This window comes from Mycobacterium sp. E3339 (assembly GCF_001666915.1).
GTDB lineage: Bacteria > Actinomycetota > Actinomycetes > Mycobacteriales > Mycobacteriaceae > Mycobacterium.
This window is the reverse complement of record NZ_LZIZ01000222.1, coordinates 1-56,922: the sequence shown is the minus strand read 5'-3', so window position 1 is coordinate 56,922 and position 56,922 is coordinate 1. Positions and strand designations below refer to the sequence as shown.

Below are 56,922 nucleotides of genomic sequence, written 5' to 3'. Positions count from 1 at the left end.
ATGCCGGCAACGGTCACCACCCCGCCCGTTCCGCCGAACGCGCGAATGATTCCCGTCTTCAGGCCCGCCGCGGCTTCCTGTTTGATGCGCAGCGCCAGCAGCAGGTTGTAGTCCGCGCCGACGGCGATCAGCGCGATGAATGCGATCGGGGCGACGGCCCAGTGCAGATCCTGGTGGAGGAGGTGTTGCCAGATCAGCACGCTGGCGCCGACGGCCGATGCGTACGAGGTGACAACGGTTCCGACGACGACCAGCCCCGCGACCGGGCTGCGCAACATCGTCGTGACGATCAAGAAGATGAGCACCAACGCGGCGCCGACGAGCAGCTTGGTGTCCGCGGCGACGAAGCGCTGCAGATCGGCGGTCACCGGGCCGACCCCGGCGACGTCCACCTCCGTCGGGGTCAGGGTGCCCTCCTTGGTGGCCTCCTTGATGGCGGCGCGGACTTGGTCGGCCCGCCTGGCCCCGTCGCCACCCCACTCCGAGCCCTCGCCGTAGACCAGCAGGTAGGCGGCCCGGCCGTTCTCTGACATCAGGTGGCGCAACGTCGCGGTATACCGCGGATCGGTCAGGGCCCGCTGCGGCATGTAGAAGTCGGCGGCCGCGCTGCCCTGAAATTGCGTCGCGATCTCGTTCAGGTAGTCAGTCATCTGGTGCATCTGGGGGCCTAGCGTTTCGGTCAGGCTCAGCAGCTCGTGCGTGGCCGAACGGGCTTGCCCCAAGGCATCTTTCATCGTCGTCACGCTTTGCGGCAGGCCGGCCATCGCCGCGGCGGCGGTGCTCGATCCGGCGGTCAGCTTCGCGGCGCCGTCGTTGAGGCGCGCCGACGTCTGCACAAGGCTATCGACGGGCTGGAGCACCCGGTCCACCGTCGAGCAGATCGGATTGGCGGCGCAATCGGGGGTGCGCCCGACGAAGTCCCGCAACGGGTCGAGGTAGCCCGACACCGTGGTGACGTTGCGCTGCAGCCCGTCCATCCCGGCGCGCATGTCGTCCGCGGCGCCGGACATGTCCGCCAATCCCGCGCTGCCGCCGCGCAAACCGTTCCCGAGGCCGTCGACCGCGAGTTGGGTCTGCGCCAGCGCGGCGTCGAGCTCGGAGACTCGCTGCAGGCGTCGGGTCAGCGAGTCCACGGTGTCACCGAACTGGCGGCCGAGCACGCCGGCCTGATAGCTCAGCGTCGCCTGTTCGGGCACCTTGCCGTCGGGCCGGCTGGCGGACTGGACCGCCCGCACACCCGGTACGGCCATGATGTGGCGCGTGATTCGCTCGATGGCGATCAGGCCGGCCGGGTTGCGCAGGTCGTGGTCGGCCTGGATCACGACGACGTCGGGCAACAGCGCGTTGGCCGCGAAATGCCGGTCGGCGCTGGCGTAGCCGCGGTTGGAATCGGTGGCCGATGGCGTGGCGGCGGGCTCGTTGAAACCGACCCGCATGCCGGCCAGCGGCAGCGCGACCAGCAGGGTCAGCCCTGCCGCGGTGACCAGGATGGGGCCGGGCCAGCGGGCCACGGCCGTGCCGACGCGCCGCCAGCGCCGCGCCGTTGTCGACGGCCGCGGTTCGAGATACCCGCGGCGGGTCGCCAGGCTCATCAGGGCGGGCGTCAGCGTCAGCGCCGCGACCATGGTCGCCAGAATGCCGATGGCGCAGGGCAAGCCGGCGCTGCGGAACGAGCCCACCTTGGCGAACACCAGGCACGCCAGTGCCACCGAGACGGTCAGCGCCGAACCGATCACGACCGGGGCGATGGAACGGTAGGCCTGCCGCAGCGCCTCCGCCGGCGCTACGCCGCGCCGCCGCCCCTCGTGGTAGCGGCCCACCAGGAAGATCGCGTAGTCGGTGCCGGCGCCCAGGGTCATGGCCGCCATCAGCGCCACCGAAAACAGCGACACCTCAACAACATTGGATTGCCCGAGCGCGGCGACGACGGCGCGCGCCAGGGCCAGGGCTAGGCCGACCGAGATCAGCGGGATGGCCGCCGCGACGGGCGACCGGTACACGACCAGCAGCAACAGCAGGATGAGACCGATGGTGGCGGCGGTGATCCCGAGCATCTGCCGATCGATCGCGGAGAATTCGTCGACGATGGTGGCGCCGGGCCCGGTGACATGGACGTGCAGGCCGGCCGGCGGGCCGAGTTTCGCGACGGTGGCGCGGACGGCGTTCACCGAGTCGCGCGCCTGGGCGGTGCCGAGCATGCCGGCGAGCCGCACCATGACGCTGACGGCCCGCCCGTCCGAGCTTTGGGCCCCGGCCGCGGTGGCGGGCTGCGACCACAGATCGGTCACCGCGTACACGTGCCGCCGGTCGGACCCCAGCGCCGCCGTCATCGCGTCGTAGAACTGGCGATCACTCGGCGTGAGCGCCCGATCACGTTCCAGCACAACGTAAACGAAGTTGTTGCTGGGTGTCTGGTTGAACACCTGGGCGGCCCGGGTGGCGGCGACGGCGCTCGGCGCGTCGGTGGGCATGAAGGATCGCGCGTGCGAATCGACCACCCGCTCCAGTTGCGGCGCCGCCAGGTTGGCCGCCGCGGCCGCCAACACCCAAAGGCCAACGATCAGGATCGCGTAGCGACCGGTCAGCCGCGCGAGTATTCCGCTTTCCTCATGCAACGGTCTGCCGATCGCCGGTCGGACCGCCGAAGAGTCCCACGGCGACGTGCTCGCCCCGGGACAGCGAGCGGACCCGCAGCGAGCGCCGCGAGCCGATCCGCACCAGGGCATGCAGGCCCGGCTCGGCGGCCTCGAGCGCAGCCCGCACCTGTTCGGCCGGGACGCCCTCGTGCGCCGCCTGATCGAGTTTGGCCACCAGCATGGTGATCCAGCGCTGTCCCAGGGACAGCAGCAGCCCCTCCTGGTCGCCGAACAGGCGAGACACCTCGGATGAGTTGGCGGCCAACGTAAGCGCCGCCTCGGGATCGGTCTCGGCGGCTTTGATCATCTGGGCCATGAAGGCCATCCGGTCGTGCAGCAGTGTCCATGTCATGACTGAAACGCTAGGAAGGCGGCCGCCGGCCGCGCGTCGTGCCGAAGTGCAGTCTTTGCCTCCTACCACGGGCGGAGGCGCTAGCCGCCCACAGCATGATGTGGGCAGGTGGCGCGCTCTTTTAGGATTGGACGATGTTGCGTGCCGCAGCGGAATCCGTTCGCGAACAGTTCCGCCGCCGGGGCGAGCTGATTCCCGTCGGTCTCACCTGGGCGTCGTATCTGGCCGTCGATGTCAGCCATGTCGGCGGTGCGGTGATCGCGATCCTGCAGCGCCCCTCCGCCGATCTGCCAGTCGGGCTGGCCGCGTTCGGGTTGTCCATCGCGCCGACCTTGGTGTTCTTCTTCCTCAACACCAAGCTCAGCCCGGCGCTGATGTGGGCGACGTGGTCGACGGCCACCGCCGTGATGCTGTTCGGGACGTCGACACCCATTCACGCCGACTTCGCCCCGGCGCTGCTGGTGCTGATGGTGTTGTCCATTGCGACACTGAGCTCCATCGCGGGCGGGCTCTTGGCCGGCGCATCGGCGGTCGCGCTGCTGCTGGCCGCCGCCGGGTTGCATCGCCTCGACGCGGTGGGGCTGTACCTGGCGTTCCTCGGGGCGGGGTGGCTGCTCGGTTACGTCATGCGGACCCAACGGTTGTTGCTGGCCGAACAGATCGAGGCGCAGAAGATGCTGGCCGAACACGCGGCCGCCGACGAGCGGCGGCGCATCGCGCGCGAGGTGCACGACGTCATCGCCCACTCGCTGAGCATCACCTTGCTGCACGTGACGGGCGCGCGTCGCGGACTGCAGGAGGACCGCGACGTCGACGACGCGATCGAGGCGCTCGAACAGGCCGAACGCCTGGGCCGGCAGGCGATGGCCGACATCCGGCGCACGGTGGGGCTGCTGGACAACTCACCGACCAGGGCCGCCCAGACCGCACCGGAGCCCGGTGTCGACGACGTCGGCGTCCTGGTCGCGGATTTTCAGCGCGCCGGCCTGGACGTCACGCTGCACATCGACGGCGCCATCGAACGCGTCTCGGCGGCGGTCGGGCTCGCGCTCTACCGCATCACCCAGGAATCGCTGGCCAACATCGCCAAGCACGCGCCCGACTCGAAATCGACTGTGGCGCTGAGCATCTCGGTGGCCTCCGCGAGCCTCACGGTGGACAACCGCCAGCCGGTGGCCATAGCCGCGCCACGATCCGCCGAGGGACGCGGGTTGCGCGGCATGCGCCAGCGCGTCGAGCTGCTGGGCGGGGCCATCGAGGCCGGCCCGACCGACACCGGATGGTCGGTGCGCGCCGACATACCCCTGCACGAGGGTGACGCGGGCTGGCGACCGTGGTGGTGCAAGGCGTGATCCCGGACGCGGCCGCGAACCACGAGATCACCGTCCTGCTCGTCGACGATCAGGATCTGGTGCGCTCGGGGCTGCGCCGAATCCTGCGGCGCAAGGACGGTTTCGTAATCGTCGCGGAATGCTCCGACGGCGACGAGGTGCCCGCGGCGGTGGCCGCGCACCGACCCGACGTCATCGTGATGGATCTGCGCATGCGCCGCGTCGACGGCATCGAGGCGACGCGCGGGCTCGGCGGCACCCCGCCGGTGTTGGCGCTGACCACATTCAACGAGGACGAGCTGTTGTCCGAGGCGCTGCGGGCCGGGGCGGCCGGGTTCGTGCTCAAGGACTCGTCCGCCGAGGAACTGATCCGCGCGGTGCGGGCCGTCGCCAGGGGCGACAGCTACCTGGATCCCGCGGTCACCGAGCGGGTGTTGACCACCTACCGCAAAGCCGCCCCCGGGCCCCGCGGCGCCGCGATCGCCGAGCTGACCACCCGCGAACTGGACGTGCTGACATTGATCGGCCGGGGCCTCTCCAACGCCGAGATCGCGGACGAGCTTTGCATTTCGGGAGTCACCGTCAAGAGCCACATCGGCCGGATCTTCGGAAAACTGGACCTGCGCGACCGCGCGGCGGCGATCGTGTACGCCTACGACAACGGCATCGTCGTCCCGCGCTGAGGCGGCCCCAGGGCTACAGCGGAGCCGCCTGCTCGGCCAGGTTGAGCATGACGTACGCCATGCACATGAGGAAGTTCAACACCACCAGGACCAGCCCGGCGAACAGCATCGACCGGGCGCCCTGTCGCTTCAGCCGCTTGTATCGGGCGGCGCGCGTTTCGCGGTCGAACTGCAGCGCGATCAGCGCGAAATGGACGTCCACCACTTCATGAGCGGCCAGGGGCGCCCCCGCCAGCATCTCCCGCACGCGGTCGGGTGCGGTGCGCACGCCGACGCGCGCGAAGTTGTGGCACATTCGGCGCGCGCGTCTTCGCGCGAGTGGTTGATATCGCATCTGTAGCTGATGCGCGAGTTGCCCTCGGTCGTCCCCCCACGGGTTTGACGGGGTCATCACGAAAGGGATTCTAAATCGCATCGGGCCGATTACGGCGTGTCTACACCAATCAAGTGGGGTCCGACTGATTCGTCACGCCGCCGGTCATCCGCTCGGACTGGGGTAGGTCCAGATAACGCTCCAAGTTGCGGTGCGTGTTGATCACGCGCCGCTCCTCGTTGGACAGCACCAAGTGGGTGAAACCCGGTTGATGCATGCCGCGCTGCAGACCCGCGAGCACCCGGATGTCCTGGGTGAGCACCACGCCGGGCTCGGCCTCACCGGCGGTCACCCGGACATCGGTCGGCTTGGCGCGCGCCGCGCCCGGCGGCATCCGCGTCATCAGGAACATCACCAGCTCGCCATGGTCGGGATCGTGGCCGGGCCGCGAGCACATGATCGTGAGGTGGTCGGCGTTGGTCAGCAGCGTCATGTTGGGGAAGACGTTGTACTGGTGCAGCCGGGTGATCCGGTCGGTGTCCGCCCAATCGAGGTCCACCCCGCGACTGGCGGCGAACGCGCGGGTGTGTGCGGCGATCAGGTCCTGGACCGTATGCCCGGGCTCGCGTCCGTCGGCGGGGAAGGGGGTGCCTTCGGCGGCGCCCATCAGCGCGCCCTGCGTGTAAACGTAAGCGTCCCAGACCTCTTCGTCGCTCAGCGCGCCCTGGAAGCGGGGGCTCGGCACGCCGTACGGTTGGTCCGATTTGCCGGTGTGGCCCCAGATCCGTTGCGGCGCATGGATGTCGTCGACGCAGCGCAGCAATTCCGGGTGCAGCGTCTGGATGTGGTAGGTCTCGCTGTAGCCGTCGGCGATCGTCTTCCAGTTGGCCTCGACCTCGACGGTCAGCGTGGCGTAGCAGCGGAAGTCGCCGAGCCGGCACCAGGCGATGTCCTCGGGTACCGCCTCCAGGTAGTCGAGCAGCGGTATCGCGTCGAGGTCCAGATTGACGAAGACGAGTCCCTCCCAGGTGTCCACCCGCACCGGCACCAGCGGGAAGTCAGACATCTTGAGCGAGCCGAAGCCCTTACGGTTGGGCACCCGCTTGAGCGTTCCTCCCAGGTCCCAGGTCCACCCGTGATAGCCACACTTGAGCTCGCGCAGCCCCGAACCCGAGCCCACGCACACCGAGTTGCCGCGGTGGCGGCAGGCGTTCTGGAAGGCGCGCAGCACTCCGTCGTCGCCGCGAACGATCAGCACCCCGTACGGTCCGCACCGGTACTCGAAGTAATCGCCCGGCTCGGCGACATGGTCGACCATGCAGGCGAGTTGCCAAACCTTCGGCCACATTCGCTCGACCTCGAGCGCGGCGAAGGCGGGCGAGTAGTACCGCTGCGCCGGCACCAGCGTCGGGCTTTCCGGCGGAGTGCCGATCGCGTCCTCTTGGACGTTCGAGCGGGTGCGGGCCGGGTTGCCGGGTGGCGCGGTCATGCGCGGAGGCCTAGCGCGCTCCGCGCACCAACCGGCCGGGGCGGGCCCCGGTGTCGACGTCGTCGCGCCGGGTCACGGTTCCGCTGACGATGGTGGCCGCATAACCGCTGGCGCCCTGCAGGATTCGGTTGCCGCCGGCGGGCAGGTCGAAGGCCATCGCCGCGGGATGCAGCGTCAGGGCGTCCATGTCGATCACATTGATGTCGGCCTTCTTGCCCGGCTCGATGGTGCCGCGGTCGGTGAGGCCGAACAGGTGCGCGGTGTCGCGGGACTGCTTGCGGATCACGTACTCCAGCGACAGCTTGTCGCCCCGGCGCCGGCCGCGCGCCCAGTGCGTCAGCAGGAACGTGGGATACGAAGCGTCGCAAATCATTCCGCAGTGGGCGCCGCCGTCGGACAGCCCGAGCACGCCGGCGGGGTGCAGCAGCATCTCCCGAATCGCGTCGCAGTTGCCGTCGGCATAGTTGAACAGCGGCAGCATCAGCATCGCCGTCGCGTCCCGTTCGAGCATCAGGTCGTACAGCGTCGACAGCGGGTCCTCGCCGCGGGCCTTGGCGATCGCCGCGACGGTGCGGTCGGCGGTGGGCTCGTAGTCGGGTGGGTCGCCCAGCGCGTAGAGCCGCCCGAGCGAGTGCTGCACCAGGGCGAACATGCCGTCGAACAACAGCGTCGGGTCGGCGGGCAGGTCCTCGTCGGCCAGGATGGCGGCCTTCACCGCGGGATCGGCCAGCCGCTGCGCGAGTTCCTCCCGGCTGCACTCGGCCGCCAGCCGGCGATAGGTGGGGCGGTGGCTGAAGCCGTGGTGGCCCTGGAATCCGATCATCATGCCGAACGGGCGCGCCGCGACCTGTGGGTACAACCGGGCGCCGTCGGCGTGCGCGTCCGCCGAGAGGTCCAGCATCTCGCGCCACAGGTTCGGGTCGGCGTCCACCTGAATCAGCGCGAACGACACCGGCCGGTCGATCTCGGCGCTCAACCGCCGCATCCAGTCCAGTTCCTTCTTGGGCGCGACGATGTCCTCGCCCGCGGATCCCTGCGGGGCCAGCTCGAACACCGCCTGGCCGCCCGCGGCCATGGCCCGCCCCAGGCCGAACAGCTCGTCCTCGGCCGCGTAGGTGCCCGGCACCGGTTCGCCGTCCATGGCGCGGTGCCCCATCGTGCGCGACGTCGAGAAGCCGAGCGCGCCGGCCTCGATCGCCTCCCGGACCAGCCGGCCCATCGCCTCGATGTCCGCAGGGGTGGCCGGCTCGTTGCGGGCGCCGCGCTCGCCCATCGCGTAGGCCCGGATGGCGCCGTGGGCGACCTGGCTGCCCACGTCGATCGCGAACTTGTGCTTGCCGATCGCATCGAGGTACTCGGGGTAGGTCTCCCAGCCCCAGGTGATGCCCTCGGTGAGCGCGGTGCCGGGGATGTCCTCGACGCCCTCCATCAACTCGATCAGCCACTGCTCGGTGCCGGGCCGCACCGGGGCGAAGCCCACGCCGCAGTTGCCGGTCACGATCGTGGTGACGCCATGACCGCTCGACGGCTCGAGCAGGCTGTCCCAGCTGACCTGGCCGTCGTAATGGGTGTGGATGTCAACGAAGCCGGGGGCGACCACACGCCCTGTCGCATCGATGGTTTCGGCCGCCTCGCCCGCCATCGCGGGGTCGCCGGGGCCGCGCCGGATGACGTCGACGATCTTGCCATCCTTGATGCCGACGTCGGCGCGATAGCGCTCCGCGCCCGTGCCGTCGACGACGGTGCCGCCGGTGATCTTCAGATCGAACATCAGACTCTCCTTGCCGCGATGGGCGGAAGACGCACAAGACCCGCAGCATTACGCTACGGGAAGTAGCGTAACTCGTGCGGGCGTCATCGCAATAGGTTCGGCCCAAACTCGTTACGTCAGAGGGAGCTTTTCAGCCCCGCGACCGTTTCCAGATCGTCGAGCGCCGCGACGCCGCGCCGCAGCCCCTCCATCGCGATGCCCTCGAGCTGCATGCCGCCCATCCCGGCGGTGATCAGGGCCGCCACGTAGGCGTACAGCGCGCCCTGCCGGAACCGCCGCCACAAGTCGTCGCGGTCCAGTTCGGGTCCGCCCGCCGCCGCGAGCCCGCGCCGGTAGTCGTCGAGCAGCTCGCGCTGGGTCGTTCGGCGATCTTCGGGGGTGAGGCTGGTGATCAGCGTGTAGGCCAGCTCCCGGGACGGGTGCCCGCGCCGCACGGCCTGCCAGTCCAGCAGTCCGGCCTTACCCCCGTGGAAGTACATGTTCCCGGGGTGGGCGTCGCCGTGCATGACGGTGTGCGGGGGAGAGTCGATGAGCGCCGCGACGGCGCGGTAGTTGTCGGCGATGAAACGGCCATTGTCCACGGGGATGTCGGTGCGCCCGGCGAGGCGCTTGATCGAGGCGTGCATCAGCGAACCGGTCAGCAACGAGGTGACGTCACCGGAGGGCGTGTAGAGCCAGCCCAGCGGGCCGCGGCCGTCCCGGGGGAGTCGATTCCAAAATGTCGCGTGCAAGTCGGCCAGCAACTCGACGATCAAGCTGGCCTGGTCGGGCGACAGCGGGTGCAGGGTGTCGGGGAATTCGCACGACTCGACCGGCAGGTCTTCCAGCACCACCAGGTAGCGGCCGGTCCAGGGATCGAACGCCGCGCCATAGGCATGCGGGGCGCCGACCACCTGGGGCGCGAGCTGGTTGTAGAACCGCACTTCCGTCTGGCCGAGCCGGCCCAGTTCGCCCATCAGCCGGGTGGCCGCGGTCGTGGCCGCGAGCTTGATGAACACCGAGTCGGGGACGTTCTTCCCGGTCAGCACCAACCGCGCCCGCGACGATGTCCCGGCGCCGCTGCCGAGCACCCGGACGGATTTGACGGTGGTGCGCATGACTCTGGAGAGCACCGCCGCGTCGACGTCCTGCACCCGGCGCGGCAACCCCACGAGGCCGCCGACCGCCGCGTCGGTGGCCAGCCGACCCACCCCGCGGCCCAGGTGCGCGGCCAGCCCGACGGCCGAAAGGGCTTGGGACACAGGGTTGTTCATGCGTTCGTTTCTCGGTGGGGGACATGGCACCCGCACCGCGAGCCGGGGGGACGTCGCGGCACGGGGTCAGGCAAAAATACCTGAACGTCCGGACATCAGACAATCCGGCGTTATTGTCTGACTTCCGGTACGAGCGCCCGCACCACGAACTGCTCGACGAACGCGCGTTTGTCGGTGGCGGGGCGGAACCGCCACGATGGCGCCAGCAGAAACAGCGTGGTGGCGTGCAGCCACTGCACCACCGACCGCGGATCGAGGTCGGCGTGCAGGCGACCCGCCGACTGCCACCGCTGCAGCAACGGTTGGTAGTGCCGCAACAGCGTCTCCACGATGGGCTCGGAACCCTTCTCCAGGGCCGTCGCCACGGCGGTGCTCTCGGCGGCGAACAGCGCCTCGTTCAGTGGGTCGCCGTTGACCGACTCGACGCGGGCCAGCACCATCTCGGGAACCGCGCGCACCGGATCGTCCGGATCGGCCAGCGAGCGCACCAGCTCGCCCAGGGCGTGGTCGACCCGCGCCAGGATCAGCCCCAGCAGGACGTCGTCGCGGCCCGGGAAGTACCGGTACACCGTGGACCGGGACACGCCCGCCGCGTCGGCCACCTCGCCCATCCGGAATTGCGTGTTGCCGCGATGCACGATGCACCGGCCCGCCGCGTCCAGGATGCGCCGGCGGGCCTCGTCGTCATCGAGGATCGCGCGGTCGTCGCCCCACCAGCGGCTAGGCTGCATGGCGCAGATGTTACGGGACCCGTTGTGGAAAACCACGAATTGCATTGCGAATCAAGCGGATCCCCAAAGCGGATCAACCGGGCTTACGCGCCGGGCTGGCGGGTGAGATCGGTCCACGTCAACGCGACGCGGGTCCCGTGCGGCGTGCGGTCGATGGTCACATCGTCGGCGAGCGCCTCCATCAGCGGGATGCCGCGTCCGCGGAGTTGCTGCTGGTAGTGCGGCGGGAGCTGCTGGCGCCAGCGGCCGCGATCGTCGACCGTGACGGCCAGGGTGTCGGACCGGCGGTCGTAGGCCGCGGTGACGTCCAGGGTTCCGGGCTGGGACGCGTCGCAGTAGGCGAACTCCGCCGCGTTGGCGATGGCTTCGTTTACCGCCAGCAGAACGTCGCTGAAGCGGTCGGTATCGAGGGTGAAGTGCGTTTCGAGCCAGACGCCGAACTCGGCTCGAGCGCGAGCGGCGCTGCGGGGGTCGGCGGCGACCCTGCTCCGTACGAAACGGGATCGGTCGTCGCTGATTGACACATCGTGCGGCTGGTGATCAGAGCGCCCCATCGTTCCCAGCTGTGCCCCCATCTCGAGGTTCACCCACCAGCGATGCCGCTCAGCGCGTCGTCGAGCGAGCTGTAGAGCGCAAGCACGCTGTCGATTCCCATCAGTTTGATCGGCCTGCTCGTCGCCGAGCCGTTGGCGACCACCGCGAATTGGGTCGGCGGCTCGGTCTCGGCCTGCGCCGTGACCAGGACCGTCATCCCGGCCGACGCCAAGAAGTCCACTTTGGTGAGGTCAACGATGAGCGCGGCGGGCTTCGCCCCCAGCGCGGTCTGGATCGCTTCGGCCAGGTGCGGGGAGCTGAGCATGTCCACCTCACCCGAGACGGTGAGCACGACCGCCTGATCTACCTGTTGTTTTCCCACCGAGAAAGCGGTCGGATCTATCGGATCGCCAGTTAGTTCGCCCATGGTCTATCACTCACAATCGGTCCCCCGTTGGGAGACTGCTAGCTCTCAAAACAGCCGCTGCCAAGCCGGGGGCTGCTTGTTCAACCCCGCGGAAATCGCTTGCCCGTCGGAGGAGACACACCCCGACGATCTGCGCGCCAGCTACAGATGCAGCCGCAAGTTGTTTATTCGATGGTATGACACGCGGGGAACCACACCCAAAACGAGTGAACGAATCGGCGCCCGGTGACGTCCTGTGAGTGTGTGCGACCCTCACCGCAGAAGTTGCGCAGGGCGTCGGCCCGTGCGTGAATTACCTCCTCCGGATTCCGGTCCAGCCCGGGCCCCCTGGCCTGCACAAACCCCGAAGGGTGGTGGTCGTGGAGCCCGGTGACGGCGGTGGCGAACAGGGCGATCCGCCCGGCGAGCCCGCCCGGCCCCTCGCAGACGCGTTGACGCGGCGGCGCGCCTTGCTCGGCATGGGTGCCGTGGCCGGCGTCGCCGCGGTGGATGTAGGTGGGTTCGCCTATGCCGGTGGCTGGCTGCGGCCGGGCGCGCTGACACCACCCCGGTTCGCCGACCGCTTCGAACACGTCTACGGACGTCACGACGGTTTTCGCCGGAATCACGCGAAGGGGCTCAGCGCGGTCGGGACGTTCGCCAGCAGCGGGGCGGGGGCGGCGGTCTGCCGGGCGGCGGTCTTCGGAGCGGGAACCGTGCCGGTGATCGGCCGGTTCTCCCTTTCGGGCGGTCTGCCGGATCAGGCGGACGCGGCCGCCACGGTGCGCGGCCTCGGCCTGCTCTTCCAGGGCCCCGGCGGCCAGCAATGGCGCACGGCGATGATCAACATCCCCGTCTTCCCGGACAGCACGCCCGAGGGGTTCTACGACCGGCTGCTCGCGTCCCGGCCCGTGCCCGAGACCGGCAAGCCCGACCCGGAGAAGATGGCCGCATTCCTCGGCCGCCATCCCGAGACCGTCGCGGCCATGAAGCTGATCAAGCAGGCCCCGCCCAGCGCGGGGTTCGCCGACAGCCCCTTTCACGGGCTGAACGCCTTCCGGTTCACCAACGACGCCGGAGCGACCGTCCCGGTGCGCTGGGCCGCCGTCCCGCGGCAAGCGGCGGGCGTGCCGGCGCCGTCCCCGGGCAAGGACTACCTGTTCGACGACCTCATCCGCGCGCTCGCGCAGCGGCCGCTGAGCTGGCGGCTGCTGCTCACCATCGGCGAGCCGGGCGATCCGACCCACGACGCCACGAAAGCCTGGCCGGCGTCGCGCCGCACCATCGACGCCGGCACCATCACCATCACGGCCGTGCAGACGGAGGCGCCCGGCAACGCCCGCGATATCAACTTCGACCCGTTGGTCCTGCCCGACGGTATCGCCGCCTCCGACGACCCGTTGCTCGCCGCGAGGTCGGCGGTCTACGCCCGTTCGTTCACCCGCCGCGCCGAGGAGCCGAAAACGCCCAGCGAAGTCGACGTCTCGCGGGTGCTGTGGTGAAGGAAAGCCCGGCCGCGGCCCGGTTCGCGCTGCCGTCCCGGCTGCTGCACTGGCTGATGGCGCCGATGGTGATCGCGCAACTGCTCATCGGCGTCACCATGGTCGCGGCGCTCAGCTACTACCCGCTGCTGCTGGCCATTCACCGGCCGCTCGGCGTGCTGATCCTGGTATTCGCCGTGGTGCGGCTGGCGAACCGGCTCACCCACCGGCCGCCGCCGTTTCTGGCCACGATGGGCCGCGCCGAGCGGCGTGTCGCGACGTGGTCCGAATACCTGCTCTACGCCCTGCTGCTGGTGCAACCCCTCACCGGCTGGGCCATGCTGTCGGCCGCGCGGTTCCCGGTCACGCTGGCGGGTCCGCTGCGGCTGCCCGGCATCGCGCCGCACCGCATCGACGTCTTCGCGGTGCTGCGCGAGTGCCACGGCGCCTTCGCATTCCTGCTGTTCCTCACGTTCACCGCGCACATGTGCGCCGTGCTCTTTCACTCGCTGGTTCTGCGCGACGGGCTCCTTGATCGCATGGCGCTGTGGCGCGCCAGGCCCGACTCCCCGCGGCCGCACCAAGCCGAGGTGTGACGACCGGCCTCCCCGGGGCTCTGACCGGCCGAATATGATCGGCACGATCATTTCAGGGGTGCGCAGCACCGTAGGCGCCGTGACCGCACGGGACCACGAGGGAGTGGAGGACGTCCATGCCGAACGAGAAGCAGGCGGACCGGATGACGTCGGGGAAGGGATTCATCGCGGCGCTCGACCAAAGCGGCGGCTCGACGCCGAAGGCGCTACGCCTCTACGGCATCGAGGACGACGCGTACTCCTCCGAAGAGGAGATGTTCGACCTCATTCACCAGATGCGATCGCGGATCATCACGTCGCCGGCGTTCACCGGGGACCGGGTGCTGGCCGCCATCCTCTTCGAGCAGACCATGGACCGTGAGATCGAGGGCAAGCCGTCGACCACCTACCTGTGGGAGACCAAGGGCGTGGTGCCCATCCTCAAGATCGACAAGGGCCTGGCCGACGCGTCCGACGACGTGCAACTGATGAAGCCGATCCCGGGACTGGACGAGTTGCTGGAGCGCGCCGTGAGCAAGGGCGTCTTCGGCACCAAGGAACGGTCGGTGATCGGCGGCGCCAACGCCGAGGGCATCGCCGCCGTGGTCGCCCAGCAATTCGAGCTGGCCCATCAGGTGCTCTCGCACGGCCTGGTGCCCATCATCGAGCCCGAGGTCACCATCTCGATCTCGGACAAGGCCGACGCCGAGGCCATCCTGCGCGACGAGATCACCAAGCAGCTCGAGAACGTGCCCGAGGGTCAGCGCGTGATGCTCAAGCTGAGCCTGCCCAGTGAGGTCAACTTCTACCGCCCGCTGATCGAGCACCCGAAGGTGATGCGCGTGGTGGCCCTGTCCGGCGGCTACTCCCGCGAGGAAGCCAACGAGCTGCTGGCGAAGAACACGGGCCTGATCGCCAGCTTCAGCCGCGCGCTCACCGAGGGACTGACGGTCGACCAGTCCGACGAGCAGTTCAACGCCACGCTGGACAAGGCGATCCAGTCGATCTACGACGCCTCGGTCGCCGGCTGACCCGACCCGTGGCGGCGAGCCGCGTTCGCGATCGCCGCTAGTAGCGGTGGTCGGCCATCCGCGGCGGTCCCTCGTCGGCGTCATCGTCCGACACCACCGCCGGCACCATCTCGCTGGTCACCAGCCCGTCGTCGCGGGTCAATTCGTCTATCACGGCGAAGGATTCGGCGACGTTGGCCGGGGTGTCGACGACGATCGTGACCACGGGGACGCGGCGGCGTAGCGAGAACCACTTGTCACCGTGCGGTTGATGGTCCCCGTGGTATCCCCAAATGCCCCGCACCACCGTCGCCCCGTCGGGCGCGTCGCGCTGACGGAGCCGCTGCACGATCGCGCGGTGAATCGGCACCCCGCCGTGAAGTGCCGACTCCGACGTGTAGACGGTCAGCTTCTGAAAGAGCGGCAAACCGCGTTCGTCGACCCCGGGCAGGGCGTGTGGCCGCTCGAGGAGTTCGCCGTCGCGTTTGCACACGCGCACCCGCTCGAGCGTGAACATGGGGCGCCGGAGCAGCCCCGCCAGTTCCGGCAGCACGCCGCCGATGCGCTCGCCCGAGCCGACGGCGACGATCATCATCGGCACGTTGGCGTTGCGGCCGAAGAAGCGGGCCCGGTGCCGCCGCCCGTCCGTGACGCCGTCCACCGCCAGCAGGACCGACGCACCGGCTATCCGGCGGCGATGCAACAGGTCGCAGATGGCGACATACGCCGGGGTGCCGTTGACGCGTTCCTTGCGGCCGACGTAGACGGTCAACTTGACGGCTTCGCGCAATTCGTCGGGGAGCTCCGGCGGCCCCGGGACGGCCCCGTCCCCGCGGAATAGCCGGGCCCGCTCCAACGTGACCAGGCCGCGCTGCTTGATGGCGAGCACCGGGTCCAGCAAGGCCTCGATCTTCGCCCGGGTGTCCACGGCCACGATCGCGACGGGTGGATCCTCGGACAAGGTCAGTGATTCGTCGGTTCGCAGGTGCCGCCCGGAGCCGAAGCCGCCGATGCCGCGCAGCACCACGCCGCAGGCGATGCGATGGCGCGCGTAGAGGTCGAGCAGCACGTCGGAGACGAAGCCGTCGTCGGTCCGACGCCGCTCGGCCAGATAAGTGGTGAGCTTCAGGCAGTCTTCGTCCATGGCCGCTCCTGTCGCGTTGCGGCGATCCTACTCGGTCGCAGACCCCAAGCGTCGCAACGGTGTTCGACGGCGACGCGGTCAGCGCAGCGTCTCGGTGGGGACCGCGTAGCGGTCCTGGTAGGCGCGCACCCGCTCCCGCACCTCGCCCTCCCGCAGCCCGGTGTCGGACCAGGTGTAGCGGCCGCGGCCGCCGTCGCCGGGATGGGCCGCGAGGAACGCGCGCATCTTCTGCTCGGCATCGGGGCGCAGGTCGCGGTCCAGCCGTTGGTAGATGTCTTTGATCGTGGTCCACGGATCGTTGATGAAGTCGCTGTATTGCACGTCGATCACGCGGTCCGCCGGCACCGCCCCGCTGTCGCGCAGGGCCATCTCGCGCTCCAGGCCGACGACGATCTCCTCGTAGGACTGGGCCGCGCACTCGGCGATGCTGGACTCGTCGCTGCACATCCGGCGCAGGTGGTGGGTCAGGGCGGCGATCGACGAGATGACGTTGAGCGGGTCGCGATGGGTCTGCACGATCAACGCGTCCGGGTACTCGGCCAGCAGCGTGTCGAGCTGCCACAGGTGCGCCGGAGATTTCAGCAGCCACTGGCCCGGCACGCCGGATTGCAAATGCTGCAGGAAGATTCGATGGTAACGGTAAGCACCCGCGTGGTCCGCCTCGTAGAGCAGCCAGCGGTAGTAGCTGGGCAGGCGGTACTGCACGGTGAAGATCATGCTGACGAATTCGCCGGCGGTGATGCGGACGCACTCCTGCCCGACGAGGGCGCCCATCGGATGAAATGCGAGGAACCCCGGCATGATCTGTTCGGACAGGTCGATGCTGGCCTGGGCCTGCGCGATGCGCGGGTCGTCGTGGTAGGTATCCGGTTGCGGCACCGGGCAGGGCTCGTCGACCTCCCACGTGAGCGGGGCGCGCAGCTCGGGGTCCTGGGCGAGCAGGTCATAGAGGATGGTGGTTCCGGTGCGGGGCTGGCCGACGATGAATATCGGCGCCGCAATCGGTTTGGTGGCGATCTCGGGATGTTGCTTGCGCCAGGCGATCACGCCCAAACGATTCTTCAGCGCGCGCATGATGTCGAGGTGGGCGACCTCCACGCCGATGTCCGACAGCCGCGCGTCGTTGATCAGCCCGTCGGTGAGGCGGTGCAGTCCCGGCCGCCAGCCCTCGGCGCCGAAGTCGTCGCTGCCCACCTCCTCGCAGGCGGCGGCGATCAGCCGTTCGGGGGCGAATCGGTCCTGCAGCGTCATGCCGGCTCCTCACATCGGCGCACCGAGACCACCACGTCCGGCGGGCTGGGGTTGTCGAGCCAGCGCAGGGTGACGAAGCCACGGTGCCGTCCGCCGGTGTCCAGCCAGTGGCCGACGCCGAAATCCTTGGCGGAGACCGCGATTCGAACGCGGCCGTCGGCATCGGGGGTCACGCCACGGTTGGTCACCGAGCTGTGCCGGGCGCGGGGTTCCAGGCATTCGTGCCAGATGTTCTCCAGCGTGACGTTCCAGTAGCGGGTGTCGGGGGGCGCGATGTCGAGCAGCAGGGCCTCGTCACCTTCGAGCCGGTAGGTCCCGATCATGTACAGGTTGTCGGGGGTGGTGTCGGCGGCGCCGAGGTTGGCGGCCTCCGCCGTGAGCAGTGTGTTCGGCGTGTCGAGCAGTTCGGGCTTGATGGTGCGGTGCAGCGTCGCCAGCTTCATCAGTGACCAGGCCATCGCGGTGAACTGGTCGGCCAGCTCGCCGTCGGTCAGCGGCCTCAGGGGCCCGGCGTCGAGCGCCTCGATGCGCAGCGTGGCGAGCTGTTCGCGCGCGCGATCACCGATGTACTCGCGGACCACCACCGACGAGGCGTCGTCGGGAATCTTCACCCACTGCGCGCCGGCGAGGTCGGCGGGTTCGTCCGCCGACAGCACGAGCGCGAATTCGCCCGCGCGCAGCGCCAAATCGACGTCGCTGACGTAGCCGGCCATGCGGCGCGGCGTGAGTCCGGTTCCGGCCAGGATCTGCAGCCCGAGGTAGGCGCTGCTGCCCCGCGAGCCGGTGATCCGGTAGCCGCGGTCGCCCCGGATCATCGCCAGGTAGTAGTTGCCGTCCGGATTCGGACCGCCGATCATGCGGTTCTCCGAACACATATCGAAGAATGAGGGCCGCTCCGGGTCGGCCTCCACCGACATCTGCGCGCAGAGGGAGGAGACGCGCGCGATCAGGCGCAGCCCCTCGAGCAGTTCCCGCTCGGACTCGGCGTCCTCGGCCACGATCTTGGTGACGTCCGCGACCATCTGCTGGAAGAACTGCCACGCGGCCCGCGCGTCGGGGGCCACCTGAGCGGACGAATCGGGGGCTTGAGACATCGTCTCATGCTAAGACTATGTCTTACGCTTTAGGGGTCGATTCGCGGAAAAGGGTGGGGAATGGCTGTCACGACGTCGTTGGCTGAGCGGAAGCGCACGGCGATGCGCCAGCGCATCGCCGCCGCCGCCGCTGCGCTGGTCGCCGAACGCGGCCTGGCCGGCACGACGGTGGACCGCATCGCCGATGCGGCCGACATCGGGCGGGCGACCTTCTTCCGCTATTTCAATTCCAAGGAAGACGCCGTCGCCGAGGGCATGACCGTCCACTGGCTCAACCGCATCACCGCCGCCCTGGCCGCCCAGCCCAAAGACCTGAGCGCCACCGACGCGGTCGTCGGCGCGTTCGGGCAGCTGGCCGGCGGGTTCGTCGACATCGAGGACCAGATTCGCGAATTAGCCACCCTGACAAGGTCTTCCGAGACATTGGACGCGTGGACACTGCACATCTATGTGCGCTACGAGCTGGCGATCGCCGAGCTCATCGCGCCGCGGTTGCCGCGACTGGCGCCGCAGGACCCCAGGCCGCGCCTGATCGGTGCGCTGGCCATGGCGACCGTGCGCATCGCCCTCGACGATTGGCTGAGCCACGGGGGATCCCTGCCGGATCGCGTGAGCAAGGGCCTGGCCGCCGTGACGATCGGACAGCCGCGGCAGTAGCAGTATTGGGGACCAATGTCCCTGTCGTGATGCCCGTCGCGCCGGTAACTTCCTGTGTGCCTTGGTGATTCGAGCATTTTGCGTTACGCCGACGTTAACACTGTGTGGCCGTCAAGCCACAGAATGGGGAGCTTCAGTGTCTGGTCAGCGTGTGGTCGGCCAATCGATCCCCAGCACCCGGGAATCTGCCGACACCGATGTCAAGCGGCGACTGGCGGGGTTGCTCGAGCAGATCGACGGCCTGCTGACCAGCCTGCGGGACGCGGAGCGTTCCTGGGCGGCGTGGCTTCCGGCCATTGCACCGGAACACCGGGCGAGCGCACGAAACCTCGTGCATTACTGGGCGATTCGCCAGTTCGACCTACGCGAATTGCAGGCGAGCCTGGCGGACTTCGGCCTGTCGTCGTTGGGTCGCAGCGAAGCGCACGTCCAGGCCACACTCGCCGCGGTCCGTGCCGCCGTCGCCGCCATCGCGGACGGGAACTGGCAGCCGCCGCCACCGTCGGCGGTGCCGATCGAGCAGGGGCAGACGATGTTGCGGCAACGCACGGTGGAGTTGCTTGGGCCGCGGCCGGCGCATCGCATGACGCGCATCATGGTCACGCTGCCGTCGCAGGCCGCGACCGACGCGGAGTTGGTGCGCGAGTTGGTGCGACGGGGGATGAACATCGCGCGCATCAACTGCGCCCACGACGACGTGCGGGCCTGGCGGGCCATGGCCCGCCATGTCCGGGACGCGGCCTCCAGCGCCGGCACGACCTGCTTGGTGGCGATGGATTTGGCGGGGCCCAAGCTGCGGACCGGGCCACTGGAGCCGGGTCCTCGCGTGCTGAAGCTGCGTCCGCGCCGGGATGATCTCGGCCGGGTCGTCGCGCCGGCACGGGCGTGGCTGACGTCGACCGAGGCGCCGGCGCACCCACCCGAACCCGGGATGGCGGTGGTTACGGTGCCGGCGCCGTGGCTGGCCAACCGCGGGGCGGGCGACGTGCTGGCGCTGCGGGACGCCCGTGGATCCCGGCGGCGACTCGTTCTGGAGGCTGCCCCGGGTGGATTCGTGGTCGCCACCAGGCGGACGACCTACCTGGTGAGCGGGACGGTGCTGCGCGCCGAAAACACCGACGACGCAACGGAAGTGGGCCCGCTTCCGGAGAAGGAGCGCAGCCTGTCGGTGCGCGCCGGAGACCTGCTGGAATTGACCCGCGACTGTTCACCGGCGCCGACCGGTGGCCAACCCCGGATCGGATGCACGTTGGCGGAGGCGTTCGTCCATGCCCGGCCGGGTGACGCCGTCCACTTCGACGACGGCAAGATCGGCGGCCGGGTGGTGTCGGTCGCCCGCGAGGCGCTCACCGTGCGCATCGACCGTCCGGAGCAGGGGGAGGCCCGCCTCAAGGCGGGGAAGGGCATCAACATGCCCGACACCGATCTGCCGATATCGGCGCTCACGGACCGCGATGTCGCCGACCTCGCCGCCGTGGTGGAACTGGCGGATCTGGTGGACATGTCGTTCGTTCGCAATCCGGCCGATGTCGAGCGGTTGCTCGACGAACTCGATCGGCTCGACGGGCACCGGTTGGGCGTCGTCCTCAAGATCGAAACCCGGCGCGCATTCGAAGACCTGCCGCAGCTGTTGCTCACCGCGATGCGCCGGCCCCGGGCCGGGGTGATGATCGCTCGGGGGGATCTGGCGGTGGAGTGCGGTTACGAGCGGATGGCCGAGTTGCAGGAGGAGATCCTGTGGCTGTGCGAGGCCGCACACCTGCCGGTGATCTGGGCGACGCAGGTTCTCGAACAACTTGCCAAGACCGGCCTGCCCTCGCGCGCCGAGATCAGCGACGCGGCGATGAGCGAACGGGCCGAGTGCGTGATGCTGAACAAGGGCCCCTTCCTCGACGAGGCCGTCACCGTGCTGGACAACATCATGCGGCGCATGGCGGACCACTATTACAAGAAGAACGCGTTGCTGCGCCCATTGCGGTCCTGGTCAGCCTCGGCGGCCCAGGGCGTCGACGATGAACCGGGTCGTGAGCTCGGCTCGGCGTCGTGAATACCCTTGCGGGTCAGACAGGATCGGATAGACGACACCCCCGACGATCGCGTCCGCGGCCGACTCGGCCGTGTTGCCGTCGATGCCGTCGGCGAGGATCCGGGCCCGGACGCTCTCGTACAGGGGCTCGCTGAACCCGGCGCGCAGTTTGACGGCGGTGTCCTCGTGTTCCATGCCCGCGACGGTCAGGATGCGCAGCATCGCCGCGCCGCGGGCCGTCGTCAGAGTTCTGGCGAGCTTTCGCACCCAGCCGACCAAGTCGGCGGCCAGGTCGTCGGTGTGATTGACCGATGCGAGCAGCCTGTCGGCATCCTCGAGCATCACGTCGGCCACCAGCGCCGGGCGGCTGGGCCACCAGCGGTAGATGGTCTGCTTGCCCACACCGGCCCGGGCGGCGACGGCCTCGATGCTCAGGCCGTCGAATCCGCGTTCGAGAAGGAGCTCGCGGGTGGCGGTGACGATCGCCGTGCGCGACTTCTCGCTGCGACGCCTCGGCGGGGTCGTCTGGGTGAGATCGCTTGGCATTGGGTGATCCTCGCTGCTGCGGTGGCCCGCTTTACATATCCTGACTGGCCCCGGTAGTCTGCCACAAGACGAGACGGTCCGTCTTGTAAGGGCATTCTAGCCGGAAGGGTAGCAGTCGGTGCGGCCAACTTCAGTCACCACTCGGCCGTCGTCGTGACCCTGGGATTGAGCCCGGAGCAACAGGAGCTCAGCGATGCGGTCGGACAGTTCGCCGGCCGGCATGCCCCCATCGCCGCCACGCGAGACAGTTTCGATGATCTTGCGGCGGGCCGGCGCCTGGAATGGTGGGATGCCCTCGTCGGCAACGGTTTTCACGCCGTGCACGTGCCCGAGAACCTGGGCGGGCAGGGCGGCCGGCTGATCGACGCCGCCTGCGTCCTGGAGGCGGCGGGCAAGGCGCTACTGCCCGGGCCGCTCCTGCCGACGGTCGCCGCGGGGGCCGTCGCCTTGCTGGCCGATACGACACCGGCCGCCGAGGCACTGGTGCGGGGCCTGGCCGCGGGCGCGATCGCGGCCGTCGTGCTGCCCGACGACGGCGACTTCCGCGCGCGCGCCGAGGGCGGAGGATGGTCGGTCACCGGCGCGTCGGAGGTCACCGCCGGCGTGTGCGCCGCGCAGACGGTCCTGGTCGCCGCCCGTGGGGACGACGAAGGCGTGGTCTGGGTGGTCGTCGACGCTGAAAAGCCGGCGGTGACAGCGGAACCCGTGAACGGGACGGACCTCGTCGCCGACGCCGGGGTGTTGCGGCTCGACGACTACCGCGCGGCGGGCTCCGAGGTGCTCACCGGCATCGATCCCGACCGCGCTCGGTGCGTGACGTTGGGGCTCCTGGCCAGCGCGTTGAGCGGCATCGTGCAGTGGTGCGTGGAAGCGGCCACCGCGCACCTGCGGAGCCGAGAACAGTTCGGCAAGGTGATCGGCACCTTCCAGGCGTTGCAGCACAACGCCGCGATGTTGCTGGTCAGCAGCGAACTGGCCACGGCGGCAGCCTGGGACGCAATCCGCGCCGTCGACGAACCGATCGACCAGCACCGCATGGCCGCCGCCGGGGCGGCGGTGATGGCGATCGCACCCGTGCCAGATCTGGTGCTCGACGCGCTGACCATGTTCGGGGCCATCGGCTTCACCTGGGAGCACGATCTGCATCTCTACTGGCGTCGGGCGATCAGCCTCGCGGCGTCGATCGGGCCGGCGAATCGCTGGGCCCGGCGCCTCGGTCAGCTGACCTGCACGCAGCAGCGCGACATGTCGGTCGACCTCGGGGACGCGGAAGCGCACTTCCGTTCCTGGGTTACCGAGACCCTTGACGCCGCAATGCAGTTGGCCAACGACATACCGGCACCGCACGGCGACTACCCGGACCAGGCCTCCGGGCCCCAGCGCACGTTGCTGGCCGATGCCGGGCTGATCGCGCCGCACTGGCCGGCGCCGTGGGGTGTCGATGCGGGTCCCCTCAAGCAGCTCATCATCGACGAAGAGTTCGCCAAGCGACCCGCGCTGGTCCGGCCGTCGCTGAACATCGCCGAGTGGATCCTGCCTTCGGTGCTGGCCGCCGCACCAAAAGACCTGCAGGAAAAGCTGATTCCGCCGACCCAACGCGGCGAGATTCATTGGTGCCAGCTGTTCAGTGAGCCGGGCGCCGGCTCCGACCTCGCGTCGCTGGCCACCCGGGCAACCAAGGTCGACGGCGGTTGGCGGATCAACGGCCACAAGATCTGGACGTCGCTGGCCCAGTACGCCGACCTCGGCGCCCTGCTGGCGCGCACCGACCCGGAAGCCGGCAAGCACCGTGGCATCGGTTACTTCATCCTGGATATGGCCTCGCCCGGCATCGAAGTCCAGCCGATCAAAACGGCCACCGGGCAGGCGCACTTCAACGAGGTGTTCCTCAACGACGTCTTCGTCCCCGACGAGATGTTGCTGGGCGCCCCGAACGACGGCTGGAACCTGGCGATCGCCACCATGGCCGAAGAGCGTTCGGCCATCAGCGGTTACGTCAAGTTCGACCGGGCGGCCGCCCTGCGCCGGCTCGCGGCGGAACCGGGGCCGGACCGCGACGACGCGCTGCGGGCGCTCGGTGAACTCGACGCCTACGCCAACGCGATCAAGGCGCTGGGGGTGCGCGAAACCATCCGGTTGCTCGACGGCCAGGCATCCGGCCCGGCGTCGAGCATCGCCAAGGTGGCCATGAACGTGCTGCTGCGCAGGACGTTCGAGGCCACCCTGGGGTTGACCGGGCGCACCGCGATGGTCGCCGACTCCGACCCGGACATCGTCGAGCGGTACCTGCACCTGCCCGCCGAACTGATCGGCGGAGGAACCCGGGAGATTCAGCTGAACATCATCGCGCAGATGATCCTCGGACTACCCCGAAAGTAGGACGGCCCATGGGATTACGCGGAGAGGCCGCGATCGTCGGATACGTCGAACTGCCGCCCGAACGGCTCAACAAGGCCACGCCCGCGCCGTTCGCCATCGAGCAATGGGCGCAACTCTCCGCGGCCGCCCTCGCCGATGCCGGGTTGCCCGGTGACGTCGTCGACGGCATCGTGGCGTCGCACCTGGCGGAGTCGGAGATCTTCGTGCCGTCGACCATCGCCGAATACCTCGGCGTCGGGGCGCGATTCGCCGAACACGTGGACCTCGGCGGAGCCAGCGCCGCCGCCATGGTGTGGCGGGCGGCCGCGGCGATCGAGCTGGGCATCTGTGACGCCGTGTTGTGCGCGCTGCCGGCGCGCTACATCACCCCCTCGTCGAAGAAGAAGCCCCGGCCGATGGTGGACGCGATGTTCTTCGGTTCGTCGAGCAACCAATACGGCTCTCCCCAGGCCGAATTCGAGATCCCCTACGGCAATCTCGGCCAGAACGGGCCCTATGGGCAGGTCGCCCAGCGCTACGCGGCCGTGTACGGGTACGACGAGCGAGCGATGGCCAAGATCGTCGTCGATCAGCGGGTCAACGCCAACCACACCGAGGGCGCGATCTGGAAGGACAAGCCGCTCACCGTCGACGACGTCCTGGCCAGCCCGGTGATCGCCGACCCGCTGCACATGCTGGAGATCGTCATGCCCTGCGTCGGGGGCGCCGCGGTCGTCGTCGCCAACGCCGGTCTGGCCGGCCGCGCGCGTCACCGACCGGTGTGGATCAAGGGATTCGGCGAGCACGTGCCGTTCAAGACCCCGACGTACGCCAAGGACCTGCTGCACACGCCGATCGCCGAGGCCGCCGACACCGCGTTCGCCATGACGGAGCTGAGCCGCGAGCAGATGGACATGGTGTCGATCTACGACTGCTACACCATCACCGTGCTGCTGTCGCTGGAGGACGCGGGCTTCTGCGAGAAGGGCAAGGGCATGGAGTTCGTCGCCAGCCACGACATGACCTTCCGCGGCGACTTCCCGCTCAACACGGCCGGGGGGCAACTCGGCTTCGGGCAAGCCGGGCTGGCCGGCGGCATGCACCACGTCTGCGACGCCACGCGCCAGATCATGGGCCGCGCGGGTGCGGCCCAGGTCGCCGACTGCCACCGCGCCTTCGTGTCCGGCAACGGGGGCATCCTGTCGGAGCAGACCACGCTGATCCTCGAGGGGGACTGATCGACATGGCCACCTTCGAGCGCCCGATGCCCGTCAAAACCCCCACCAGCGCGCCGTTTTGGGATGCGCTGGCGCAGCATCGCATCGTCATCCAGTACTCGCCCTCGCTGGGCAGTTACGTGTTCTATCCGCGGGTGCGCGCGCCGGGCACGCTCGCCGACGATCTCGAGTGGCGGGAGATCTCCGGCATGGGCACGTTGTACTCCTACACCGTGGCACGCAGGCCGGTCAGTCCGCACTTCGCCGACGCCGTCCCGCAGCTGCTGGCCATCGTCGAATGGGACGAGGGGCCCAGGTTTTCCACCGAGATGGTCGACGTCGACCCCGCCGACCTGCGGGTGGGGATGCGGGTCAGGCCGGTGTTCTTCGACTACCCGGAGCACGACGTCACGATGCTGCGGTATGCGCCCGCCGACTGAGGGCGCCACTGATGAGGGACTATTAGTCTAATCGCTATCTCGGTGAGGAGCGCGGCATGCACAAGGACGACTTGATCCTGATCAGCGTGGACGACCACATCGCCGAGCCCGCCGACATGTTCGACGCGCACGTCCCCGCGAAATACAAGGACCGCGCACCGCGGGTGGTCCTCGAACCCGACGGCGTGCAGCAGTGGTACTACGGCGAGGTCCGCGGGCGCAACATGGGCCTGAACGCCGTGGCGGGCAAGCCGCGGGAGATGTACAACATCGACGCCTCGCGCTACGACGAGATGCGGCCGGGTTGCTTCAACGTGGACGAGAGGGTCCGGGACATGAATGCGGGCGGTCAATTGGCGGGCCTCAATTTCCCGAACTTCACCGGCTTCTCCGGCCAGGTCCTCAACCAGGGTCCCGACCGCGAGGTCAACCTGGTGATGATCAAGGCCTACAACGACTGGCACATCGACGAGTGGTGCGCCGCCTACCCCGGTCGATTCATCCCCTGTGGCATCCTGCCGCTGTTCGACGTGGCCGAGGCGGCCAAGGAGGTCAAGCGGCTCGCGGGCAAGGGTTGTCACGCGGTGACGTTCTCGGAGAACCCAGAGGCGTTGCAGATGCCCAGCATTCACACCAAGTACTGGTACCCGCTGTTCGAGGCGGTCTGCGAGCACAAGACGGTGCTGTGCACGCACGTCGGCTCCGCGTCGCGTTCCCCCCAGGTGTCGACGGACGCCCCGCCCAGCGTGCAGATGACGGCGTCGTCGATGATGAGCATGTTCACGTTCACCGAGTTGATCTGGGCCGAGTTCTGGGCGGACTTCCCGCAGCTGAAGTTCTCCCTCACCGAGGGCGACGTCGGCTGGATTCCGTACTTCCTCTGGCGCGCCGAGCACGTCTTCAACCGCCACTCGGGCTGGACGCTGGCCAAGTTCCCGCCCGGCTACAGCGGGCCGGCCGACGTGTTCAAGCGCCACTTCTACACCTGCTTCATCAGCGACAAGGTCGGCGTGCGCAACATGGACTGGTTCAACGAGGACATGCTGTGCTGGGAGTCCGACTTTCCCCATTCCGACAGCAACTGGCCGTTCGCCCCGGAAGACGTCATCGAGACCATGGGGCATCTCGACGATTCCGTGATCGACAAGATCACGCACGAAAACGCCATGGCCGCCTACTCATTCGACCCGTTCCGGCACATCCCGAAGGAGCACGCTCGCGCCGGTCAGTTGCGGGCCCAGGCCGCCGACGTCGACGTGGTCACGCACGTCGGCCGCCGCGCCAGCCAGCGTGATCGCGACGCCTGGACCCGGATGACGCAGTTCGCCCTGCAGGCGCAGGTCACGGCCGAGGCTCCCGGCATTTCGGGGCGCGCCACCACGCTGGGCAACTGAACGTGACACCCCAGGCACCGTTCGCCGACTGGCGCGTGGTGGAGGTGTCCAACGGCATCGCGGTGTCCTACTGCGGCAAGATGTTCGCCGACGCCGGCGCCGACGTGGTGAAAATCGAATCGCCGCAGGGGGATTCGCTGCGTCGGCGGTCCGCGGGTGGGCCGCCCGGGGCCCTGTTCGGCTATCTGGCCGCCGGGAAGAGGTCGGTCACCAACGGCGACCCGGCGGAGGTCGCGACGCTGCTGGCCGGTGCCGACATCGTGCTGACCGACCTGACCGACGGGTGGACACTCGACGAAATCACGGCCCACACCGGCCCGTCGGCCGTGGTGGTCGCCGTGACCCCATTCGGCACAACAGGGCCCTACGTCGACGACCGCGTCGCGGCGAACGAGTTCATCCTGCAGGCGTTGTGCGGCTCGACCGCCGGGCGCGGCTGGCCGGAGGACGAACCGGTGCAGGCCGGCGGTGAGCTGGGTGAGTGGCTGGCCGGCACGTTCGCGGCCGCGGTCGCCGCCGCGACCGCCCGGCACGCCGCGCGGGGCGGACGCGGGGAGATCGTCGACGTCTCGACCTACGAGGCCATGGTGATCGCGATGGGCGGCCTGTCGGCCATGTCGGCCAGCGTGCTGGGCGCGGATTCGCGACTGGGGCAGCGCAGTCTGGAGCTGCCGTCGATCGTTCCCACCGCCGACGGCCTGGTCGGCTTCTGCACCATCACCGCCCAGCAGTTTCAGGACTTCCTGGTGCTGATCGACCGCGCCGATCTGCTCGACGACGCCGACCTGGCCTCGTTCGACGGGCGCGTCGCCCGCCGCGACGAGTTCCTCGGCATGGTCACGCAGTGGACCCAGTCCCGCACCACGCAGGAGATCGTCGACCTCGCGGTCGCATTCCGAATCCCGGTGGCCCCCATCGCGACGCCCGAGATGCTGCCCCAGGTCGACCATTTCGTGGAACGCGGCGTGTTCGTCGAATCCGAAGCCGGCGTCCTTGCGCCGCGGGTGCCCTACCGCAGCGACGCGATGATCACCAGGCCGCCCGGGCGGCCGCCTCGACTCGGCGCCGACAACGGCCGAATCCGCTGGCCGCCAAGGCCCGCCCGGCCCGCGGGTTCCGCCACCGACGCCCTGCCGCTGGCCGACACGCGGATAACCGATTTCACCGCCTTCTGGGCGGGGCCGGTCGCGACGCAACTGCTGGGCGCGCTGGGTGCCGACGTGATCAAAGTCGAGGGCGTCCGCCGCCCCGACGGCATGAGGTTTTCCGCGGGCCGCCCACCCAGCTGGGATCAGTGGTGGGAGTGGGGCCCGGTCTTCTTGTGCAGCAACAACAACAAGCGCGGCGTCAGCGTCGAACTGAGCACCGACGCGGGCCGCGCCCTCGCCCTCGAACTCATCGCCGCCAGCGATCTGGTCGTCGAGAACTTCTCACCGCGGGTGATGACGAACTTCGGCCTGGGCTGGGATGCCGTGCGCGCGGCCAACCCCCGCGCGATCATGGTGCGAATGCCCGCCTTCGGCCTCGACGGTCCGTGGCGCGACCGCGTGGGTTTCGCCCAGACGATGGAACAGGCGACCGGCATGGCGTGGATGACCGGACACGCCGACGGCCCCCCGGTCATCCCTCGCGGGGTGTGCGACCCGATCGCCGGCCTGCACGCGGCCTTCGCCGCCGTGGCCGCGCTGGTCATCCGCGACCGCGACGGCACCGGAATGCACGTCGAATCCACCATGGTCGAAGCGGCGCTTAACGTGGCCGCCGAGATGCTGGTGGAGTACTCGCGCGACGGAATCGAGATGCGCCGCAACGGGAATCGCGGGCCCGGTGCCCGGCCGCAGGGGGTCTATCGCTGCCACGGTGATGACGAGTGGGTCGCGCTTGCCGCGACGGACGACGCCGCGCGCGCGGGCCTGGCCGGGTTGCTGGGCCGGCGGGATCTCCGCACCAGCGACTGGCACGAGCAACCGGATGAACTCGACAAGCTGATCTCTGACTGGGCGGCCCGGCGCTCGGTGGCCGAGGCCGTCGGCGCGCTGCGCACCGCAGGAGTGGCCGCCGCGCGGGTCACGGCGGCCCCCGAGCTGCTTCGGGACCCGCACCTGCAGGCGCGCGGATTCTGGGAGACCGTCCATCACCCCGTAGCCGGTGAGTTCCTCTGCACCGGAATGCCATTCACGTTCCTCGGCAAACCGCGCCGCTGGATTCGCCGGCCCTCGCCGCTGTATGGCCAGCACACCGCAGAGGTCCTGACCGACCTGCTGGGGCGCACCGACAACGACCTGTCCGTGCTGCGGGAATCGGGGACCATCAGCACCCGGCCGGCAGGCCTGTGACATGGCGGTAACCCTGTGCGTGCCGCCCCGTCCCGGCGAATTGTGCGCGCCGGTACGGTTTTTGGTCCGCCGAGAGTCGGTGGTGATGGAGTTGACCGCCCGGCACCGGATCACCAGCGTCGAGTGGGACGAGCACGAGCGAGCGGTGGCAATGGTCGTCGAGATCACCGACCCGCAGACGGCGCGGCCCGTGGATGTGCGGATCGACATCGTGGAAACGGCGACGGACCGGGCCGCGGCGGCCGAGGGTGCTCGGACCACGACGATCGGAAGCATCACCCGCGACGGGCGACGATACGACGTCGTCGGCACCTATCTCGGTGTCGTGGCCGACGAGAACTAAGAGCGAGGATCGCAGTGGCAAGCACGAGACGCACGGCGGCGATCGTCGGGGTGCACAACACCCGGCAGGGCCGACGCCTGGACGGCGAGACCTCACGCAGCCTGGCACTGGCGGCCATCCGCGGTGCGCTCGACGATGCGGGCCTGCGCCTCGAGGACGTGGACGGCATCAGCGCGGGCCCACTGTCCACCGCCCTGATCTACGACCTGCGCCTGGGGCCGGCCTGGCAGGGCCTCGCGTTCGGGGTGGGCATGATCACCGAGGCGGCCGCCGCCATCGAGCACGGCATGGCCGATGTGGTGGTGCTCGTCGCGGCGCAGGCCGGGGAGTACCGCGACCACGAGGCGACGGCGCCGTGGACCCGGCCCGAGAACGAATTCGTCGCGCCGTGGGGGATGTTCACCGCCGCCGAGTTCGCGCTGATCGCGCGCCGCCACATGCACGTTTACGGCACGACGCGCGAACAACTTTCGATGGTGGCCGCGACCATCCGCAACAACGGATCGCGAAACCCCGAAGCCGTGTACTACGGGCGCGGGCCCTTCACGCCCGACGACATCACCGCCTCCCGGCCGATCGCCGACCCGTTTCATCTCCTCGACTGCGCCACCACCTCCGAGGGCGGGTGCGCGCTGGTCGTGGCAAACGTCGAAAAGACCGACGGCGCAAGCCAACCCGTCTACGTGTTAGGCAGCGGCGCCGACTTCCACGGCCCGTCCTACCAGCACCCGCCGGCGTGGGACCTGGCCGGGCGGCGGGACGGGAACGGCGGGTACGTCAATGGCGTGGTCGGCAGGCGCGCGGCCCAGCGCGCGTTCGCTCACGCCGGCCTGCGGCCCGGCGACGTCGACGTCCTGGAACTCTACGACCCGTTCTCGTTCGAAATCATCCGCCAACTCGAGGCGTTCGGGTTCTGCGGCGACGGCGAGGGCGGACCATTCGTCGCCGACGGGCACATCGCCATCGACGGCAGCCACCCCATCACCACCGACGGAGGAACCATGTCGTTCAGCCATGCGGGCTCCAATCCGCAGATGATGCAGCGGGCCGTCCGGGCCGTCCAGCAGCTGCGCGGCCAGGCCGGCGAACTGCAGGTACCCGATGCGCATATCGCGTTGTGCAGCAACGGGGGAGCCGGGGCCTTGTTCACCACGCTGCTGATCCTGGGGGACGAACCGCTGTGACCGCCGATGCCCTGCGCCCACAAACCGGCCCCGTGCCCCACGCCACCAGCCCGCTCAGCGTCCCCTTCTGGCAGGGCTGCCGGTCGGGGGAGTTGCGATATCAACGCTGCGAGGCCTGCGGCCTGGCGAACTTTCCGCCGACCGAGCACTGCCGCGAATGCCTTTCGGCGCAGGTGCGTTGGGAGCGCGGCGGCGGGTTCGGCGAGATCTACAGCTGGACCGTGGTTCGGCGACCGGTGACGGCGGAATTCGAACCGCCCTACGCGCCGGCGATCGTCACCCTGGACGAGGGCTACCAGATGCTGACCAACGTCGTCGGCGTCCCGCCGGAGGAGTTGCGCATCGGCATGCGCGTCCGGGTGCAGTTCCACCCCGTCGGTCCCGGCGTGACGCTGCCCTACTTCACCGAATCGCCATGAGCCCACGGCGAACCAGCAACGGCCTGCCGGTAACCGCCTACCCGGTGCTGGGTGTGCTGGCCGCCAACGACGAGCAGCTCACCGATCGCCGCTGGGACAGCGCGGGATCCGGTCAAACGGGTGCGACGGTCGAAGGGCCAGATCCGCCGCCCGGTGACCGAGAGCCCGACTTCGGCGCCACGACCGCGTAGGCGGTCCCGCGCGGTTCGCGCTCCCACAGCAGCTCGTCTTCGCCGACGGTTCTTCCTTCGGCGATCAGCTGGCGCTTGAGCACCTTGTGCGTGGCGGTGCTGGGCAGGTCGGTGGCGATGCGGACGTAGCGCGGGCGGCCCTTCGGGGACAGGTCGGCCTGGGCGTCGAGAAACGCTTCGAACGCAGCGGGGTCGAGGGTCTGTCCCTCGTTGAGGACAATCGCGGCCATCACCTGGTCGCCCACTCGCTCGTCCGGAACGGCGTACACCGCGACGCGATTGATGGAGCTGTGCCGCAACAGGATTCGTTCGATGGGAGCCGCGGTGAGGTTCTCGCCGTCGACCCGCATCCAGTCCGCGGTGCGGCCGGCCAGGTATATCCAGCCTTCCGCGTCCCGGTAGGCGAGGTCACCGGACCAGTACATGCCGTGGCGCATGCGCTCGGCATTGGCTTCGGGATCGTTGTAGTAACCGGTGAAGAACCCCGAGCCGGCCGTGTTGACCAATTCGCCCACGGCTTCGTCGGCATTGACCAATGCGCCGTCGGCGTCGAAGCGCGCGACCGCGCACTCGGTGACGGTGTCGCTGTTGTAGATCGCAACCCCGTCGGCACCCTTGCCGATGGAGCCCTTCGGAGTGCCGGGTTCGCGAATCACCATGACGGCGTTCTCCGTGGAGCCGAAGCCGTCCTCGACCTGGACGCCGAAGCGGCGCGCGAACTCCTCGATGTCCTTGTCGTTGGCCTCGTTGCCGAACGCGACCCGCAGGGGATTGTCGGCGTCGTCGTCGCGTTCCGGCGTCGCGAGGATGTAGGCCAGCGGCTTGCCCACGTAGTTCATGTACGTCGCACCGTAGTGGCGGACATCGTCGAGAAAGCTGCTCGCCGAGAACTTCGCCGGCACGATCGCGGCGCCCGAGACCACCGCGGGCGCCCATCCCGCGACGACGGCGTTGGAGTGGAACAGCGGCATCGACACGTAACAGGTGTCCCGCTCGGACAGCGCGAAGCGCTGCGCCAGGTTGAGCCCGGCGAACGCAGCCATCAGGTGTGATACCTGCACCGCCTTGGGGTTTCCGCTGGTGCCCGACGTGAAGATCATCATGAACGGGTCCATCGCGGTGACCTGCCGGTGCGGGACGAGTTCACCGGCGTCCTTGACGAATTCGGTCCATTCCGGCGTCGAGGTGTCGAGGATGTGTGTCCCGTCGAGGTCGAGGTCGTCGAGCAGGTGGCGGTGTTCGGCGTCGGTCACCAGGAACTGGCAGTGGGCGCGTCGGACGTCGGCCGCGAGCGCCTCGCCGCGCCGCGTGGTGTTCACGCCGCACAGGACATAACCGCCGAGGCCGGCCGCCGCCATCTGGCTGAGCATCTCGGGGTTGTTGCCCAGCAGTGCGCCCACGTGCATGGGCCGGTCCGGGTCGGCGGCCGCTATCAGGGCCGAGGCCCGCGCCGACGCGCCGGCCAGGTACTGACTCCAACTCCACTGCAAACTGCGGTGTTTCACCGCGGTCCGCGGATCGGACAGGCGCTTGCGCAGCAGCGCCTGGATGGTGTCGTCAGTCATCGGTCGGAGTCACCTTTGCTCTGCCTAGCCCTACGAGACGAGACGGTCCGTCTTATCGTAACGGTGGTCTGGCCGGGTCCGAAGCCGGTCCGTCACCGCCTCGCGTTGGGCAACCCGTCATCGCAACTTCTTCCACGATTCCCCATCGAGGCGTGCGTGTACAGCGGACGCGTCGGCGTCGAACGGGTCACCATTGGCTCATGCTGTTCGAGTTGCACAGGTCGCTGCTACTGCTCAGGAATCGGGCGCGACACCTCCTCGCCGAACCCCGCAGTCGCGGTCGGCGTGCCCGCCCCTTCGGCCGCCCGCCGCCCGGCTCACCCGGCGGTGAGGAATGAGGCGCCGGCTTGCCTGCGCCGCTGCCCATACATGGCCTGGTCTGCGCGCTCCAGAACGGCGTCGATGGACCGGCCGTCGCCGGATCGGTGCGCCGCGCGCCCGACGGTCAACACGACGGGGATCTCGATCCCGCTCGCGAGGGTGATGCGGGTCCGCTGGATCTCACCGGTGATGCGGTCGGTGAGCGCCGCGAGCCCGCGATCGTCAACGGTGTCGGTGATGATGAGGAATTCGTCGCCGCCCCAGCGGGCAACGAGCCCGTCGTCTTGGACGGCAGCGAGTAACCGGCGGGCGATTTCGACCAGCAGTTCGTCGCCGGCCCGGTGGCCGTGCCGGTCGTTGATGGACTTGAATTTCTCGATGTCGCAGAACAACAGGCCATAGCCGTCATCGGCCGCGTCGAGTTGCTCGAGTCGGCCCCATGCCGCGGAGCGGTTGGCAAGCGACGTGAGCGTGTCGGTGGTGGCCTGGCGAGTAAGCTCCGCCTCTCGCATCCGTTCGGCGGTGACGTCGAGAATTTGAGACACGAAGCAGCGCGGCTGGTTACGCGGCCCTTGCACGAGCACCACGGTGAGGTCGCACCATAAGATTCGTCCGTCGGCGGCGATGAAGCGCTTGTCCATGCGGTAAGTCCGCCGGCGGCCCGCAAGGCACTCGGCGAGCAACGCCAGGTCCGCATCCAGGTCGTCGGGATGCGTGATCTCCTGAAAGGTGAGGCCGGCCAAAGCCTTTCGACCGTAACCGAACATGTTCCGCAGCGCTCGGTTGGTGCGCTGGAACGTGCCGTCCAGGCCGACGACGGCCATGCCGATGGGCGAATGCGTCAACGCCAGCTCGAACCGGCGCTCGCCCAGCACGTCGAAGATGGCCGGGGACTGATCGATCGGTTCGGCGACCGCCGCGCCGTCCGGAAACCCGTGGGTGTGGGACTTGGGTCGGCTCAGGTAGAAACCCTGCGCCCACGGGATGCCGGCCGCCCCCACGGCATCGAGTTCGCCCTGGGTCTCCACCCCCTCGGCGATGACAATCGCGCCGATCTGCGCGGCGAATTCCGCGATGGATTGGGCCAGATGCCGCCGGGCATCGTCGGCGTCGATGTTGCGGGTGATCGAGTGGTCGATCTTGATGAATTCCGGCGCCAGCTCCAGCACGTGCGAGAACGACGAGAAGCCGGCGCCCACGTCGTCGACCGCCACCCGCATGCCGCGCGCCCGGCACGCTTCCAGGACCTCGTCGAGGGCGTCGTAGTTTCCGACGGCGTCATGCTCGGTGATCTCCAACACGAGGCGAGATGGGTCGACCGCGGCGAGCAGCTCGGTCCATTCCGTGCGCAGCACCGCCGACGGGGAGATGTTCACTGCGACGAATACATCGTCGGGCAGCTGCGGCACCAGCGACAGCGCACGAGCCACGACCGCGGTCTCCAACTCGATGTCCAAGCCCAGCAGGGCCGCCTCGGCGAAGACGAGATCGGGGCGAAACGGTTCGCACGGGAAGCGTGCGAGCGCTTCGACGCCGAGCGCCTCGCCGGTCGAGACACTGTGCACCGCTTGGAAGACGATCTCGAAGTCCCGCTCGGCGACCATCCGGCGAATGCCATCGTGCTGATCCGTCGGGATTTTCGTCGGCCCCAACGGCATGTCCATCAAAGTGCCGATGAGCTCGGCCATCTTTCTGATGACCCGGAGATCGACGTCAGCCAGATGCGGCTTCGGCTGCTGGCTGACCGCACCCACGATGCCGGCCGCCGAACCGTCCGGGCCCAGCAACGGAACACCGACGTAGGCGCCCACGCCCCATTCGCGGGTTTTCGGCAGCAGGGAAGCGGTCTTGTCGGCCGATGTGTCCGGGATGACGGCGGGCAGCCGCCCGTCGATGACGCGGACGCTGTACGAATCGGCCAGCGAAACGGTGTCACCGGGCGATAGGCCAAAGGGCCGGGCGTCACCGTCGAATACCTCGAATACCTGCAGGCCGCTGCGAAACGACGCGATCCACGCCGTGTCGAGGCCGAGGCGGCGGCGCAACAAGCCCAGGAGCGTGGTGACCAACTCCACCGAATCTCCCGGCTCGCGGGCCGTGCCGTTTGCGCCCGGCTCCTCGGCGCCCATAGCGAACGATGGTAACCAGGCATGCTGACCGGGGGCCGGGAATCGGGCGGATTTGCCAGCCGATTGGCAGAACGCAAGCCGCACCCCGAGAGGCGTTGCGGGCGGGTCCGGCCGTCAGCCGCCCACCATCATCAGGCCGCCATCGACCGCAAGTAACTGCCCGGTGATGAAACCCGAACCGGGGCCGGCCAGAAAGACCAGCATCGGACCCAGATCCCGTGCGGGGTCCCCCAGCGCGCCGCCCAACGGAATCATCATCTGCATCTGCTGGTCGATGAACGCGCTGGCGTCGGGGCCGAGGAATTCGCGCAGCCGGTCGGCGCCCGCCGTCTGCACCGCCGGGGCCAACGCGTTCACCGTGACGTTGTCGCCCGCCCACGCCTTCGCGGCCGACCGCGTCCACGCCTGTACCGCGCCCTTGGTCGCGGCGTAGACGGCCGAAATCGGGCTACCCATAACAGCTTCCGACGAGCCGAAGTTGATGATCCGGCCGCCCTTGGGATCCTGCTCCTTCATCACCGCGTGGGCGGCCTGGTTGGTCAGGATGGTCGCCTTGACGTTGGTGTCCAACAGGAACGCGATCTCGTCGGGGCCGATGTAGCCGGGGATCCCGGCCTGCCACAATCCCGCGGCGTTGACCAACACGTCGAGCCCACCCAGGCGTTCGGCGGTTGTGCGCACCATCGCCGAGACGGCGTCGGCGTCGCGCACGTCGCACTGCAGCCAGGCGGCCGCGAGGCCGTCCGGCGGCGGCGTGCGGTGATAGGTGGCGGCGACCTCGGCCCCCGCCCCACCGAGGGCCGCGACGGCGGCCGCGCCGATGCCGGTCGCTGCGCCAGTGACCAGGACCCGCCGGCCTTGCAGCGGCTGCGTCGTAGCTGACATGGCCAAGACGCTACCGCTGGGCGGCGCCGGTGGTTACGCGCGCACCGCGATCGTCGACAACAGCTCGGCGAGCCGGTCCGGCTGGTCGATCATCGAGAAGGTCCTGGCCCCCTCGATGACCTCCAAGCGGGCCTTGGGAATGGTGGCGGCCAGCCGGACGCCGTCCTCCTGCTCGAAGAACACGTCGTCGGCCGACCAGGCGATGAGCGTGGGCTTGTCGAACTCGGGCAGCCGGGCCGCCACGCCCGTGGTGACCTCGGTGCGCATCGACAGCGTGAACTGGCGCGAGTCTTCGGCTATCCGGGGATCGGACAGCCCCGGGCGCACCCACGCCTCGGTGAGGTCGTCGATGTTGCGATGCGCCAGTCCGTCGAACGCGCGCTTGCGCGCCGCCGGTACCCGCATGGCCTGGGAGACAGCCTTGAATGTCGTCTTCGACTTGGCCGCCAGGATCACCGGCTTGAGGATCGGCGGCGGAAAGTGTTCGAACGCATCGCAACTCGTCAACACCAGCGCGCCGAGGCGCTCGGGGTGATGCACGGCCACGAGTTGGGTGACCACTCCGCCGGTGTCGTTGCCGACCAGCACCACGTCTTCGAGGTCGAGCGCGGTCAGCACCTCGGCGACCATGCCGGCAACGCCCGTGATCGTTCGGTCGGCGCCGCGGCGCAACGGTTCCGGATGCGCGCCCAGTGGCCACGTCGGTGCGATGCACCGCAGGCCACGTCCGGCCAGTCGCTCGCTGACCCGGCGCCACAACTGGGCGCCCATCATGTACCCGTGCACGAAGACCACCGGCCTGCCGTTTTCGGGTCCGGTTGCTTCGTAATGGATGGTTCCGGCACTAATGTCGATCGTCGACATGGAAACTCCTACCTCGGGATATACTTACAAACAGGCTGTCTGTTCGTAAGTTACCAACAGGCTGTATGGAAAGCAAGCGACGGACTCAGGAAGAGCGCTCCGCGGCGACCCGCGACGCGCTGATCGCGGCTGCCCGAAAGCTGTGGGGCCTGCGTGGCTACGCGGACGTGGGTACGCCGGAGATCGCGACCGCGGCCGGGGTGACGCGCGGCGCCATGTACCACCAATTCGCCGACAAGGCAGCGCTTTTCCTGGAGGTGGTCGAAACTGTGGAGCAGGACGTGATGGCGCGGATGGGCACGTTGGTGGCCGAGTCGGGGGCGACGACGCCGGCGGATGCGATTCGCGCCGCGGTCGACGCGTGGCTGGAGGTGTCCGGTGATCCGGAGGTGCGTCAGCTGATGCTGCTCGACGCCCCAAGTGTGCTGGGCTGGGCGGGGTTTCGCGATGTCGCCCAGCGGTACAGCCTGGGGATGACCGAGCAGTTGCTCACCGAGGCCATCAGGGCGGGCCAGTTCCCGAAGCAGCCGGTGCGCCCACTGGCGCACGTGCTGATCGGCGCCCTCGACGAGGCGGCCATGCTGATCGCCACCGCCGAGGATCCCAAGCGCACCCGCCGGGAAACCCGCCAGGTGTTGCACAGGTTGATCGACGGGATGCTCGCGCTGGCATAGCGGTCAGTCGCCGCGAACGGCGGCGACGCCGGCGATGACGCCGCGGATGAGCCGGTCGAGGTGTTCGGCGCTATCGACGGCCGGCTGTCCCGCGACGAATGTCAGCATGATCCCGTTGATCAAGGCCAGGGTGGCGATCGCCTGGTCGGCGACCAGCGCCGGGTCGGGCGCGCTCGCCGCCGGGTGCCATTGGGTGACGACATCGCGGGCCAGGGTGTTCAGGCGCGTCACGGACTCGTCCAGGATGTCGGCCAGTTCCGCGTCCCGGCCGGCGAGCAACGCGAGCTCGTAGCGGGCCTTGGCGCGGATAAGCCAGGGTTCGGTGTTGACGTACATGACGATGCGGGCCAGCCCCGCGGTGCCGGTGAATTGCGCCGACGGGTCGTCGGCGAGCTCGGCCATCCGGGAGAAGTCGGCCACATCGAGCTCGGCCAACCGGGTTGCCACCGCGTGCAGCAGCGCCTTGCGGGTCCTGAAGTAGAACGAGGCGGTGCCGGCCGGCACGCCGGCGTGGTCGTCGACCCGGGGGTGGCTGACGCCATGGACTCCGTTGCTGCCCAGCAGCTGGATCGCGGCGTCGGCGAGCTGTCGGCGCCGCTCGGGCGCGTTGTGCTTTCTACGTGCAGCGATGCGTCCAGTCTAGAACTGACCGCAGTTGGGTGCGGTCGGTTCGCCGTTGAAGCGTGCGGCGATCCACTGCATGGCCGGCTCGCCGTCGACGAGCATGGGCAGCGCGTGGTTGATGATCAGCTTGTTGAGAAACGGTGGTTCCTCGTTGGTGCGGAATTCCACGTCGGCCCCCTGGGCGCACCAGTCGCGACCGAGTTGGTTGGCCGCGGTCCACGGCACCAGCGGATCGTACCGGTTGCTGTTGATGAGCACCGGCGCGTTGGGTTTGTAGCGCCCGATCCGCTGGTCCTCGAACAGGGTGCTGAACGGTTCTTCGTTGACCAATTGATTGATGTCTTCGGTGAAGTACGGCTGGATATGGCGAAACATGAAGTCCAGCAGGGTTTGTCCGACGCATTGGCGCGACACCGACTCCAGCATCGCCAGCCCGCGCGGCGTCATCTTGGAGCGAATCGCGTCGGCGGCCTCGGGATAGGCCGCCATCACGCTGTTGAGGGCGTACCCGACGACTCCGACGAGGACGCTGCCGTCGGCGTAGGGGAACAGCTCCTTGAGGTTCGCGGGCGGCGCCCCGGCGTAGGTGCCCACGATGTGGAGATCGGGTGCGTAGGCCGACGCCAGCTCGGCTGCCGATGCGGTCGCGCCGCCGCCCTGCGAGTAGCCCCAAAAGGCCACGGGCCCATGGGGATCCAGCGAGGTGCCGGGCAGCCGCATCGCCGCGCGGGCGGCGTCGAGCACGGCCTGCCCCTCGGCCACGCGGCCCACGTAGGTGTGCATCGTGGTGGTGCCGAGGCCCTCGTAGTCGGTCATCACGATGGCGAAACCGCGCGCGACCATCGTGGCGACGAACAGCTCCTCGTAGTTGAACATGATGTCCCAGCCACCCGAATAATGGATGCCCTGGTTGAACATCCGCGACGGCGCGCACTGATTGCCTTGGCCCTGCGTGCCGGGCGCGTAGCTGATCAGGGGCCGCGGCCCCTTGCCCGGCCACGCGTTGTAGGGCTCGAAGTAGGTGCCCGTGACGGCGATCGGGTTACCGCGAGTGTCGGTGCTGCGGTACATGATTCGGGTACCGGTGGCCATGATCGCGCCCAGCTGGCCCGACGGTTCCAGCACCAGCCGCGACGGCTCGGTGCGGATCAGGTCGCCCGGCTGGCCCGGCGGCAGCGGGTCGGGCGGCGTGTAGAACTCCGCGTACTGCGGTTCGTCCCCGCCGTCGGCGCGGGCGCTGCCCCCGCCCCCGATCAGGGCTGAGGTGACGATCAGCAGGACGGCGAAAGCTCCCCCAACCCGGCGCATCACGGAACGGTAACAATCGGACGCCGCCGGGGGAAGGGCAATCTCTAAACTTTTAGAGAACGCGTGCCCGCTAGCGGTGGTTCTGGGCGAAGAACTGCCAGATCGTGTCGGTGGCGTCCAGGGCCGACGAGGGGGCGGGGATGCCCGCGAGCTTTTCGGCAAGGGGGCTGGGCTCACCGCCCGGCCATTGGTGACCGGCGCCCGCCACCGCGATCAACTCGACGGTGCGCCCGTCCGCGCACCCGGCGGTATGCGTGGTCACGTCACCCACGGTGGTCGCATTCGGCGGTCCGCACGCGTCGATGGCGCGCCAGGTGGCGTTGACGGACTCCACCGATGGCCCGTCGACGCGGGCAGTCCCGTTGGCCGCGAAGGCTTTTCCGGGGCCGCCGTTGTAGGGGACCCGGTCGTCGGCCGTGCCGTGGATCTGCAGCACCGAGGTCGGCCGGGCGTGGGAACAGTCGGTCAGCAGCGTTCCCGCCACCGGAGCGATCGCCGCGAAAAGGTCGGACTGGCAGCCCAACCGGAGCGCCATCATCGCGCCATTGGACATGCCGGTGGCGTAGACGCGCGCCCGATCGATGGGCAACTGTTGTTCGATGGCGGCGACCATGGTCGTGATGAAGCCGACGTCGTCGGCGTCGACGCGCTGCGGTTGTCCGCAGCAGGTGCCGCCGTTCCAGGCGCGGTTGAGGCCGTCGGGGTAGGCGACCAGGAATCCTCCGCGGTCGGCCTCGGCGTCCCAGTGGTAGGCGCGCTCGGCCTGCTCGCCGTTGCCGAAACCGCCGTGCAGCATCACCACCAGTGGGGCCGGATCGGAGACGCCCTGTGGTCGGTACAGGTGAAAGGACCGGCTGATACCGCCCGATTCGATGCTCTGGGTCGACTGCCCGACCGGGATCGTCTGCGCGCCGGGCGTTCCCAGTGCGTGCCCGCCGCCGCCCAGGCACCCGCCCAGCAAGACGGTCAGGACGGCGATGACGCAGAGGCCGGCACCCCGGGCCCGACGCGATGGCATGCCGCCATCGTGGCAGCCGCCGCCGCTTTTGACAAGTTACTTGTCAATCAACGCCCGAATGGCACACTCTTCCCCATGCGACGGCCATTGCATCCCGATTGGCAGCCCACCGTTCCGGCGCTGGTGAATCTGGTGGCCGCATCGGGGGCGCCGGGACTGCGGGCGGCCTTCGCCACCGCGGGACTCGACGGCATCCGCCCGGCGCAAGCGGTTGCCCTGGTGCCGCTGGCGGCCGGGGGACTGCACGCGTCGGACCTGGCCGACCGGCTCGGCGTGACCCGTCAGGCGGTTGCCCAGGCAATCGCCGCCCTGGAGCGGCATGGCTACGTGTCCCGAGCACCCGATCCGGTCGACGCCCGAGCGCGCATCATCGAGCTGACGACGCGCGGCCGGCACGCGCTTCGGGTAATGCGCTCCCATGCAATCGATTTGGAGGAGCGTTGGGCGCGGGTCCTGGGCCGCCAGCGATTGGGCGAGTTGCGCGAAACCCTGCAGCTGCTGCTCGTCCATGCCGCCGAAGCGGCGCCCGAGTGACGGCACGGGCAAATCGTTCGTCTTAGCGGGCGTTCAGGGCGTAGGTTCGACCCAAGACAATGAACAGGAGTCCGCCGTGCCCATCTTCATGGTCGAGCGCAACTTCGCCGAGGAGCTGGAACCCAGCCTCGAGGTCGCCGACGGGATCAATCGGATCAACGACCAGGAGGGCGTCCGCTGGATGTACTCGTTCCTGTCGGCGGACAAACGAAAGACCTATTGCCTGTACGAGGCGCCGTCGCCCGAGGCGATCAGAACGGCGGCCGCGCGGGCCAGCTCCCCCGCCGACGTCATCGTCGAGATGCGCGATCGTGTCATGCCCACTGGGGCCACGTCGGACATCTGAGGTCACTAGCCGAGCAGTTCCCGGTCGGCGGCGTACATCGCCGCCTGGGTGCGGTTCGCGGCGCCGATCTTGATCAGGATGTTGCGGACATGGTTGGCGGCGGTGTTGGTGCTGATGTACAGGCGCTCACCGATCGCGCGATTGCTCAACCCCTCGGCGAGCAGCCGCAACACCTCGACCTCCCGCTCGGTCAAGCCGTCCGGGCCCTCGGCGCTCGACGACAGCAGCGCATCGGCCAGGTCGACGACCCGCTGCTGTCCGATCGGCGCGGCGATCGCCCGGGCCTCCCCGGCCAGGCGCCGCGCTTCCTCGGTCCCGCCGCGCGACGCCGCAAACGCCGCGTGGCGGGCCAGCGTCTCGCCGACGTGGACCACCGAGCCCATCCGGCGGTCCATCTCGAGGGCCGCGGCGAAATGTCGCTCGCCCGCGGCGGCGTCGCCATCGAGCGCCGCCATCCGGGCGAGGTACCGGTCGGCGCTGCCGAACAGCGCGACGAACTGGCCGGCGACCAGATTCTTGCCGGCGTAGCGAGATACGAACGGGCGCAGCGCATGCAGGGCTTCCCGGTTGCTCAGCTCCAACGCCGCCTCGACCATGAAGACCAGCTCCATCGGCCATTGCGCCTCGTTGGTGCGGTCGCCGAGCTTGCGATTGAGCAGATGATTGAGGGCCCGGGTCATGCCGGCCTCGCAGCCGAGCTCGGTGTACAACGCCAGCAGGCCGGGCACCCACCGCCCGGTGAACGTCTCACTGCCGTCGACGAATCCGGCGAATCTCTTCAATTCCGATGTTTCGCGCCGGATCATGAACATCTGGACCCCGTTCGAGCCCTCGGTGTCCTCCGCGTCGAACAAATCGCCTGTGCGCAAGGCGATATCGGCCCACCGCTCGGCACCCGCGAAGTCACCGCGCAGATAAGCGAGCGCTTGCTCGACGCACGCGCCGACGAAGCCGAAGACGGGCTGCCCGCAGGCTTGACCGGCTCGCCGCATGTCCGCGGTCGAGGCGAGCAGGTCGTCGGGCCGGCCGGCCAGATAGCTGACCATGGCGCGAAAGTGTGAGGCCGCCCCCAGCACCTCATAGTCCCGGCGCGCCAGCGCCATCCGGGATACCTCGGCCGAACGCTCCGCCTGCACCTCGCAGAGCTCCGGGGTGAGCCCGTGCCACAGGCTCGTCTTCAGGGTGTGCATCAGCACCGCCGGATCGTTCAAGGCTCGCGCGCGTTCGATCGCCTTGTTGCCGATGTCGCGCGCCCGCGACGCCTCACCGGCGAAGGCCAGCGCCCGCCCGAAGCTGCCGAGCGCCTGGACATAACGGGGGTCCTCGGTATCCAGGCCGCAGGATTCCAGCGCCGACGCCAGCAGGTCCGCGGCCTTCGAATCGGACTGTCCCCGACGCCAATTCGCTTCCTCGTAGCCGACGGCGGCGCCCAGGCGGATCAGCGGGTCATCCATCGCGCTCAGGCGATCGTAGATCGCGCGCGACCGCGCGAAATCACCCGCGCGCACGTGATTGGCGGCCGCGTCGAGATCCAGCCTGGCCCGATCGGCGCGGTTCATCTCGGGCAGCGACGCCGCCCGCTCGAACCACCTCGCCGCGTCCTCGTAGGCGAGGCTCTGTTCGGCCATCCGGGCCGCCTGGTGCGCGTACCGCAGCGCCTGTTCGTGGTAGCCGAGGACGTGGGCCCGCAGGTAATGGTTCGCCAGGCGCGGGACGACCGACGGGTCCGCCCGGCCCTCGAGCGCCTCGGCGGCCCGGGCGTGCATGATCCGCAGCCGTGACGCCGCCATGCCGCCCACCACCGATTCGCGGGTGAGCGCGTGCACGAACGCGAACTCCCCGTCGGAGTCCTGAACCGCGCGGACCAACCCCACGGCTTCGGCCGAATCGACCGCCGCGAGCGTCGCGGGCAGATCGGTGTCACTCGCGGCGATCAACGCGGGCAGATCGAACGTTTCTCCCAACACCGCGGCCTGCTCGATGACGCCCCGCACGCCGGCCCCGAGCCCGGCCAGGCGGCGGGCGATGGCGTCCCCGATCGAAGCGGGGACGGTCTGCTGCGCCCCCAACGTCGCCAGCCCGCCGCGGACCTCCAAGTCGTTGACCAGTTCGGTCAAGAAGAACGGGTTGCCCCCGGTCTTGTCGCGCAATAGCGCGGCGGCCGTGCGCGCGGACGCGGGCGCCAACTGCTGCGTGCGGCGCACGAATTCGGCGATCGCCTCGGTGTCCAGCCCGGCCAGGTCCAGGCGTCGGACCCCGTCGAAGCGGTGCAGTTCGGCCAGCCGCGTGGCGAGCTCGTCGGAACGGTCTGGCGGGGTCGTGCGGAAGGTGGCCACCAACAGCATGCGGACATCGGCGCACGCGATGAGCACGTGTTCGAGCATTGCCAGGGTGGGCAGCTGCGCCCAGTGCAGGTCGTCGACGATCAGCGCGACGGGGCGGTCGGCGGCCAGGCGGCGCAGGAAGCCGGTCAAGGCGTCGAAGAGCGCCTGCCGGGGCGAGCCGACGTCCATCACCGCACCGGCGTCGGGCAGATGCCGGTCCACCTGGGCCGACAACCGGCGCAGTTGCGGCCCGACGTCGGCCAGCATGTCGGCCATCGAGCCGGGCGGCGTGGCGGTCAGCAGCCGGTCCAGCGCGACCGCGAAGGGCGCGTACGGGACGTCCTCGTCGGCCGTCGAGGCGCCCACGAGCACCGCGACGTCGTGGGCCGCCAGGGTGCCGGCCACCTCGGCGGCCAACCGCGTCTTACCGGCCCCGGGCTCACCGCCGATGAACACCGCCTGGCGGTCACCGCCCTCGACCCGTTCCCACGCCCGCTCGAACGCCGCGAGTTCCGCGTCGCGGCCCACCAGCGGGCCGCGGCGGCGCGCCATCAGTTCCGCTGGAAGCGGGGGCGGCACCCATTGCGCCATGGGATCAACGTAATCGCACCGTCTTGGCCGGTCGATAGTCAGATGTGACTATCGTTGGCTACCTCGGAAATGCTTCGTTGTGGTCATGACGCAGGGCCTTTTCAATACGTAGCGTCGCGGCAGCAAGTCTGACCGAAGCGAAGAGGAGGTGCGGGACATGAGCCTGACAACCGCAACCGAAGAACTCCGCGGCCAATTCGGCGGCCAGGCGATCCTGCCCGCGGATCCGGGCTACGACGAGGCCCGCGCGCTGCACAACGGCATGATCGACAAACGGCCGGCGGTGATAGTGCGCTGCGCGTCGACCCGCGACGTCGCGGGTGCCCTCGAATTCGCGCGGGCGTCGAACCTGGCGGTCGCGGTGCGCGGCGGGGGCCACAACGGGCCCGGATTCGGTTCTGTCGACGGCGGTCTCGTGATCGACCTGTCGCCGATGAACCGCGTCGACGTGGACCCCGATCGGCGCACCGCCCGCGTCCAGGGCGGAGCGACGTGGGCGCAGGTGGACGCGGCAACCCACGCGCACGGCCTGGCGACGCCGGCCGGCATCATCTCGACCACCGGCGTCGGCGGCCTCACCCTGGGCGGCGGCCACGGCTACCTCACCCGCAAGCACGGCCTCACCATCGACAACCTGCTGGCGGCCGAAGTCGTCCTGGCCGACGGCCGCGTGGTGACCGCGTCCGAGTCGGAGCACCCCGACCTGTTCTGGGCGCTGCGCGGCGGCGGCGGAAACTTCGGTGTCGTCGCCTCGTTCGCCTTCCGGCTGCATCCGGTGCACACGGTGATCTGTGGTCCCACGGCCTGGCCCGCGTCGGCCACCGCCGACATCCTGCGCTGGTATCGGGACTTCCTGCCGGCGCAGGACGAGGACCTCTACGGCTTCTTCGCGGCCATGACCGTCCCGCCGGCGGCGCCGTTCCCCGAGGCCTTCCACCTGCAGAAGGCCTGCGCCGTCATGTGGTGCTACACCGGCGATCCCGCCCGAGCCGACGAGGTGTTCGCACCCGTGCGGCAGATGCAACCGGCCTTCGAGGGCCTGGCCGCCGCCCCGTATCCCGCGCTGAACTCCACCTTCGACACCCTGTATCCCAAAGGCCTGCAATGGTATTGGCGCGGCGACTTCATCCGGACCATCCCCGATGCCGCCGTTGAAGCCCACGCCCACTTCACCGAGGGCCTGCCGACGATGCACTCGACGATGCATCTCTACCCGATCGACGGCGCCGTCCACCGCGTGGGTGAGACCGAAACCGCTTTCGCTTACCGGGATGTCACCTACTCGCAGGTCATTGCCGGGGTGGATCCCGACCCGGCGAACGCGGGGGCGTTGAAGCGCTGGACGAGGGAGTACTGGGAGGCCATCCATCCGCACTCGGCGGGCGGCGCCTACGTCAACTTCATGATGGACGAGGGCCAGGACCGGGTCCGCGCGACCTATGGTCCGAATTACCAGCGCCTCAGCGAGATCAAGGCGCAATACGATCCGGACAACGTCTTCCACATCAACCAGAACATCCTGCCGGCCGGCTGACGCGCTCGGTCACCGCGCTCGACGGCGCGCGGCGGATTATCGTGACGGGATGGAAGATCCGCTCGTCTACCGCCGTCTTGCGCTGCTCGAGCACCAGGTGCGCCTGCTCTCGGATCGACTCGGGATCGAATGCCCGACGTTCGGCAGCGAGGCCGGCGGTGCCGCGCCGGGTGCGTTCGAGAACGGTGTGCCCACGGAAGTCGTCGGCCTCGCCCGCTCCGGGAACAAGATCGCAGCGATCAAGCTGTACCGCGAGCTGACCGGTGCGGGGCTGCGCGAGGCGAAGGAAATCGTCGACTCGCTGTAAGCGTTCTATGGCGCACGGAAGGCGATGTGCATCCGTTGCTTGAAGGCGTGATCGAACCGCCGGTAGGTGCTGCGCAGCGTGCGGCCGGGCCAGCGCCTGCCGATCAACTCCGCGGGCAGCAGCGGGTCGAGCTGGAGATGCCGGACGACGGCGACCGATAGCGCGAACTCGGAAGTGAACCTTCGGGTCGAATCGTCGCCCCGCCCGGCCTCGAGCGCGGCGTTCATGGCATCGATGAGCGACGCGGCGTCGTCGGCCCATTCATCCAGCGAAAAAAGTGTTCGCACCTTGTCGGCGGCGATGTCGGTGGCGGCTCCGTGAAAGTGGGTACACTGCTGGTCAACTACCGCCTTTAGGGTTGGAAACCGTTGCGGATCAAGGTTATCCGGCCGGACCCACACGCCCTCCCGAAGCTCGGCGAGGTGCAGCGCCGTCGCCGCCTTCCTCAGTTCGAGGCGATCGGTGGCCGACCTGCGCTCGAGCGCGACGATCGCCAGTTCCCAGGTTCCGTCCCAGGCGGCCGCGTCGTCGATTCGGGCCGCCTCGTCGACCCGCTGACGGCGCTCCGAAAGTCTGCCCGCGAGCGCGTAACTGCCGTCGTCGGCGGTCAGTTCGCCGTTGGACACCATGCGCCACAGGCAGGTACGCGTCGCGCCCGGGCTGATCCCGAACAGCGAACCCACCGCGACCAGTTCCGCCACCGTGAGGCGTCCCCCGTCCGACCCGAGCAGCGCCGAGGCCAGCACCGAGCGCGCGCTAAGCGGCCGGCCGTCGATCAGGTCGCTCGCTCGGGATCGCGATGCGGCGGGCACGGCTGAAACCGTATCACCATTTCATTGACGCGTGACATCAATAGTGTGATACTGCTCGAATGAGTTCGCCGACCAAGTCGGTGCTCGCCGACGATGCGGAGATCGTGCGGCGCGTCCTCGCCCATGTCGACGCCGGTACCACCGACGAGGGTGATGCCTGGCGCGAGCCGGTCGAAAATTACTTGAACCCAAGCCGATTCGCCCAGGAGCTGCGGCTGCTGCGCGCGATGCCGAGCGTCTTCGTGCCCTCGGCGACGATCCCCAACCCGGGCGACCACGTCGAGCGCATCGCCTTCGGTGTGCCGCTGTTCGCCGTGCGGGGCCGTGACGGACAGGCGCGGGTGTTCCGCAACGCATGCCGGCATCGCGGCTTCGCGCTCGTCGAGGGGGCCGGCTGCTCGCACGCCTTGGTGTGTCGCTACCACGGCTGGACCTATCGCCTGGATGGAGCGCTCTCGCACGTGCCCCACGCCGAGGCGTTCCCCGGCCTGGACGCGTCGACCCGCGGCCTGGTCGAGGTTCCCAGCCGCGAGGTCGACGGGCTCGTCGTGATCGGCGCGCTCGACTTAGCCACGGGCACAGCGGATTTGCTGGACGAGGCGCTGGCCGCGTTGTCCGACGGGACCGCCTGGCGGGACAAGCTGCTGCCGGCGAGCCGGCTGGTGTACGTGGAGTCCACCCCGAAGGCAATGAACTGGAAGGTGCTGGTCGAACAGTTCCTGGAGGGCTACCACATCCGGTCGACGCACAAGGAAACCTTCTTCCCGGTGCAATACGACGACCTCAACGTGGTTGAGACGTTCGGCCCGAACAGTCGAATCACGTTCCCGTACCGCAACATCGAGCGGCTGCGTGAGCGACCGGAGAGCAGCTGGACGACGGACGCGCGGGTGACGTACCTGTACCAGCTGTTCCCCAATGTCATGGTGGCGACCTTTCCCGACCTGGTGCTCGTGATCGTGGTCGACCCGCTCGACATCGACCACAGCACGCTCGTCGTCTACACGATGGTCAAACCCGAGTTCGATTCGGCCCATGCCCCGAGCAACCCGGCGGGTGCCGGTAGCTTCATCGCCCTGGGCGCGGTGGAAGACAACGAGATGTCGGAGGGCGTGCAGCACGGATTGCGCTCGGGTGCAAACGAATTCGTGGAGTTCGGTCGGCACGAGAGCGCCGCAGGGCACTTCCACGCCACCCTTGACGGGCGCCTCGCCGCGGTCGCCGGCCGCTAGGGCGTTTTGAGGAAGACGTCGTTGAGCGTGACCGTGCGCAGGTTTCGGTCCCGGATGAAGTCGACGAGCTGCGGGTAGACGTGCGTCACGGGCAGGTGATTGAGGTGCCCGATGACGATGGCCTGCGGGGTGAAGTACTGATCGGCCATCTGCACGATGTAGTCCTCGGTGATCAGCGTCGAATCCGACAGCGACCCCGACCACAACGTCGGCACCGTGTAGCCGAGGTCGGCCGCGACGGCGTCGACGACGGCGTTGCGCTTCGCGTACGGCGGCCGCCAGTACGGCTTCGCGCCGATCCCGTACGTCTTCTTGAGGAACTCGTCGTTGCGGGTGAGCTGCTGGGCCACCTGCTCCTTGGTCAGCGTCGTCAGGTCAGGGTGCGACCAGGTGTGGTTGCCGAGCTGGATCTGCCCGCTGTCGACCAGCGGCCGCAGCATTTCCTTGTTCTCGGTCCACGAGTCGTAGGTGCCGTTGACGAAGTACGTCAGGCGCACCCCGGTGTCCTTGGCGAACTGGGTGTAGGCGCGCACCACCTCGCTGTTGACGCCGTCGTCGACGGTCAGCGCGAGCAGGTCACCTTCGCCGGGGATCTTCATCAGCGCGCCACCGCCGGGCAGGGGGATGCGGGCGTCGGGCGGTGGGGGCGGCAGCAGGGCCGCCGGGGCGGTGGGGCCGGAAACCGGAACGGGCGCCGAAGGTGCCTGGGCGAAGGTTTGCGGTTGCGGGTCGACCACCAGCCGGGCGGCGCCCACGCCGGCGACGACGGAGGCGGCGAGCGAACCCAGGAATTGGCGGCGGCTCATCGCGGGCAGCCGAAGGCCCGGGGCGATGGAACCGGACTGGTGCCGGGGTTGGCGGTGCCGTTGCGGGCGCCGGGCCGACCCGTGAAGGGGTCGCCCGTCGTGCACGAAATCGCCAGCCATCAGCAGCGAACCGTACCACTACCAGGATCAATATGTCGGATGCGTTACGGGAGGGTCAGCTGTGAATTTTGTGATTAATGTGGTTCGCCGCCGCTGCGGTGCGGCAGCGGCGTCGGTTCGACCCCGGGGGTGCCTAGCGTCGAGGCCAGCCAGGGCAGCGCCGCCTCGAGCGCCTGGGCGGCAAACGGCCAGTCGTGCTTGCCCGGCTGACTGACCACCGCGCAGTCGATGCCGTTGGCGGCGGCGGCCGAGCACAACGCGTTGGCGGCGGCGTCCTGCCCCTCGGGGTTGGCGGCGGGGTCGGTGTCGGAAGCGCCGGCGGTGGGGTTGGCTTCCTCGGCGACGTTGCGCGGCTCCGAGGACCCCGGGACGTCGAACCATCCCGACAAACCGGTGTAGCGACCGTGGCGCGCGATCACGGTGAGCGGGTCGAACGCCGCCCAGGCGGTCCGGTTGCCGCCGAACAGCTTGGCGATCGTCTGGTCCTTGGGGCCGACGTTGGGGCTGCGGTCACCGGCGATGTCCACGAACGCGCTGAACAGCTCGGGATGCATGACGGCCAGGTCGACCGCGCAGGTGCCGCCCATCGACCAGCCGGCAACGCCCCAGTTGGCCCGGTCGGCGCTGACGCCGAAGTTCGACACCATGAACGGGATGACGTCTTTGGTCAGGTGGTCGGCGGCGTTGCCGCGGCTGCCGTTGACGCACTCGGTGTCGTTGTCGAACGAGCCGGTGGGGTCGACGAACACCAGCACGGGGGAGAAGCCGTGGTGCGCGGCGGCGAAGTTGTCGATCGCGGTGAAGGCGCCGCCGGGGCCCAGCCAGTCGGCCGGGGTGTTGAACGCGGAGCTGATCATCATCACCGTCGGCAGCCGGGGCGGCGGGTTGCTGTTGAACCATCCCGGCGGCAGGTACACCAATTCCCGCCGGTGCGGGAAGTGGGACGCGTCGGCGTCGATGTCCACCGGCACGACCACGCCCTTGCTCGGCCTGGTGCCGGCGACCTGCATCTCGGTGACCCGCAGCCGGTCGATCTGGTCGGGGAGCGGCACCGAGGTCAGTTGGTTCCACGCGGCGAGCGCCGTCGGGAAGTAGCCCACCCACCCGTTCAGGGACAGGGCCGCGCACAGCACGCACAGCGGGACGGACAGCACCGCCAGCCCGCGCCGCCACCAACGCGTGCCCGGCCAGCCGACCAACACCACCGCGGCGGCCAGGCCGCTCAGCGCGATCCAGAGCCACAGCGTGGTCGGCGCCGGGTCCCCGGCCACCCCGAGCGACGTGATGTACCAGTACGACAGCGCGGTCACCGCGGCCGCGGCGATCAGCCCCGCCGGCAGCACCCACTTGTGCCAGCGCCGCGCGCGCCATTGGATGGCGAAGACCAGCACCAACAGCGTCAGTCCCTGCACGGCCGGCGGGAACCAGCCGTGCAGCAAGGACAGTCGTCCGAAGAATTGGTCCAACGGTCGTTGCCTTTGCTAAGTCGATCGCTGCGGGCGGGCCCGTGGTCGAGGTCGGAACAACTATCCCACACCAGCCTCACCAGCCCGCCTGCCAACGCGGCGCGCGGGCGTGGCGAACTACGCCGCCGCGGTGCTGGTGAATGAGCGCAGCCGCAGGCTGTTGGTGACCACGAAAACGCTGGAAAAGGCCATCGCCGCGCCCGCGAGCATCGGGTTGAGCATGCCGAGCGCCGCGAGCGGAATCGCGGCGACGTTGTAGCCGAAGGCCCAGAACAGGTTGGCCCTGATGGTGGTCAGCGTGTGGCGGGAGAGCCGGATCGCGTCGACGGCCGCGCGTAGGTCGCCGCGGGTGACGATGAGGCCGGCGGCTTCGATCGCGACGTCGGCGCCGGTGCCCATGGCCACCCCGAGCTCGGCGGTCGCGAGGGCCGCGGCGTCGTTGACGCCGTCGCCGACCATGGCGACGACCCTGCCCTCGGACTGCAACCGCTTGATGGCGGCGACCTTGTCCGCCGGCATCGTGTCCGAGATGACCCGCGCGATGCCGACCTGGTCGGCGATCCGACGCGCGACGGTCCCGTTGTCGCCCGTCAGCAGGATCGGCGTCAGGCCCAGCCGCTTGAACTGGCCGACCGCTTCGGCGCTGGTGGGTTTGACGGTGTCGGCGACGACGAGGAATCCGCGGGCCCGGCCATCCCAGCCGACGGAAACGGCGGTTTTGCCCTCATCCTCGGCGCGGACGAGGGCCGCCGCGAGCGCGGGGTCGGGCGACTGGCCCCATTCGGCCAGCAGGCTGGCGCGCCCGACGACCACGGTGTGGCCGTCGACGTTGCCGCGCACGCCGTGGCCCTCGAAGCTGGCGAACCCGTCGACAGCGGGCAGGGCGCCGACCTCGGCTTTGGCGGCGGCGGCGATGGCTTGGGCGATGGGATGTTCGGACGCGTCCTCGAGCGCCCCGGCGTATCGAAGGAGGGTCTCGCGGTCGGTGCCCGGCCCGCCGATCACGTCGACCAGGGTCATCTTGCCGGTGGTGACGGTGCCGGTTTTGTCCAGCACGATCGTGTCGACGGCGTGGGCGGACTCCAGCACTTCGGGCCCCTTGATCAGCACCCCGAGCTGGGCGGCGCGGCCCGTGCCGACCAGCAGGGCGGTGGGGGTCGCCAGCCCGAGCGCGCACGGGCAGGCGATGATCAGCACCGCGACGGCCGCGGTCAGGGCCGCGGCGGCCGGGGACCCGAACGCCAGCCATCCGCCGAGCGTTGCTAGGGCGATGCCGATGACCACGGGAACGAACACCCCGGAAATGCGGTCGGCGAGCCGCTGCACCTCGGCCTTGCCCGATTGGGCCTGCTCGACCAGCTTCGCCATGTGTGCCAGCTGGGTGTCGTCGCCGACCCGGGTGGCGCGCACGACCAGGCGCCCGCCGGCGTTCACGGTGGCTCCAGTGACGCTGTCGCCCGCGCCGACCTCGACGGGGACGGACTCGCCGGTGAGCATCGAGGCGTCCACGGCCGAGGAGCCCGAGACCACGATCCCGTCGGTGGCCACCTTCTCCCCGGGCCGCACCACGAACTCGTCGCCGACGGCGAGGCGGTCCGCGGGGATGCGGGTCTCGGCGCCGTCGCGCAGCACGGCGACGTCCTTTGCGCCCAGCTCCAGCAAGGCGCGCAGCGCCGCGCCCGCGGTGTGCTTGGAGCGCCGCTCGAAGTACCGGCCGGCCAGCACGAACAGGGTCACCCCCGCGGCGACCTCAAGGTAGATGTGGCCGGCGCCGTCCGAGGGCCGGGCGGTCAGGCCGAAGCCGTCGCGCATCCCCGGTCCGCCGGCCGTGCCCAGGAACAGCGCGTACAGCGACCATAGGAATGCCGCCAGCGTGCCGATCGAGACGAGGGTGTCCATGGTGGCGGCGCCGCGTCGCAGGTTGGTCCAGGCGGCGGCGTGGAAGGGCCGGCCCGCCCACACGACCACGGGGGCGGCCAGCACCAGCGACGCCCACTGCCAGTAGCGAAACTGCAACGCCGGGATCATCGCCATGGCGATCACCGGGCCGGCGAGCAGCGCCGCGGTGATCAGGCGGGCGCGCAGCGCGCCCAGCTCGGGGTCGTCGGCCTTCGCGCGGGTTCGCCGCGGCTGTGGCAAGGCGGCGGCGTAACCGGCCTTTTCGACGGCGGCAATCAACACCTGCGGGTCGTACCCGGGGGGAACCGTGAGGGCGGCCTTCTCGGTGGCGTAGTTGACGGTGGCGGCCACCCCGTCGAGCCTGTTCAGCTTCTTTTCGATCCGGGCGGCACACGCGGCGCAGGTCATCCCCCCGATCTGCAGCTCGATATGGTGCACCGGCGCCGCGCTCATGCGACCAGGGAAGCCTCGTAGCCGGCCTCGTCGACCGCGGCGAGTACGGCGGCGGCGTCGACGGGACGGGAACTGGTGATGACCAGCCGGCCCGTGCGCGCGTTGACCTCGACGTCGTCGACCCCGGGGACGTGCTCCACCTCGGCCCGAACGGCGGCCTCGCAGTGCCCGCAACTCATCCCGCTGACGTGGTACTCGCTGACCATGTCACTCCTTCCATTGCCGCGGGGATACCCGTCGGGGATATGCCTTCGGGCGCTACTTCCATCATGGGGCACAAATAGGAGTGCCCTTCGCGGCAGAACGATTGTGCCCGATCGGCTCAGGGCTGGGACAACAGCAGCATGACCCGGCCCTGGGCGCCGGGCGCGGGAAACGCGCCCTCATCGAAGCCGTAGTACTTGCGCTCGTCGGGCGTGACGGCGGCGATCACCTTGCCGGTGGCCGTGAGCTCGCCGTGGTGAACGCGCGCCATCATGCCCTTGAAGTCGGGGACCGCCATGGACTCGGCGAGCACCAGCGCCTCACCCCCGGTGGCCAGCGCCACCAGCACCCCGGCCCCGGCGTAGTTGTTACCGCCGCGGCCCGCCCCCCGCGGCGCCCAGTAGACGGGGCCGGCGGCCACCGCACCTTTCACCCGGCGATACTCGCCGGGATGTTCCGCATCGGCGGCGGTGGCGACCGGTAGGCCGGCCATGGTCCGTTGTTCCTTCAGCCACAGTGCGCCCAACGGGATGCAGGCGATGGCGTACATCAAGACCACCAGGACCAGCACCGGTTTCCAGGCGATCTCCCATCCGAGCCGACGCGGCGAGATCGCCAGGCCGCGCAGTTGCGCGTCGAGCTGACGGCGCCCGAATCGGAAGACGTACCAAGCCAATACGCGCGCCAGCGCCATGCAGGCGATGATGATCAGGCCGACGATGCCGCAGACCCGCCAGTAGAACGTGCTGTCGCCCTGGTTGACGGTGGCCGCCAGCATCACCGCCGGGATCGGGGCGGTGATCAACAGGAGCAGCGCGTACGACGGGTGACTGGTCAGGTATGGGTACGTGACGCGCCAGGCGGTGTTGCCCCCGTAGACGGTCACCGGGCCGACGTCGGCGCGAACCGTCGGCGTCCAGGTCCCCTGCACCACGCGGGGCCTGACGAGGGAGCGGACGAAGAAGAATCCGAACACGAGCGAGACCACGAGCGCGCCCCAGAAGGTCCCATCGAGCCGTTCGCCGGTGCCGGGCACGCCCAGCGCGCCGTGGATGTCGATGACCTTTCCGATGAAGAACGTCAACGGCATCACGACGAAGAACTCCAGCAGCCAGATCTGGATTAGCTGAGGAATGCGCGAACCGAGGCGGTCGAAGGCAAGCACGCGTTGCCAGAGGAACCGCAATACGCCCATGACCGGCGACCATATCGATCAGGAGCGATAGCGGCAACGGTCTGGGCGATCCGCGATGCGCTTTGCCCGCCGCCTCAGACGTAGCCCACGCCGATGTCGACCGAAACCTGGCTGGCCGTTACCAGGCGGGACTGGTCGGAGGCCAGCCAGGCGACCGCGTCGGCGATGTCCTCCGGCTGGGCCGTGCCCTCGGGCAACAGCGGCTTGTGCAGCCCGCGCAGGTGCGGGTAGCTGTCGGCGGCCGCGTGCAGGGCTTCACGCATGCGCCCGGTGCCCATCGGTGTGGCCACCGCTCCGGGGTTGAGGCTGTTGACGCGGATGTTGTACCGGCCGAGCTCGGCGGCGAACGCGCGCGCCATCCCGACCACGGCGTGCTTGCTCGCCGTGTAGTGGATCATGAACGACTGCATGTTGATGCCGGCCGCCGATCCAATGAGGATGATCGACCCGCCGCGACCGCCGTCGATGATGTGTCGAGCGCCGGCCATCACCGTGTTCCAGGTACCCGTCACGTTGGTGTCGATGGTGTCGCGGAACGCCTCCGCGGTGATCTGGTCCCAGGGCGCGGGGCTGCAGATCCCGGCATTGGCGACGATGATGTCGAGCCGGCCCAGCTCCCCGACCGCGCGGTCGACGGCGCCTTTGAGCGCGTCCAGGTCCCGGATGTCCACCGCTGCGGGGATGACCCGTTTGCCGTTGGCTTGCACCAAGCGGGCCGTCTCGGCCAGGTCATCCGCGGTCGGAGAGTCGTAGGGGACGCTCGGTGGCAACGGCCCGGCGATATCCACCGCGATGATGTCGGCGCCTTCGGCGGACAGGCGTACGGCGTGGGCGCGGCCCTGTCCCCGTGCGGCGCCGGTGATCAGCGCCACCTTGCCCGAAATCGATTGAGTCATAAGTTGTTTGGCTCCTTTCGGCGTGGGCTCCCGTCGCGCCCGCCGCGGCCCCGGCAAGGTGGGGCAATTCGGGTGTTCTGAATTCGACTCGGCGAGCGTAGCGTCGAGTCGACGCCGCCGGACAGCCGAAAGGAAAGAACATGACCGTCAACGTTGTCGACGCGGGTCCACGACGGGTAAGCCGGTCGGTCGAAGTGGCCGCGCCGGCCGCCGAGCTGTACGCGATGGCCGTAGACCCCCGCCGGCACAGCGAGCTGGACGGGTCGGGCACCGTCCGGGACAACATCAAAGTGCCCGCGGAAATGGCTGTGGGGTCGAAGTTTTCGACCAATATGAAGATGTACGGCCTGCCGTATCGCATCACCAGCACGGTGACCGCCCTCAAACCGAACGAACTGGTCGAATGGCGCCACCCGCTGGGCCACCGGTGGCGGTGGGAATTCGAGGCGCTCTCGCCGACCCGCACCCGCGTCACCGAGACGTTCGACTACCACGACGCCGGGGCGGTCAAGAACGCGTTGCGGTACTACGACCTGATCGGAGCGACCAAAGGCAACGCCGCCGGCATCGAAGCGACGCTGGCTCAGTTGCGCGATCGCTACCCCGGGTAGTCGTTCGGCCGTTGAACGAAAGCGGGGTGTCCCTCGTGCCTGCCCTGTGGACGATGTCGAATCTGCCGTGGCCGCCCCCAGCCCCTCTCGCGCGGCGCAGTCGCTGACCCGGACCGGACAACTCGTCGGCCGGTACGGCCTGGTCGTCGTGTTGGCCTGGATCGGGTTCGGGAAGTACGTGAAAATGGAATCCCGGGTGCTCATCGAGCAAAGCCCGCTGATGAGCTGGGTCTACGACGTGCTGAGCGTCACCGCGGTGGCGCGCCTGCTGGGGACCATGGAAATCGTTGCGGCGGTTCTCATTGCGCTGCGGCCGGTGTGGCCGCGCGGGTCGGCGGTCGGCAGCGCGCTGGCGGTGGTGCTGTTCCTGGGCACGCTGAGCTTCCTGTTCACCACGCCCGGGGTGGTCGCGAGCCACGCCGGCGGCATACCCGTGCTGTCGGCGCTGCCCGGCCAATTCCTGCTCAAGGATGTGGTGTTGATCGGCGTCGCGTTGTGGAGCTGGGGCGATTCGCTGGGCGCGCGAATAGCGTCCCACTGATCAACTCCTTCGCCGCAACCAGCGTGGCCTCATAGGCGTCGGCGTCCAGGCTGGCCGCGCGTTCGGTGAGCCCGCACGCCAGCGCATGGATCGCGTCGGCCGCGGCGCCCGGGTCGGTACCGGACGGCAGCGTGCCCCGCACCCTTGCGTCACGAAGGATCTCGACGATCATGTCGCGCAACGCTTTCAGCCCCGGGTACTGCGGGCGACCGCGCGCCGGGTGTTCGTTGCTTTCGGCGCGGACCGCGCGGTCGAATGCGGCAAGGTGGGGATGCTCGCGCATCAACCGGTTCGTCTCGTCCAACACCGCCGCGAGGCGTTCGACCACGCCGTCGGCCCGTTCGGCCGCGGCCTGCAGCCGCGGCAGCGCGATTCCCTCGATCTCCTCGACGGCGGCGTCCAGCAGCTCGGACTTGTTCGCAAAGTAGTTGTAGAGGCTGGCGCTGGTGACGTTCGCGGTGCGGGCGATCTCACGGATAGTGGTGCGGGAGTAGCCCG

At 69.3% G+C, this 56,922-nt stretch carries 52 protein-coding genes and 1 pseudogene (1 of these 53 only partly in view); 24 read left to right on the top strand and 29 right to left on the bottom strand.

Annotated features, from left to right (window positions below):
• Both A5702_RS21230 and A5702_RS21225 read right to left on the bottom strand, forming a co-directional pair.
• Positions 1–2,615 carry the 5' portion of an RND family transporter gene (locus A5702_RS21230; RefSeq protein ID WP_068223450.1) on the bottom strand. 253 nt of this gene lie to the left of the window's left edge, so the window shows 2,615 of its 2,868 coding nt (coding positions 1–2,615); it begins with the start codon at positions 2,613–2,615; its stop codon lies beyond the left edge, outside the window.
• The gene (locus A5702_RS21225) at positions 2,608–2,988 is read right to left on the bottom strand and encodes a hypothetical protein (RefSeq protein WP_055401448.1); all 381 of its coding nucleotides are present in this window, start codon (positions 2,986–2,988) and stop codon (positions 2,608–2,610) included. Before A5702_RS21225 ends, A5702_RS21230 begins: the two co-directional genes overlap by 8 nt.
• Before the next feature lie 134 nt (positions 2,989–3,122).
• On the opposite strand from A5702_RS21225, the gene A5702_RS21220 reads away from it, so the two are divergent.
• Both A5702_RS21220 and A5702_RS21215 read left to right on the top strand, forming a co-directional pair.
• Positions 3,123–4,340 (top strand): sensor histidine kinase, encoded by a 1,218-nt coding sequence (locus A5702_RS21220; RefSeq protein WP_068223447.1) that lies wholly within the window; start codon positions 3,123–3,125, stop codon positions 4,338–4,340.
• Complete coding sequence (locus A5702_RS21215; RefSeq protein WP_231965124.1) at positions 4,322–5,002, top strand: response regulator transcription factor; 681 nt, start codon at positions 4,322–4,324, stop codon at positions 5,000–5,002. Before A5702_RS21220 ends, A5702_RS21215 begins: the two co-directional genes overlap by 19 nt.
• A gap of 13 nt (positions 5,003–5,015) precedes the next feature.
• Here the strand turns inward: A5702_RS21215 and A5702_RS21210 are convergent, their stop codons facing one another.
• The 7 genes from A5702_RS21210 to A5702_RS21180 all read right to left on the bottom strand — a co-directional run bounded on the left by A5702_RS21210 (position 5,016) and on the right by A5702_RS21180 (position 11,520).
• Positions 5,016–5,297 (bottom strand): hypothetical protein, encoded by a 282-nt coding sequence (locus A5702_RS21210; RefSeq protein ID WP_156349478.1) that lies wholly within the window; start codon positions 5,295–5,297, stop codon positions 5,016–5,018.
• A gap of 148 nt (positions 5,298–5,445) precedes the next feature.
• Positions 5,446–6,804: an SRPBCC family protein gene (locus A5702_RS21205; protein ID WP_068223444.1), complete on the bottom strand. Its 1,359-nt coding sequence runs from the start codon at positions 6,802–6,804 to the stop codon at positions 5,446–5,448.
• A 10-nt stretch (positions 6,805–6,814) separates the two neighbouring features.
• Positions 6,815–8,575: an amidohydrolase family protein gene (locus A5702_RS21200; RefSeq protein ID WP_068223442.1), complete on the bottom strand. Its 1,761-nt coding sequence runs from the start codon at positions 8,573–8,575 to the stop codon at positions 6,815–6,817.
• A 116-nt stretch (positions 8,576–8,691) separates the two neighbouring features.
• Entirely contained in the window at positions 8,692–9,828 is a 1,137-nt protein-coding gene (locus tag A5702_RS21195; RefSeq protein ID WP_068223441.1) for a phosphotransferase, read from the bottom strand.
• A gap of 110 nt (positions 9,829–9,938) precedes the next feature.
• On the bottom strand, positions 9,939–10,559 hold the full coding sequence (locus A5702_RS21190; RefSeq protein WP_068223474.1) for a TetR/AcrR family transcriptional regulator: 621 nt from the start codon (positions 10,557–10,559) through the stop codon (positions 9,939–9,941).
• Between the two features lie 83 nt (positions 10,560–10,642).
• Positions 10,643–11,083, bottom strand: coding sequence for an ATP-binding protein (locus A5702_RS21185; RefSeq protein WP_068223472.1), 441 nt, complete (start codon positions 11,081–11,083; stop codon positions 10,643–10,645).
• Positions 11,084–11,142: 59 nt separating this feature from the next.
• Positions 11,143–11,520, bottom strand: a complete 378-nt coding sequence (locus A5702_RS21180) for an STAS domain-containing protein (protein WP_055401458.1) — start codon at positions 11,518–11,520, stop codon at positions 11,143–11,145.
• Positions 11,521–11,879: 359 nt separating this feature from the next.
• On the opposite strand from A5702_RS21180, the gene A5702_RS21175 reads away from it, so the two are divergent.
• The 3 genes from A5702_RS21175 (at position 11,880) to A5702_RS21165 (ending at position 14,586) form a co-directional block, all read left to right on the top strand.
• The gene (locus A5702_RS21175; protein WP_304440341.1) at positions 11,880–13,001 is read left to right on the top strand and encodes a catalase family peroxidase; all 1,122 of its coding nucleotides are present in this window, start codon (positions 11,880–11,882) and stop codon (positions 12,999–13,001) included.
• Complete coding sequence (locus A5702_RS21170; RefSeq protein ID WP_068223466.1) at positions 12,998–13,576, top strand: cytochrome b; 579 nt, start codon at positions 12,998–13,000, stop codon at positions 13,574–13,576. Before A5702_RS21175 ends, A5702_RS21170 begins: the two co-directional genes overlap by 4 nt.
• A gap of 116 nt (positions 13,577–13,692) precedes the next feature.
• Complete coding sequence (locus A5702_RS21165; protein ID WP_067816845.1) at positions 13,693–14,586, top strand: fructose bisphosphate aldolase; 894 nt, start codon at positions 13,693–13,695, stop codon at positions 14,584–14,586.
• 37 nt (positions 14,587–14,623) lie between these two features.
• On the opposite strand, the gene A5702_RS21160 is transcribed toward A5702_RS21165, so the two are convergent.
• The 3 genes from A5702_RS21160 to A5702_RS21150 all read right to left on the bottom strand — a co-directional run bounded on the left by A5702_RS21160 (position 14,624) and on the right by A5702_RS21150 (position 18,054).
• A complete protein-coding gene (locus A5702_RS21160; RefSeq protein ID WP_055401462.1) occupies positions 14,624–15,709 on the bottom strand; it encodes a DUF190 domain-containing protein in 1,086 nt (361 codons plus the stop codon).
• Between the two features lie 78 nt (positions 15,710–15,787).
• Positions 15,788–16,960 (bottom strand): sulfotransferase, encoded by a 1,173-nt coding sequence (locus A5702_RS21155; RefSeq protein WP_055401464.1) that lies wholly within the window; start codon positions 16,958–16,960, stop codon positions 15,788–15,790.
• Positions 16,957–18,054, bottom strand: coding sequence for a DUF1214 domain-containing protein (locus A5702_RS21150; RefSeq protein ID WP_068223438.1), 1,098 nt, complete (start codon positions 18,052–18,054; stop codon positions 16,957–16,959). The genes A5702_RS21155 and A5702_RS21150 overlap by 4 nt, the downstream gene beginning before the upstream one ends.
• Before the next feature lie 60 nt (positions 18,055–18,114).
• Between A5702_RS21150 and A5702_RS21145 the strand changes: the two genes are divergently transcribed.
• Entirely contained in the window at positions 18,115–18,711 is a 597-nt protein-coding gene (locus A5702_RS21145) for a TetR family transcriptional regulator (protein ID WP_068223435.1), read from the top strand.
• A gap of 136 nt (positions 18,712–18,847) precedes the next feature.
• Positions 18,848–20,758 (top strand): pyruvate kinase, encoded by a 1,911-nt coding sequence (locus tag A5702_RS21140; protein WP_369817956.1) that lies wholly within the window; start codon positions 18,848–18,850, stop codon positions 20,756–20,758.
• Here the strand turns inward: A5702_RS21140 and A5702_RS21135 are convergent.
• Entirely contained in the window at positions 20,696–21,283 is a 588-nt protein-coding gene (locus tag A5702_RS21135; RefSeq protein WP_068223432.1) for a TetR/AcrR family transcriptional regulator, read from the bottom strand. The two genes, A5702_RS21140 and A5702_RS21135, sit on opposite strands and share 63 nt — an antisense overlap.
• 153 nt (positions 21,284–21,436) lie before the next feature.
• On the opposite strand from A5702_RS21135, the gene A5702_RS21130 reads away from it, so the two are divergent.
• From A5702_RS21130 to A5702_RS26500, 9 genes and pseudogenes are all read left to right on the top strand, one after another.
• Positions 21,437–23,662, top strand: a complete 2,226-nt coding sequence (locus A5702_RS21130; RefSeq protein WP_068223429.1) for an acyl-CoA dehydrogenase — start codon at positions 21,437–21,439, stop codon at positions 23,660–23,662.
• An 8-nt stretch (positions 23,663–23,670) separates the two neighbouring features.
• A complete protein-coding gene (locus A5702_RS21125; protein ID WP_068223425.1) occupies positions 23,671–24,879 on the top strand; it encodes a thiolase family protein in 1,209 nt (402 codons plus the stop codon).
• Between the two features lie 5 nt (positions 24,880–24,884).
• Complete coding sequence (locus A5702_RS21120) at positions 24,885–25,298, top strand: Zn-ribbon domain-containing OB-fold protein (protein WP_068223422.1); 414 nt, start codon at positions 24,885–24,887, stop codon at positions 25,296–25,298.
• Between the two features lie 56 nt (positions 25,299–25,354).
• Complete coding sequence (locus A5702_RS21115) at positions 25,355–26,692, top strand: amidohydrolase family protein (protein WP_067816874.1); 1,338 nt, start codon at positions 25,355–25,357, stop codon at positions 26,690–26,692.
• A 2-nt stretch (positions 26,693–26,694) separates the two neighbouring features.
• Positions 26,695–29,028, top strand: a complete 2,334-nt coding sequence (locus A5702_RS21110) for a CoA transferase (RefSeq protein ID WP_068223419.1) — start codon at positions 26,695–26,697, stop codon at positions 29,026–29,028.
• A gap of 1 nt (position 29,029) precedes the next feature.
• Positions 29,030–29,371 (top strand): hypothetical protein, encoded by a 342-nt coding sequence (locus A5702_RS21105; RefSeq protein WP_068223416.1) that lies wholly within the window; start codon positions 29,030–29,032, stop codon positions 29,369–29,371.
• A gap of 14 nt (positions 29,372–29,385) precedes the next feature.
• Positions 29,386–30,555, top strand: coding sequence for a thiolase family protein (locus tag A5702_RS21100; protein WP_068223413.1), 1,170 nt, complete (start codon positions 29,386–29,388; stop codon positions 30,553–30,555).
• Positions 30,552–30,974: a Zn-ribbon domain-containing OB-fold protein gene (locus tag A5702_RS21095; protein WP_055403562.1), complete on the top strand. Its 423-nt coding sequence runs from the start codon at positions 30,552–30,554 to the stop codon at positions 30,972–30,974. Before A5702_RS21100 ends, A5702_RS21095 begins: the two co-directional genes overlap by 4 nt.
• Positions 30,971–31,057: pseudogene (locus A5702_RS26500) on the top strand (MarR family transcriptional regulator); the annotation flags it as partial. The gene A5702_RS21095 and the pseudogene A5702_RS26500, both read left to right, overlap by 4 nt.
• A gap of 29 nt (positions 31,058–31,086) precedes the next feature.
• On the opposite strand, the gene fadD1 reads toward A5702_RS26500, so the two are convergent.
• The 4 genes from fadD1 to A5702_RS21075 form a co-directional block, all read right to left on the bottom strand.
• On the bottom strand, positions 31,087–32,730 hold the full coding sequence (gene fadD1, locus A5702_RS21090) for a fatty-acid--CoA ligase FadD1 (RefSeq protein WP_068223410.1): 1,644 nt from the start codon (positions 32,728–32,730) through the stop codon (positions 31,087–31,089).
• A 317-nt stretch (positions 32,731–33,047) separates the two neighbouring features.
• Entirely contained in the window at positions 33,048–35,180 is a 2,133-nt protein-coding gene (locus A5702_RS21085; protein WP_068223406.1) for an EAL domain-containing protein, read from the bottom strand.
• A gap of 114 nt (positions 35,181–35,294) precedes the next feature.
• Positions 35,295–36,065, bottom strand: a complete 771-nt coding sequence (locus A5702_RS21080; protein ID WP_068223403.1) for an SDR family NAD(P)-dependent oxidoreductase — start codon at positions 36,063–36,065, stop codon at positions 35,295–35,297.
• A 33-nt stretch (positions 36,066–36,098) separates the two neighbouring features.
• Complete coding sequence (locus A5702_RS21075; protein WP_068223401.1) at positions 36,099–36,929, bottom strand: alpha/beta fold hydrolase; 831 nt, start codon at positions 36,927–36,929, stop codon at positions 36,099–36,101.
• 65 nt (positions 36,930–36,994) lie between these two features.
• On the opposite strand from A5702_RS21075, the gene A5702_RS21070 reads away from it, so the two are divergent.
• On the top strand, positions 36,995–37,603 hold the full coding sequence (locus A5702_RS21070) for a TetR/AcrR family transcriptional regulator (RefSeq protein ID WP_055403567.1): 609 nt from the start codon (positions 36,995–36,997) through the stop codon (positions 37,601–37,603).
• A 3-nt stretch (positions 37,604–37,606) separates the two neighbouring features.
• On the opposite strand, the gene A5702_RS21065 is transcribed toward A5702_RS21070, so the two are convergent.
• The 3 genes from A5702_RS21065 to A5702_RS21055 form a co-directional block, all read right to left on the bottom strand.
• Positions 37,607–38,173: a TetR/AcrR family transcriptional regulator gene (locus tag A5702_RS21065; protein WP_369817957.1), complete on the bottom strand. Its 567-nt coding sequence runs from the start codon at positions 38,171–38,173 to the stop codon at positions 37,607–37,609.
• A gap of 69 nt (positions 38,174–38,242) precedes the next feature.
• Positions 38,243–39,535 (bottom strand): lipase family protein, encoded by a 1,293-nt coding sequence (locus tag A5702_RS21060; RefSeq protein WP_068223395.1) that lies wholly within the window; start codon positions 39,533–39,535, stop codon positions 38,243–38,245.
• Positions 39,536–39,605: 70 nt separating this feature from the next.
• Positions 39,606–40,553 (bottom strand): PHB depolymerase family esterase, encoded by a 948-nt coding sequence (locus A5702_RS21055; RefSeq protein ID WP_068223393.1) that lies wholly within the window; start codon positions 40,551–40,553, stop codon positions 39,606–39,608.
• 75 nt (positions 40,554–40,628) lie between these two features.
• Between A5702_RS21055 and A5702_RS21050 the strand changes: the two genes are divergently transcribed.
• Together A5702_RS21050 and A5702_RS21045 are read left to right on the top strand one after the other, a co-directional pair.
• Positions 40,629–41,087 (top strand): MarR family winged helix-turn-helix transcriptional regulator, encoded by a 459-nt coding sequence (locus A5702_RS21050; RefSeq protein ID WP_067816911.1) that lies wholly within the window; start codon positions 40,629–40,631, stop codon positions 41,085–41,087.
• Positions 41,088–41,163: 76 nt separating this feature from the next.
• Entirely contained in the window at positions 41,164–41,433 is a 270-nt protein-coding gene (locus tag A5702_RS21045; protein ID WP_068223389.1) for a DUF4242 domain-containing protein, read from the top strand.
• A 5-nt stretch (positions 41,434–41,438) separates the two neighbouring features.
• Here A5702_RS21045 and A5702_RS21040 read toward each other — a convergent pair whose 3' ends face one another.
• A complete protein-coding gene (locus tag A5702_RS21040) occupies positions 41,439–44,348 on the bottom strand; it encodes a helix-turn-helix transcriptional regulator (protein WP_068223386.1) in 2,910 nt (969 codons plus the stop codon).
• Positions 44,349–44,505: 157 nt separating this feature from the next.
• On the opposite strand from A5702_RS21040, the gene A5702_RS21035 reads away from it, so the two are divergent.
• Together A5702_RS21035 and A5702_RS26495 are read left to right on the top strand one after the other, a co-directional pair.
• Positions 44,506–45,882, top strand: coding sequence for an FAD-binding oxidoreductase (locus A5702_RS21035; protein WP_068223383.1), 1,377 nt, complete (start codon positions 44,506–44,508; stop codon positions 45,880–45,882).
• A gap of 49 nt (positions 45,883–45,931) precedes the next feature.
• A complete protein-coding gene (locus tag A5702_RS26495) occupies positions 45,932–46,189 on the top strand; it encodes a ribosomal protein L7/L12 (RefSeq protein ID WP_055403575.1) in 258 nt (85 codons plus the stop codon).
• A 5-nt stretch (positions 46,190–46,194) separates the two neighbouring features.
• Here A5702_RS26495 and A5702_RS21025 read toward each other — a convergent pair whose 3' ends face one another.
• Positions 46,195–47,001: a PaaX family transcriptional regulator C-terminal domain-containing protein gene (locus A5702_RS21025; protein ID WP_068223380.1), complete on the bottom strand. Its 807-nt coding sequence runs from the start codon at positions 46,999–47,001 to the stop codon at positions 46,195–46,197.
• Between the two features lie 59 nt (positions 47,002–47,060).
• Between A5702_RS21025 and A5702_RS21020 the strand changes: the two genes are divergently transcribed.
• Entirely contained in the window at positions 47,061–48,233 is a 1,173-nt protein-coding gene (locus A5702_RS21020; protein ID WP_068223377.1) for an SRPBCC family protein, read from the top strand.
• Here A5702_RS21020 and A5702_RS21015 read toward each other — a convergent pair.
• The 6 genes from A5702_RS21015 to A5702_RS20990 form a co-directional block, all read right to left on the bottom strand.
• Entirely contained in the window at positions 48,230–49,039 is an 810-nt protein-coding gene (locus A5702_RS21015) for a polysaccharide deacetylase family protein (protein ID WP_068223459.1), read from the bottom strand. The genes A5702_RS21020 and A5702_RS21015 overlap by 4 nt on opposite strands.
• Before the next feature lie 194 nt (positions 49,040–49,233).
• Complete coding sequence (locus tag A5702_RS21010) at positions 49,234–50,625, bottom strand: alpha/beta hydrolase family protein (protein WP_055403578.1); 1,392 nt, start codon at positions 50,623–50,625, stop codon at positions 49,234–49,236.
• 117 nt (positions 50,626–50,742) lie between these two features.
• Positions 50,743–52,977 carry a cation-translocating P-type ATPase gene (locus tag A5702_RS21005; RefSeq protein WP_068223374.1) on the bottom strand — a complete coding sequence of 745 codons (2,235 nt, stop codon included), beginning with the start codon at positions 52,975–52,977 and terminating at the stop codon, positions 50,743–50,745.
• Positions 52,974–53,183: a heavy-metal-associated domain-containing protein gene (locus tag A5702_RS21000; RefSeq protein WP_068223371.1), complete on the bottom strand. Its 210-nt coding sequence runs from the start codon at positions 53,181–53,183 to the stop codon at positions 52,974–52,976. Before A5702_RS21000 ends, A5702_RS21005 begins: the two co-directional genes overlap by 4 nt.
• Positions 53,184–53,299: 116 nt before the next feature.
• On the bottom strand, positions 53,300–54,376 hold the full coding sequence (locus A5702_RS20995; RefSeq protein ID WP_068223367.1) for a hypothetical protein: 1,077 nt from the start codon (positions 54,374–54,376) through the stop codon (positions 53,300–53,302).
• A gap of 74 nt (positions 54,377–54,450) precedes the next feature.
• Positions 54,451–55,272 carry a mycofactocin-coupled SDR family oxidoreductase gene (locus A5702_RS20990; protein WP_068223364.1) on the bottom strand — a complete coding sequence of 274 codons (822 nt, stop codon included), beginning with the start codon at positions 55,270–55,272 and terminating at the stop codon, positions 54,451–54,453.
• A 140-nt stretch (positions 55,273–55,412) separates the two neighbouring features.
• Between A5702_RS20990 and A5702_RS20985 the strand changes: the two genes are divergently transcribed.
• Together A5702_RS20985 and A5702_RS20980 are read left to right on the top strand one after the other, a co-directional pair.
• The gene (locus A5702_RS20985) at positions 55,413–55,883 is read left to right on the top strand and encodes an SRPBCC family protein (RefSeq protein WP_068223361.1); all 471 of its coding nucleotides are present in this window, start codon (positions 55,413–55,415) and stop codon (positions 55,881–55,883) included.
• Positions 55,884–55,950: 67 nt separating this feature from the next.
• The gene (locus A5702_RS20980) at positions 55,951–56,424 is read left to right on the top strand and encodes a DUF417 family protein (RefSeq protein ID WP_068223454.1); all 474 of its coding nucleotides are present in this window, start codon (positions 55,951–55,953) and stop codon (positions 56,422–56,424) included.
• Here A5702_RS20980 and A5702_RS20975 read toward each other — a convergent pair.
• Positions 56,348–56,922: TetR/AcrR family transcriptional regulator (locus tag A5702_RS20975; RefSeq protein WP_197506651.1), on the bottom strand; the 575-nt coding region annotated here is incomplete at its 5' end. The two genes, A5702_RS20980 and A5702_RS20975, sit on opposite strands and share 77 nt — an antisense overlap.

What these genes read in the sequence shown, in the direction of transcription:
- A5702_RS21225 (WP_055401448.1), bottom strand. Translation starts at nt 2,988, where the DNA reads ATGACATGGACACTGCTGCACGACCGGATGGCCTTCATGGCCCAGATG.
- A5702_RS21220 (WP_068223447.1), top strand. Translation starts at nt 3,123, where the DNA reads ATGTTGCGTGCCGCAGCGGAATCCGTTCGCGAACAGTTCCGCCGCCGG.
- A5702_RS21210 (WP_156349478.1), bottom strand. Translation starts at nt 5,297, where the DNA reads ATGTGCCACAACTTCGCGCGCGTCGGCGTGCGCACCGCACCCGACCGC.
- A5702_RS21205 (WP_068223444.1), bottom strand. Translation starts at nt 6,804, where the DNA reads ATGACCGCGCCACCCGGCAACCCGGCCCGCACCCGCTCGAACGTCCAA.
- A5702_RS21200 (WP_068223442.1), bottom strand. Translation starts at nt 8,575, where the DNA reads ATGTTCGATCTGAAGATCACCGGCGGCACCGTCGTCGACGGCACGGGC.
- A5702_RS21195 (WP_068223441.1), bottom strand. Translation starts at nt 9,828, where the DNA reads ATGAACAACCCTGTGTCCCAAGCCCTTTCGGCCGTCGGGCTGGCCGCG.
- A5702_RS21190 (WP_068223474.1), bottom strand. Translation starts at nt 10,559, where the DNA reads ATGCAGCCTAGCCGCTGGTGGGGCGACGACCGCGCGATCCTCGATGAC.
- A5702_RS21180 (WP_055401458.1), bottom strand. Translation starts at nt 11,520, where the DNA reads ATGGGCGAACTAACTGGCGATCCGATAGATCCGACCGCTTTCTCGGTG.
- A5702_RS21165 (WP_067816845.1), top strand. Translation starts at nt 13,693, where the DNA reads ATGCCGAACGAGAAGCAGGCGGACCGGATGACGTCGGGGAAGGGATTC.
- A5702_RS21160 (WP_055401462.1), bottom strand. Translation starts at nt 15,709, where the DNA reads ATGGACGAAGACTGCCTGAAGCTCACCACTTATCTGGCCGAGCGGCGT.
- A5702_RS21155 (WP_055401464.1), bottom strand. Translation starts at nt 16,960, where the DNA reads ATGACGCTGCAGGACCGATTCGCCCCCGAACGGCTGATCGCCGCCGCC.
- A5702_RS21150 (WP_068223438.1), bottom strand. Translation starts at nt 18,054, where the DNA reads ATGTCTCAAGCCCCCGATTCGTCCGCTCAGGTGGCCCCCGACGCGCGG.
- A5702_RS21145 (WP_068223435.1), top strand. Translation starts at nt 18,115, where the DNA reads ATGGCTGTCACGACGTCGTTGGCTGAGCGGAAGCGCACGGCGATGCGC.
- A5702_RS21135 (WP_068223432.1), bottom strand. Translation starts at nt 21,283, where the DNA reads ATGCCAAGCGATCTCACCCAGACGACCCCGCCGAGGCGTCGCAGCGAG.
- A5702_RS21125 (WP_068223425.1), top strand. Translation starts at nt 23,671, where the DNA reads ATGGGATTACGCGGAGAGGCCGCGATCGTCGGATACGTCGAACTGCCG.
- A5702_RS21120 (WP_068223422.1), top strand. Translation starts at nt 24,885, where the DNA reads ATGGCCACCTTCGAGCGCCCGATGCCCGTCAAAACCCCCACCAGCGCG.
- A5702_RS21115 (WP_067816874.1), top strand. Translation starts at nt 25,355, where the DNA reads ATGCACAAGGACGACTTGATCCTGATCAGCGTGGACGACCACATCGCC.
- A5702_RS21105 (WP_068223416.1), top strand. Translation starts at nt 29,030, where the DNA reads ATGGCGGTAACCCTGTGCGTGCCGCCCCGTCCCGGCGAATTGTGCGCG.
- fadD1 (WP_068223410.1), bottom strand. Translation starts at nt 32,730, where the DNA reads ATGACTGACGACACCATCCAGGCGCTGCTGCGCAAGCGCCTGTCCGAT.
- A5702_RS21085 (WP_068223406.1), bottom strand. Translation starts at nt 35,180, where the DNA reads ATGGGCGCCGAGGAGCCGGGCGCAAACGGCACGGCCCGCGAGCCGGGA.
- A5702_RS21080 (WP_068223403.1), bottom strand. Translation starts at nt 36,065, where the DNA reads ATGTCAGCTACGACGCAGCCGCTGCAAGGCCGGCGGGTCCTGGTCACT.
- A5702_RS21075 (WP_068223401.1), bottom strand. Translation starts at nt 36,929, where the DNA reads ATGTCGACGATCGACATTAGTGCCGGAACCATCCATTACGAAGCAACC.
- A5702_RS21070 (WP_055403567.1), top strand. Translation starts at nt 36,995, where the DNA reads ATGGAAAGCAAGCGACGGACTCAGGAAGAGCGCTCCGCGGCGACCCGC.
- A5702_RS21060 (WP_068223395.1), bottom strand. Translation starts at nt 39,535, where the DNA reads ATGCGCCGGGTTGGGGGAGCTTTCGCCGTCCTGCTGATCGTCACCTCA.
- A5702_RS21055 (WP_068223393.1), bottom strand. Translation starts at nt 40,553, where the DNA reads ATGCCATCGCGTCGGGCCCGGGGTGCCGGCCTCTGCGTCATCGCCGTC.
- A5702_RS21050 (WP_067816911.1), top strand. Translation starts at nt 40,629, where the DNA reads ATGCGACGGCCATTGCATCCCGATTGGCAGCCCACCGTTCCGGCGCTG.
- A5702_RS21040 (WP_068223386.1), bottom strand. Translation starts at nt 44,348, where the DNA reads ATGGCGCAATGGGTGCCGCCCCCGCTTCCAGCGGAACTGATGGCGCGC.
- A5702_RS21035 (WP_068223383.1), top strand. Translation starts at nt 44,506, where the DNA reads ATGAGCCTGACAACCGCAACCGAAGAACTCCGCGGCCAATTCGGCGGC.
- A5702_RS26495 (WP_055403575.1), top strand. Translation starts at nt 45,932, where the DNA reads ATGGAAGATCCGCTCGTCTACCGCCGTCTTGCGCTGCTCGAGCACCAG.
- A5702_RS21020 (WP_068223377.1), top strand. Translation starts at nt 47,061, where the DNA reads ATGAGTTCGCCGACCAAGTCGGTGCTCGCCGACGATGCGGAGATCGTG.
- A5702_RS21015 (WP_068223459.1), bottom strand. Translation starts at nt 49,039, where the DNA reads ATGAGCCGCCGCCAATTCCTGGGTTCGCTCGCCGCCTCCGTCGTCGCC.
- A5702_RS21005 (WP_068223374.1), bottom strand. Translation starts at nt 52,977, where the DNA reads ATGAGCGCGGCGCCGGTGCACCATATCGAGCTGCAGATCGGGGGGATG.
- A5702_RS21000 (WP_068223371.1), bottom strand. Translation starts at nt 53,183, where the DNA reads ATGGTCAGCGAGTACCACGTCAGCGGGATGAGTTGCGGGCACTGCGAG.
- A5702_RS20995 (WP_068223367.1), bottom strand. Translation starts at nt 54,376, where the DNA reads ATGGGCGTATTGCGGTTCCTCTGGCAACGCGTGCTTGCCTTCGACCGC.
- A5702_RS20990 (WP_068223364.1), bottom strand. Translation starts at nt 55,272, where the DNA reads ATGACTCAATCGATTTCGGGCAAGGTGGCGCTGATCACCGGCGCCGCA.
- A5702_RS20985 (WP_068223361.1), top strand. Translation starts at nt 55,413, where the DNA reads ATGACCGTCAACGTTGTCGACGCGGGTCCACGACGGGTAAGCCGGTCG.